The organism is Leptolyngbya sp. AN02str (assembly GCF_050565595.1).
Lineage (GTDB): Bacteria > Cyanobacteriota > Cyanobacteriia > Elainellales > Elainellaceae > Kaiparowitsia.
The window spans coordinates 1-44,043 of sequence record NZ_JBNXVR010000051.1; the positions used below are offsets into that span (position 1 = coordinate 1).

At 52.5% G+C, this 44,043-nt stretch carries 37 protein-coding genes and 2 pseudogenes; 30 read left to right on the forward strand and 9 right to left on the reverse strand.

Features of this window, described 5'->3' with window-relative positions; translation table 11 throughout:
• Positions 1-523: 523 nt before the first annotated feature.
• The 3 genes from ACQ4M4_RS25290 (at position 524) to ACQ4M4_RS25300 (ending at position 3,420) form a co-directional block, all read left to right on the forward strand.
• Positions 524-748, forward strand: a complete 225-nt coding sequence (locus ACQ4M4_RS25290) for a hypothetical protein (protein ID WP_430687253.1) — start codon at positions 524-526, stop codon at positions 746-748.
• A 55-nt stretch (positions 749-803) separates the two neighbouring features.
• Positions 804-2,795: a protelomerase family protein gene (locus ACQ4M4_RS25295; protein ID WP_430687254.1), complete on the forward strand. Its 1,992-nt coding sequence runs from the start codon at positions 804-806 to the stop codon at positions 2,793-2,795.
• Between the two features lie 193 nt (positions 2,796-2,988).
• On the forward strand, positions 2,989-3,420 hold the full coding sequence (locus tag ACQ4M4_RS25300; protein ID WP_430687255.1) for a hypothetical protein: 432 nt from the start codon (positions 2,989-2,991) through the stop codon (positions 3,418-3,420).
• Here the strand turns inward: ACQ4M4_RS25300 and ACQ4M4_RS25305 are convergent.
• Genes ACQ4M4_RS25305 through ACQ4M4_RS25315 form a run of 3 tightly spaced genes read right to left on the reverse strand, consistent with a single transcriptional unit; the run spans position 3,403 to position 6,517 of the window.
• Entirely contained in the window at positions 3,403-3,948 is a 546-nt protein-coding gene (locus ACQ4M4_RS25305) for a helix-turn-helix domain-containing protein (RefSeq protein WP_430687256.1), read from the reverse strand. The genes ACQ4M4_RS25300 and ACQ4M4_RS25305 overlap by 18 nt on opposite strands.
• Positions 3,948-4,775 carry a TniB family NTP-binding protein gene (locus tag ACQ4M4_RS25310; protein ID WP_430687257.1) on the reverse strand — a complete coding sequence of 276 codons (828 nt, stop codon included), beginning with the start codon at positions 4,773-4,775 and terminating at the stop codon, positions 3,948-3,950. Before ACQ4M4_RS25310 ends, ACQ4M4_RS25305 begins: the two co-directional genes overlap by 1 nt.
• Entirely contained in the window at positions 4,772-6,517 is a 1,746-nt protein-coding gene (locus ACQ4M4_RS25315) for a Mu transposase C-terminal domain-containing protein (protein ID WP_430687258.1), read from the reverse strand. The genes ACQ4M4_RS25310 and ACQ4M4_RS25315 overlap by 4 nt, the downstream gene beginning before the upstream one ends.
• A gap of 699 nt (positions 6,518-7,216) precedes the next feature.
• Between ACQ4M4_RS25315 and ACQ4M4_RS25320 the strand changes: the two genes are divergently transcribed.
• Positions 7,217-7,660 carry a Uma2 family endonuclease gene (locus tag ACQ4M4_RS25320; RefSeq protein WP_430687259.1) on the forward strand — a complete coding sequence of 148 codons (444 nt, stop codon included), beginning with the start codon at positions 7,217-7,219 and terminating at the stop codon, positions 7,658-7,660.
• Here the strand turns inward: ACQ4M4_RS25320 and ACQ4M4_RS25325 are convergent.
• A complete protein-coding gene (locus ACQ4M4_RS25325; RefSeq protein ID WP_430687260.1) occupies positions 7,631-9,595 on the reverse strand; it encodes an eCIS core domain-containing protein in 1,965 nt (654 codons plus the stop codon). The two genes, ACQ4M4_RS25320 and ACQ4M4_RS25325, sit on opposite strands and share 30 nt — an antisense overlap.
• A gap of 239 nt (positions 9,596-9,834) precedes the next feature.
• Between ACQ4M4_RS25325 and ACQ4M4_RS25330 the strand changes: the two genes are divergently transcribed.
• The 21 genes from ACQ4M4_RS25330 (at position 9,835) to ACQ4M4_RS25430 (ending at position 32,377) form a co-directional block, all read left to right on the forward strand.
• On the forward strand, positions 9,835-11,973 hold the full coding sequence (locus ACQ4M4_RS25330) for an ATP-binding protein (protein WP_430687261.1): 2,139 nt from the start codon (positions 9,835-9,837) through the stop codon (positions 11,971-11,973).
• A gap of 102 nt (positions 11,974-12,075) precedes the next feature.
• On the forward strand, positions 12,076-13,818 hold the full coding sequence (locus tag ACQ4M4_RS25335; protein ID WP_430687262.1) for a DUF4157 domain-containing protein: 1,743 nt from the start codon (positions 12,076-12,078) through the stop codon (positions 13,816-13,818).
• 111 nt (positions 13,819-13,929) lie between these two features.
• Positions 13,930-14,073, forward strand: coding sequence for a hypothetical protein (locus ACQ4M4_RS25340; RefSeq protein WP_430687263.1), 144 nt, complete (start codon positions 13,930-13,932; stop codon positions 14,071-14,073).
• A gap of 632 nt (positions 14,074-14,705) precedes the next feature.
• On the forward strand, positions 14,706-15,284 hold the full coding sequence (locus ACQ4M4_RS25345) for a DUF4255 domain-containing protein (protein WP_430687264.1): 579 nt from the start codon (positions 14,706-14,708) through the stop codon (positions 15,282-15,284).
• A 52-nt stretch (positions 15,285-15,336) separates the two neighbouring features.
• Positions 15,337-15,852, forward strand: coding sequence for a carboxypeptidase-like regulatory domain-containing protein (locus ACQ4M4_RS25350; RefSeq protein ID WP_430687265.1), 516 nt, complete (start codon positions 15,337-15,339; stop codon positions 15,850-15,852).
• Between the two features lie 79 nt (positions 15,853-15,931).
• The gene (locus ACQ4M4_RS25355) at positions 15,932-17,395 is read left to right on the forward strand and encodes a phage tail sheath family protein (RefSeq protein ID WP_430687266.1); all 1,464 of its coding nucleotides are present in this window, start codon (positions 15,932-15,934) and stop codon (positions 17,393-17,395) included.
• Positions 17,392-18,558: a phage tail sheath family protein gene (locus ACQ4M4_RS25360; protein ID WP_430687267.1), complete on the forward strand. Its 1,167-nt coding sequence runs from the start codon at positions 17,392-17,394 to the stop codon at positions 18,556-18,558. The genes ACQ4M4_RS25355 and ACQ4M4_RS25360 overlap by 4 nt, the downstream gene beginning before the upstream one ends.
• 36 nt (positions 18,559-18,594) lie before the next feature.
• Positions 18,595-19,044, forward strand: coding sequence for a phage tail protein (locus ACQ4M4_RS25365; protein ID WP_430687268.1), 450 nt, complete (start codon positions 18,595-18,597; stop codon positions 19,042-19,044).
• An 8-nt stretch (positions 19,045-19,052) separates the two neighbouring features.
• Positions 19,053-19,454 (forward strand): phage tail assembly protein, encoded by a 402-nt coding sequence (locus ACQ4M4_RS25370; protein WP_430687269.1) that lies wholly within the window; start codon positions 19,053-19,055, stop codon positions 19,452-19,454.
• 5 nt (positions 19,455-19,459) lie between these two features.
• Positions 19,460-19,582, forward strand: a complete 123-nt coding sequence (locus ACQ4M4_RS25375; protein WP_430687289.1) for a DUF6760 family protein — start codon at positions 19,460-19,462, stop codon at positions 19,580-19,582.
• A 113-nt stretch (positions 19,583-19,695) separates the two neighbouring features.
• Positions 19,696-20,262 (forward strand): phage tail protein, encoded by a 567-nt coding sequence (locus ACQ4M4_RS25380; protein WP_430687270.1) that lies wholly within the window; start codon positions 19,696-19,698, stop codon positions 20,260-20,262.
• An 18-nt stretch (positions 20,263-20,280) separates the two neighbouring features.
• A complete protein-coding gene (locus ACQ4M4_RS25385) occupies positions 20,281-21,357 on the forward strand; it encodes a hypothetical protein (RefSeq protein ID WP_430687271.1) in 1,077 nt (358 codons plus the stop codon).
• Entirely contained in the window at positions 21,354-22,121 is a 768-nt protein-coding gene (locus ACQ4M4_RS25390; protein ID WP_430687272.1) for a LysM peptidoglycan-binding domain-containing protein, read from the forward strand. Before ACQ4M4_RS25385 ends, ACQ4M4_RS25390 begins: the two co-directional genes overlap by 4 nt.
• Positions 22,121-23,197, forward strand: coding sequence for a phage late control D family protein (locus tag ACQ4M4_RS25395; RefSeq protein ID WP_430687273.1), 1,077 nt, complete (start codon positions 22,121-22,123; stop codon positions 23,195-23,197). Before ACQ4M4_RS25390 ends, ACQ4M4_RS25395 begins: the two co-directional genes overlap by 1 nt.
• Entirely contained in the window at positions 23,194-23,880 is a 687-nt protein-coding gene (locus ACQ4M4_RS25400; protein ID WP_430687274.1) for a phage baseplate assembly protein V, read from the forward strand. The genes ACQ4M4_RS25395 and ACQ4M4_RS25400 overlap by 4 nt, the downstream gene beginning before the upstream one ends.
• Positions 23,880-24,203, forward strand: coding sequence for a hypothetical protein (locus tag ACQ4M4_RS25405; protein WP_430687275.1), 324 nt, complete (start codon positions 23,880-23,882; stop codon positions 24,201-24,203). The genes ACQ4M4_RS25400 and ACQ4M4_RS25405 overlap by 1 nt, the downstream gene beginning before the upstream one ends.
• Before the next feature lie 99 nt (positions 24,204-24,302).
• The gene (locus ACQ4M4_RS25410) at positions 24,303-24,689 is read left to right on the forward strand and encodes a GPW/gp25 family protein (RefSeq protein ID WP_430687276.1); all 387 of its coding nucleotides are present in this window, start codon (positions 24,303-24,305) and stop codon (positions 24,687-24,689) included.
• A 104-nt stretch (positions 24,690-24,793) separates the two neighbouring features.
• A complete protein-coding gene (locus ACQ4M4_RS25415; protein WP_430687277.1) occupies positions 24,794-28,105 on the forward strand; it encodes a putative baseplate assembly protein in 3,312 nt (1,103 codons plus the stop codon).
• 1 nt (position 28,106) lies between these two features.
• On the forward strand, positions 28,107-29,888 hold the full coding sequence (locus tag ACQ4M4_RS25420; RefSeq protein WP_430687278.1) for a phage tail protein: 1,782 nt from the start codon (positions 28,107-28,109) through the stop codon (positions 29,886-29,888).
• Positions 29,889-30,045: 157 nt separating this feature from the next.
• Entirely contained in the window at positions 30,046-31,923 is a 1,878-nt protein-coding gene (locus ACQ4M4_RS25425; protein WP_430687279.1) for a tail fiber domain-containing protein, read from the forward strand.
• A gap of 235 nt (positions 31,924-32,158) precedes the next feature.
• Positions 32,159-32,377, forward strand: coding sequence for a hypothetical protein (locus ACQ4M4_RS25430; protein ID WP_430687280.1), 219 nt, complete (start codon positions 32,159-32,161; stop codon positions 32,375-32,377).
• A gap of 523 nt (positions 32,378-32,900) precedes the next feature.
• Here ACQ4M4_RS25430 and ACQ4M4_RS25435 read toward each other — a convergent pair.
• Complete coding sequence (locus ACQ4M4_RS25435) at positions 32,901-33,227, reverse strand: group II intron maturase-specific domain-containing protein (RefSeq protein ID WP_430687281.1); 327 nt, start codon at positions 33,225-33,227, stop codon at positions 32,901-32,903.
• Between the two features lie 185 nt (positions 33,228-33,412).
• Here ACQ4M4_RS25435 and ACQ4M4_RS25440 point away from each other — a divergent pair, with 185 nt between their 5' ends.
• A complete protein-coding gene (locus tag ACQ4M4_RS25440) occupies positions 33,413-34,687 on the forward strand; it encodes an IS256 family transposase (protein WP_430687282.1) in 1,275 nt (424 codons plus the stop codon).
• Here ACQ4M4_RS25440 and ACQ4M4_RS25445 read toward each other — a convergent pair.
• Positions 34,684-35,685, reverse strand: a pseudogene (locus ACQ4M4_RS25445) (reverse transcriptase domain-containing protein). The gene ACQ4M4_RS25440 and the pseudogene ACQ4M4_RS25445 sit on opposite strands and share 4 nt — an antisense overlap.
• Positions 35,686-35,827: 142 nt before the next feature.
• Here ACQ4M4_RS25445 and ACQ4M4_RS25450 point away from each other — a divergent pair.
• Positions 35,828-36,793, forward strand: coding sequence for a WD40 repeat domain-containing protein (locus ACQ4M4_RS25450; protein WP_430687283.1), 966 nt, complete (start codon positions 35,828-35,830; stop codon positions 36,791-36,793).
• 686 nt (positions 36,794-37,479) lie between these two features.
• Here ACQ4M4_RS25450 and ACQ4M4_RS25455 read toward each other — a convergent pair.
• Positions 37,480-38,990 (reverse strand): annotated as a pseudogene (locus tag ACQ4M4_RS25455) (protelomerase family protein).
• Between the two features lie 431 nt (positions 38,991-39,421).
• Between ACQ4M4_RS25455 and ACQ4M4_RS25460 the strand changes: the two are divergent.
• Entirely contained in the window at positions 39,422-39,595 is a 174-nt protein-coding gene (locus tag ACQ4M4_RS25460) for a hypothetical protein (RefSeq protein WP_430687284.1), read from the forward strand.
• A gap of 58 nt (positions 39,596-39,653) precedes the next feature.
• Here the strand turns inward: ACQ4M4_RS25460 and ACQ4M4_RS25465 are convergent, their stop codons facing one another.
• Together ACQ4M4_RS25465 and ACQ4M4_RS25470 are read right to left on the reverse strand one after the other, a co-directional pair.
• Positions 39,654-40,619 (reverse strand): ParB/RepB/Spo0J family partition protein, encoded by a 966-nt coding sequence (locus tag ACQ4M4_RS25465; protein WP_430687285.1) that lies wholly within the window; start codon positions 40,617-40,619, stop codon positions 39,654-39,656.
• Positions 40,613-41,434, reverse strand: a complete 822-nt coding sequence (locus tag ACQ4M4_RS25470; RefSeq protein WP_430687286.1) for a ParA family protein — start codon at positions 41,432-41,434, stop codon at positions 40,613-40,615. The genes ACQ4M4_RS25465 and ACQ4M4_RS25470 overlap by 7 nt, the downstream gene beginning before the upstream one ends.
• An 800-nt stretch (positions 41,435-42,234) precedes the next feature.
• On the opposite strand from ACQ4M4_RS25470, the gene ACQ4M4_RS25475 reads away from it, so the two are divergent.
• Positions 42,235-42,876 carry a hypothetical protein gene (locus ACQ4M4_RS25475; RefSeq protein ID WP_430687287.1) on the forward strand — a complete coding sequence of 214 codons (642 nt, stop codon included), beginning with the start codon at positions 42,235-42,237 and terminating at the stop codon, positions 42,874-42,876.
• A gap of 581 nt (positions 42,877-43,457) precedes the next feature.
• Positions 43,458-44,043, forward strand: a 586-nt coding sequence (locus tag ACQ4M4_RS25480) for a DNA topoisomerase (RefSeq protein ID WP_430687288.1), incomplete at its 3' end; no start/stop codon positions are given.

The following is a 44,043-nucleotide window of genomic DNA, read 5'->3' on the forward strand; positions in this document are numbered from 1 at the left end:
GGTGATAAGTTATTTGTGTAGATGGGTATGGATAGCTTTTTGGTAAACCAAAAAGCTATCCATACCCATCTACACAAATAACTTATCACCCTCCCTTATTTAATATACTTATCAATCGCCCCATGAATAAGGAAAGCATCCTTCAGAACCCTTAAAAACGATAAGCAAAATAGAAGCGATCGCGCCCCTGTGAAAAGCGATCGCTGATCCCCAGAAGCGGATGCAGCCTGCAAGTATTGCTGTATAAGCGTTTCAGCCCTTGTCATATTTCTGCCACTTAAATACATCCCTGTCAGTAGTGCGATCGCGCTCTTTATCCTTATCAATATCTACTCGCAGTCGATAAGATATTCAAAACAATGCTTATCGCCGCAAATGCCGCACTGTTTTGATGTTTTTATCAATCATTGGGAGTGATCAAACCGTTACATGTGAAAGGCTACAGGCTTAAAGCGATAAAGGTAAACCTTGACAACTTTGATATGAATGAATAGGATAGCGATAAGCTTGTCAACCTTATCAAATGCCCATCACTTCCGTTGAACTCACGCCCAATGCGATCGCCCTCCTTCGCACTGGAACCAAGGGTGATCGCATTGAGAGAATTCTACTCCACTGTTACTCATGCAATCTCTACTACTGTTGGGTTGACCTGGCTCTAAACAATATCGCTTCTGACCTCTGCCCTGGATGCGGCTCTCAAGACCTCGCTACCAACGTTGATGCTGGAGTTGGCGATCGCCCTTAGTCAATTCCTAAATGCTTCACGATTTCTGGATTCTTACCATAAGGCTATTCATCTCATGCAAACCCCAATAGCGCGCTCACGCTCTCATGACACAACCCGCGAGGAATTGATTGCTCGGTTCCGCGATCGCATTGCAATGGGAGAACGGACGAAGTTAAGCAAGCAGGAACGCTCGGAGCTGGCACTACACTTTGTCGATCGATTGGCTCAATGTCAGACGGAGGAGGAGGCGATCGCGCTGTGTGAGGCTGAAATTAGCCTGTTGGAGGAGGGATATCCGGTGGGGAGTATTGCCAATCAATATCTCCCTGAGTGGCGCAAGGCGATTGCATTAGCAGTGGAGGAGGGGAGACTTCCTAAACAGGAGCTGGAGCCGAATGCGTTTGGGAAGGTCTATGCGCATTGGGGTTTGAAGCATTTGCTGTACTCGAATGAGGTACATCGGTCGTTGAAGGAGAAGACGACGGCGGCAAATAATCAAAAGCAGGATGATCTACAGCCGATTCGGGCCAACAGGTTCATTGCGAAGGCGAGGGATCTATTGGAGGGGGAGACGCCGTATGAGTGGGCGGTGGGACTTTTGGCGGTGACGGGTCGCAGGTTTAGTGAAATTGTGGCAAGGGGGGAGTTTAAGCGGACGGAACATCCCTATGCGATCGCGTTTCGCGGGCAACTGAAGAAGGGGGTGCAAAATCTGGATGAGGCTCAAACGTTCCTTATCGCGACGCTGATTGAAAGTGATAAAGTTCTGTTGACTCTTGATAAGTTTAGAGGTCATCCCAGAATTCAAGAATTGGCTGATTTAAGCCCGGATGAAATTAATTCACGGCTCAATACGTCGGTGAGGCATTACATCAGGCGGGTGTTTGAGGAGTCGGAGGTGGTGCCGGTGTTGCAGGGGGAGAAGGGTGTTTCGGCGCATAATCTACGGGGTATCTACGCTGAAATTGCGGTGCATTACTTCTGTCCTCCCAACCAGGGCACTCACCGCTTTGTGCAAGCCCATTTGGGGCACATCATTGGAGAACGGGAGTTAGCCAGTCGCAAAAATGCTGGGGCTACTGAACATTATTTCCATTACCGTCTCGTTGGGGCACAGGGACAGCAACTCAATGAAAAGGGAATTCTGCTGGAGCGCTTTGGGATGTTGCCCACCACAGTCGAAACCGTTGATTTTGAATCTGAACCCGTACAACCAGAGCAATTAGAACAAGCAGCGATTGAAGCGCTACAGGAGAACGAACCAATGGCGACAGCATCTCACTCTCGCAAGGCCCGTACCCATGTCCCCTCTGAACTGATGCACCAACTGAAGGACGTTGCCGCCATAAAGCTCAATGCAGAAGGCTCTTATACCGAAGTGCTACAAACGGTCATTCAGTTCTTGCAGGATGATAAAACTCCGGCGATCGCGTCCTCCATTGAATCCTTTGGCTCTACCTTTCAGTGGTTCACTCAGGAGATTGAACGACTCAGGGAGGAGGGGCGATCGCTGGCCGCTGAACGCGACCAGGCGCAAGCTGAACTGGCGGCGTTGCAGGGGCAAAACCAGGGGCAGGCGGAATTGCTGACGCTGAGAGAGGAGAATGAACGGCTGCTGGCTGAGGTGGCGCAGTTTCAGCAGATTAAACTAATGCTCGGTGGGGCCGCGACTGAACCCGCTACCCAAAGCGAGGTGATCGCTCCGCCTGGGGAGGCGGGGCCGCAGCCTGCCCCTCTGCCCAAAACAACAACAGCATCTCTTCCCAGGCGCGTCCAAAATGATGATCAGGCAGATCATGGGTCGGGGAAAATCAACGAGGCGATTGACCTCATCATGGCCTGGAATGATGACCCACAGCACGACTTTGATTGCAAGTGGTTTATTTCGGTGCCGACCATCCTGGGAGTTATCCGGGGCAGTGGCCTCTCTGCCTCTCAGGGCAAGGTGCAAACTGTCATGAAGCGGCGGAAAAACGAGATTGAGGACCATCATCTCAAACATGGGCTCGGTCAACGCCACAATACTCGCCATCAATTGCCGATCACTGAAGATATAAGGTTCTAGGTTAGGAAGGGGAAGGAGGGGAGCGATCGCGCTTCAATGCAGCTCCTCTGTCCTACAAAATATTTTGCACTTTGACGAAGGCAGATAGCGATCGCACTTCATCTACACTCTGATTCAGGTAGACAAACGATGAAATGCGGTCGTTTCATTGGTTCACGAGGTCAAGTCCCGAGCTAACAGACAACAACCTTAAGTGTTTCTTCCTTTAACCATCAAGATGATCGCCCCTAAAGTAGCTTCACTCATTTATCTCAAGCAACTTGTGAAGTTAAATTCCAATTCACCGATCCTCTCCACTGCCTCATCGACCAGCCTCATCGACCCACTGGATGTCATCCACAGGATGATCGACCTTCGGGCTCAACTGGCGGAACTCGAACAGCAAGTCCACACCCTTCAACCTGCCTTCTACGCGGCCTGTCTTGCACTCAATACCGACAAGATCGAACTGGAACAAGCGATCGTCAGTCGCAGGCTCTCTCCAGGCAAGTGGGACTATTCCGATGACATTGTGGAGCAGGAAGTGTTGCTGTCGCGCCTCAAAAAGCAGTTCCAGCACACCCATGAACCGATTTCAGGTCGAGAGGTTATCTGGGCAGTCAGATTGCTATTGCTGACAGCCTGACTGCTCCGGGCTTACACAAGAGGGCGATCGCACCTGCCGCGCATTCGATTGCTGATACATCCGCATTTGCCCAAATAGCAATCCACATTGTTCACAGCACTCGTCCTCCCACAATGCAGGTGTACGGAATCCCGCTCCGCAGATTGGGCAATTGGAAAGTAGACGCAGGGCATGGCGATCGCATACACTCTTCTCCTCCCGCTGCCAGTTCGCTTGATGCACAGGCGTTTCACCGTAACAGGCAGCACACAATCGGGTTTGCAGATGTAGTCGAGCTGGGGGCAGCATCTTTGCCAATTGTTTCGGGCTGACCTCAACCAATTTCGATAAGGCGATGCGTTGTAGCTCGGTTGGGTTGCGTCGCCGTGATGGTTGCTCCCACTCCTCCACCCATTTCTCTCTTACTCCCAAGTAGTCGGCGATCACCCGTTGGCTCAACCCGTTGGCGCGACGAAATCGTCCCATAAAATGCCCAAAGCTTTCACCAGGAGCAGGCACTACTCGAAATACCCAGCTATCTCGAGCCATTACTTATACTCCAGCGCAACCTGGCTCAGTAAAGTTGCTTCAATATGCGATCGCCCACTCTGCAAGGCGCGGCGGGCGGCGTTCCGCAGAATCTCGTCGAGTGTACCCAGGTAGCCTCGCGTGGTCGCGGCTAGGATCTTTTGCATTGCTGCACTGCTGAGATTGGAGGGTTGAGGCAATCTCAGCACGTATTCCTCCCAAATGGCAGTGGTGTCTTCCAGCGTTTGGCTGTCGAAGCGGTGGAAGCGGTGACACGCCATGAAGCGGTTATGCACCTGCTCATCCCGCCGCACCACCGCATCCAGACGATCTGTTCCCACCAGCACAACGGAGATCTCCAGCAGGTCGAAGATGTCGCGAATCTCGGAAAAAGTCTTGGGGCGAAACCGATGCGCTTCGTCCAGGATGATCATCTCCACCTGACACGCTCGCAGCAGGCGGTAAACGCGCTCCCGCAAATCAGAGATTGTGCCATTGGTGATGCGGTATTTCAAATGCTCTAGTAACCCCACAAACAGTTCCCGCTGCCCAGTTTCGGTCGTCGCGTGCCAATAAATCACAGGTATAGTCGGGGCATCCCCACTGGCAGTTTGCGTTGCGTATTTCAGCCGATACGCATCACACGCGATCGTTTTGCCCGTTCGAGAGTCGCCTATCACCCGGCAAGCCTGCCGACACTGCCGCTTATCATCCAACCAGGCGTGGAACTGCTGCACTGTCCCCAGTTCTACAAAACATTGCCGCTGAAGTCGGGCGATCGCTTCTTGCGCTTCTGGCTTAACCTGTTGCGGTGGCAATACAATCCGTTCTCGCTCCTCTGACTTCATAGCAACCCTGCCTCACGTTTCATCTCTTCATAGTCCAGTACCCGTACATACGGCACCGGCTTTTTCGGTTTCTCCACCTCAGCTTCGGGTGGTGTTGTCGGTGCAACTGCAGGTGCAGCCGCCGCTTGAGTCATTGCAGGAGATGAGGATTGAAAATCAGAAAGCACGGCCTCAGCCTGCTGCCGCTTTTGCCGTCGCACCTGCTTCACCTGGCGATCGCGCTCCCGCACTTCCGCTAACTGTGCCCCAGTGTCGATCGCTTTTCCTGCCGCTCGTCGCCGCTCACTCAGAGCTTGTGCTTCCCGATACGACAAGGTTTCCGTTTCCCAGCCTATTGCATGAGCACGAGTCAAAAACACTTCCTGGTTGTCCTGAAGCTGATACACATAAACCGTTGTGATGTCTCGCGGGTTGTAGCGCAAAATTACCGTTTCTCCCTCATACGCAGCTAAATGCTCACCCTGATACGTCAGGCTGGCAAACTGAAGATAGCCACTCCGATACACCCGCCGATGCTCCCGCCGCATTAAGCACAAATCCAACTCACGATCCCCCAATAAAGCCAGTTGAGCGATGCGTCCAGCTTCCCATCGTCCAATCCGCGTTTGATTCCCCATTCGCGCATCAATCGCCACGTTATAGTGATCCACCAAGTAACGCACTAATAATTGCTCTAGCTGCATTAAGGTGAGGCAAGCTTCTGATTCCGCAGCAGCCGACCGCTCGGTGACGTTGCTATTGACATATCCAGGCAGCGTGCAGAAAAACTGCGTGTTGAATGTCCCAAAGGGCCGTTCCACAATCCCCCCATCCGAAGGCTTGCGGCGCAAGCATGGCACAATCCCTAACTCGGTTGTCACCTGCTGCAAATGCTGCGACCTGAAATCCTTGCCCCGATCCGTGTAGAGATACTGCGGCAATCCATATGTGCCCCAGTTGCCCTGCAACTCGTAGGCAGAACTGTATTGCTTCGGCAGAATCGCATGGCGCAGCGCTAAACACACCACCCACGAACTCGGCGCATCGAAACCCAGATGATATCCCATGATGCACCGGGAATAGGTGTCTACAACAATCGTCAGCCACGGTCGCCCTAACAACTCCCCACTCTGATCCACCACCAGCACATCGGCACGGGTGTGGTCGATCTGCCACACCTGATTCGACCATTCGATCCCAATCTCTAAACCCTCAGCAGTCTTCAGCACTAAACAGTCTTCGCGCCACCCCAACGATCGCTTCACTCGCTCTCCTTGAGCCGTTAGGGGCTTTAAGATGCGATACACCGTCATGTGACTCGGATACTCTTCGATGCCTAATTCCTCTGCCCGCACTTTCACTCGCACCGCTACCTGCGCCGGACTCAGCAACCGACTCCCGCGATTCCCTTCCTGATAAGTTCGCACGATAAACCGCCGCCATTCTTCGTCGATTCGCACCGCGCCACGATCCGAGCGCTCCCGCCGGGCCACCGCGGCAACGCCCTCCTCTCGCAGTCGCCGCAGCAGTCGCCGCACACTGCGAGCGCTGATGCCGAGCTTCTGGGCCACCGCCTGCTGCCGTTTCCCATAATTCGGTTGCTCTGCCGTTTCCCATAACTGCTGCAACAGCGTCAAACGCTCCCGTTCCTCCGCCGTTAACGAGGGCAGCATTTTGTGGTTCTCATCATCCGTTACTGATGAAGCGGCGGCAATCGTTTCACCCTGCCGCCTTTGGCGGGTCGCTTCCTCTTTACCTTCCACAGCCAACCTCGCTTTCTGCCCCTTGCGCCGCCTTTGACCAGCGTTGCTCTGCTTACTCTATGCCAACGACCGGACAAATAATGTGTTAATTTGTTGCCAGAATTTTCGGACATTTAATCTGTTAATCCGAATAATCCAGCTATATCCGCTTATAACCTACATACAGCAATACTTTCAGCGTGCCACGAGGTGGACATTTAATTCGTTAACGAGGACAAATAGCGTGTTAATCGACAAGATGATAAGCAAGGGGAGCAAGCGTCAGGCAAAATCAGCGAGGCGATTGACCTCATCATGGCTTGGAATGATGACCCACAGCACGACTTTGATACCAAGTGGTTTATTTCGGTGCCGACCATCCTGGGGCTCATCAGAGGCTGTGGATTCTCGGCCTCTCAGAGCAAGGTGCAAGACGTGATGAAGCGGCGGAAACAAGAGATCGAGGACCATCATCTAAAACATGGCCTCGGACAACGCCACAATGCTCGGCATGACAAGCCGATTCATGAGGATGTAAGGCTATAGGTTAGGAAGGGGGGGAAGAGTGAGAGGGAGCGATCGCGCTTGCCCGAGGTTAAAAAATATTTTGCCCGGGGGAGAAGGATAGGGGCGATCGCTCCTCATCTACACTCTGATTGATGTTGCTCAGTGACATAATGAAGGTCAGAAACTTCATGGAGATTGAATCGGGACGGTACTATGGTCTCACTCACGTTGCCACTCGTGCTGGAGACAGCAGAGGTTCATCTCACTGATGAGCAGTTCTACCAGCTTTGTCTCAGTAACCCTGACCTATCCATTGAACGCAGTGCCAAGGGAGCTTTGATTGTTATGTCACCGGTTGGGGGAGAGGGGGGTAGCTATGAGATGGAATTGGGAGCAGATTTAACTCTTTGGAATCGGCAAACCAATCTGGGCAAAACTTTCAGTTCTTCCACTTTGTTTAAACTGCCTACTGGTGGCGATCGCTCGTTGCTGGGTCTGGTTGCCGGTAGTGGTGTAGCATTGACGCACCGATTTGTTGAGCGATCGCACTTTAGAACCAGGCAGAGTAAGGAAAGGTTGTGGTGTTGGGTTTCCTTCGCGAACGCTCACCTCGTAATGCGAGCGCACTCAGGCGACCATTCCCCCTTCAGGCACTAAAAAAGGAGCCAACTCTGAGATCTGATCTGGATAAGCGAAGTTATAGTTGAGAGACGGGACGTAATTCTTGCACATATCCATCACAAAATGAAAGCGATGAATTCCTGAGGCTGACTTCCAATAGTTTTTATTCCAAAATGCGAAGATTGCCAGGGCAACCGCGATCTTCTCATTGTCATCACACCCTACCGTTTCACAGAGCTGCATAAGCCGTGCCGTCGTGTAGGACGGTCCAACCTCAACTAACATCTCACTCTCCCGCACCTTTTTCATCACCAGAGAGGTTTCGTCGATATAGGAATAGGAAGACACCGTTGGCCTTACCTGACTAATTGCTTCTGTCTGGGCTGGTGCTTCGTAGCTGTAGGAACTGACGCTTTTTTCAGGTGGGGCGCTGACTGCGCCATGCGCTTGCCCTTTTTCAGTGGTTAGAGCGACCAATTCATTGTATAAAGCGTCCCTTTCGGTCCTCTTGCTGAGGAGCTGTCTTTCTTTTGCAACAGCCAATATCATTTTGCCATCTTCTTGCGCTTTCATACATTGGCGTCGAAGGTTGTCGAGTTCTTTATCCAAATGTTGAATTCTGTCCTTCAACTCTGTGAGCCTGGTTTTGTCTTTCGCAAACCTATACAAGAATGTCGTAACGTCGTGAAGGGCACTGATCAATTTTTTAAAGTCATTCGAGCTGCTTAATACCGCATCGATGTCAAGTTTTCTGAGTTTGCCGCCTTTATACCATCGCTTTTCCCAGTAGTGGGTATATTCCCCCTTCATCCCCTCTTTATATTTTTGGTAAAGAGACCATGCCTGCACTCTTCTAGCAACCGACTTCAAGTAATCCACAATCGTACCGTCTATCACCTGTTGGGCTAAATCCCCTTCCTTCTGCGTGGCTCGCTCACGATACCCCTCGGCTAAGATTTTTCGGACGGCATTTTCCTCATTTACGAAGGTCTGCTTTACTCTTGTCAGCGCTGTAGACCGATGCACCATTTCTGTTACCAAATTGCCCCATTTTCCTCGCTTCAGCTTCATACTCTTAATGATGTGAATTATCCCCGCTCTGCCTTTTTCATCCCACTGGTCTTTCAGGGCTGGCACTCCCTCGTTCGCCAAATTGTCTTCCAGCCAAGTGTTTAGCTTATCGTACAATTCCGCTGCAGTTCCGGTCCATTTGACTGGAGAGGGTTCTCCATTAAACGTATGATAAATGGCGCGCTGGATTAGTTTGGCTGTCCTTGCCTGCGCGGATCTCTGCTGCACCACATGCGTCAACTCATGGGCAATTAATGCCTGTCCTGCTGGGCTTCCCGGCTGATATTCCCCCTGCTTAAAAAACAAATCATGCCCCGCTGTAAATGCCCTAGAACTTAATGCTTGGTTTAGCTGATCCGCTCGCGTATCTGTGTGCACCCGTACTTGGCTAAAATTTATCCCCATTGACTGCTCTAAACGTTGTTGCAATCCAGGTTCTAGTGATAGCCCTCCACCTCTGGCACTGGTAATAGCAGATTCAATTGCGGGTGAAACACTTCCTCCAGTACTTTCACCTTTCAGCTGCAATATGGGGCGTAGGGCTTGTACCTGTTTCGACGCAGCATCTTCCTGTATTTCAGGCTTAGAATCCTGGTGCTGTTTTCCAAAATCTGGTGTATTAATCTGTCGAACAATTAGAGGCGCCAGCCGATCGGCTTCTTGCTCATAGCGATCGCCCGCCGCCCCAACCTTCATCTTGGTTTGAATCGGCATCCTCGCCGAAGTTACGCCCAATTCTCCGGACAGTCCGCCAAACTGGGGTCGCTGAGTCACATCATGCATCGGCTCAAACTCAGCGCTGTTTTCCGGTAGGTTTGCCCCTCGTCCAGCCGTCGCCATTGCGCCCAGTGACTTTGCAGCCACCTGTTCCTTGTTCCGGCTCTGGTGCAAAACTCCCATTGCAACCGTCCTTAATTAAAAAACGACACAACTCAGCGCTGCCGTTTGCGACAACGCCTCCAATCCTACGCTCGATCGCCCTCAGCAAAAAAGAAGATTCGCTACACTCTTCAACTGTTTTTGCTTTGCTGAAAATTACGAATTTTTAACCGATTATCATCGGCGTTCTGCCTCTACTATGGCAGGATGCGCCGAAAACCTGGCTCAAACCGGGTATCCTCTCAATCACCCTTCAGACAATGCCCCCCGACGCTACTCCACCCCTCGACGAATTGTTACCTGCCCTGCATTTATTAGATGGGCTACTCGAACGCAGTATGCAGTTGACAGAAACCCTGCACAGCAGCAAACGAACAACTCAGGATATCCAGAACACCGATCATATTCGCCAAATCGAACTCGCCCTTCCCCCTGGCTATCCCCGCTACAGCCCCGCCCGATCCAACGATCTGCCCTCCAGTCAAGTCAAGCCATCCTCACGTCTGGGGATGCTGCAGCACCAGCTTAGTTTAACAGCGTTTGAGCTAGACATTATCCTCATTGCCCTTGCCCCGGAACTCGATCGCCGCTACGAGCAAATTTACGCTTACCTGCAACAAGATGGGCGCGGCATTCGCCCCAGTGTCAACTTGGTGCTAAATCTGCTTTGCGCCGATGCTGCCGAAAAGCTGCAGCGGCGATCGCACTTTGCCCCCAGTGCCCCGTTGCGTCATCATGCCCTGCTGCACCTCTCGCCGCCACAGCCCAGCAACCACACCACCCTGCTGGCGCAAGAGGTCAACCTTGATCCGGCGATCGCCCGCTATTTGTTAGATGAAACCGGACTCGATGCCGATCTCAGCCCTTTTTGTTCGCTCATCCAAACACCCCTGCCGCCGCCGCAAACCAACTTGCCCGCCGCCCTGTTGCAGCAGATCGAAATCATTCTCAAACAGGAACAGGGCGCGATCGCCAACGCTGCATCCTCCGCTCATACCATTCGGCTCTACCTGCAAAGTGCTGACCCCGTTCTGCCGCATCAGTTTGTCCAGGCACTGGCTCACCATTTGGATCGCCCCCTACTGACTGTCGATCTAGAGAGTTTGGCGCAGCAACCCGATCAACTTCCTCAACGACTGCGCCGACTGCGCCGCGATGCCTGGCTACAAAATACGTTGCTCTATCTGCATCCCGTTGGTAGTCTGTATCAGGACTCGACCCCAACTTTTTACCCCTTGCTAACTAACCTCCTTGCGGAAACCTACGGGCCAATTATCTTATCCGGTCGCCAGCCCTGGCAGCCTTCCAGCGATCGCAGTCTAGGCATCGTCACCATTTCCCTTCCTCCTCTAAGCTTTGGCGATCGCTGCGCTTGCTGGACGACCCATCTTGCCACTGCCAAACTCACCGTTGAACCTACCACCATTGCAGCCCTGGCCGATCGCTTTCGCCTCACCTCCACCCAAATTCAAGATGCGATCGCCACAACCCAAAACCAATTGAAGTATGGATTAGAACTTGCATCGATCGAAGCCCTGTTGTTTAAGGCGGTTCGCAGTCAATCCGCGAACCAGCTCACCAAACTGGCTCAACCCATCCAGCCTCGCTATACATGGCAAGATTTAGTGCTACCAGATGCTCAACTTGCTCAGCTTCGGGATATTTGTGCGCACCTTCAACACCGTCACCAGGTCTTTGATACCTGGGGGTTTGAGCGCAAACTATCTCTGGGGAAAGGGATCAATGCTTTGTTTGCTGGCCCTCCAGGTACAGGAAAGACCATGGCGGCAGAAGTGATTGCCCACGCCCTGGGGCTAGACCTGTACAAAATTGACCTTTCTCAAGTGGTCAGTAAGTACATCGGTGAAACCGAAAAAAGCCTGAATCGCATCTTTACAGCAGCAGGTACCGCCAATGCGGTGCTGTTATTTGATGAAGCTGATGCCCTATTTGGCAAACGCACCGAGGTTAAAGACGCCCACGATCGCTATGCCAATATCGAAACTAGCTACCTGCTGCAAAAGATGGAAGAGTACGAGGGCATCGCGATTCTCACCACGAACTTGCAAAGCAATATGGACGATGCGTTTGTTCGGCGACTCAGGTTCATCGTGGAGTTTCCGATGCCGGGGGTAGAAGAGCGCCGCCGCATCTGGCAACAGATCTGGCCAGCGTCCTTGCCCCTAGACAAGGACGTCAATTTAGACTTTTTGGCTGAGAACCTGGATATCGCGGGTGCGGTAATTCGCAACATTGCTCTGCAAGCGGCTTACCTGGCGGCGGCAGCAAACAAACAAGTCAGTATGGCCCAAGTAATACCAGCAGTACGGCTGGAATATCAGAAGATGGGCAAGATTTTGATGCGCGATGATTTAAAGGAATACGGCGATTTACGTTGAAATATGTCGTTTTTTGAAAAGTATCCGGAAAGACGGCCAGAAACATTCAAATTCTGAGATTCTGTACGCAATTAACGTGTTTCCTGAGATCTAAGGGCTTTTATGGGCAGCATGCTTCAGCAGCGGCATAGTGCTTCTACCAAAGATGTAGACCAATCCGCCAAGCGAACCTACGCGCCTCGACAGGCATCGGGGCCAGAGGTTGCTCAGCACAGCCTGCACACGCACGATTCTCTTTCCTCAGCACCCCTGGCGAAGCCCAGTTTTTTGGGACTGTCTCATGAGTTGACCGCAGCCCCGCAAGCGCCTCTAGTGGTGCAGCCCAAACTCATGATCGGCGCACCCGGCGATCGCTACGAACAAGAAGCCGACCGAATCGCTGCTCAGGTCGTGCAGCAGATGCACTCATCCAAACCAATGGAAACATCAGCCACCCAAAAAAAGCAAGTTTTGCAGCCAAAACTCGCAGTGCATTCGGCCTCTTCAAATGGGAGGAAAGAAGTGCCTAGTGAAATCGCCTCTGGCATTGCTGAGGCGCACAGAGGTGGACACCCCCTAGACAAGCAAATCCTTTTACCAATGGAGAAAGCTCTGGGGAAGGATTTGAGTCATGTGAGGGTGCATTCCAGCGGTCAAGCAGACACTTTGAATCGCCAATTAGGGTCGAGGGCATTTACGCGAGGTCAGGATATATTCTTCCGGCAAGGAGAATACAAGCCGAGTAATAGAAGTAACCAACATCTAATTGCACATGAATTAGTACATACAATTCAGCAAGAAAGTGCTCAGCAGCCATCATCCTCAATATATGGGGCATTGCATAATCCATCCACTCACATCGCATATGAATCGAATAGCGAAACGCCTCAAATTCAGACAATGAAGGGATTCTTTTCGTCATACAAAGGATTGGCGGCTGAAAATCCGTTTGAGGCGGAACTAGAGAGCCATCTCGATGAACTCAATGAGCTACTTAGCAGAGAAAGAGGAATTGGCACCATCCTCAAAAAGGCTAATGACTACACGAAAGCAATGAAAACAGATTCGTCTAGAATAACAGATCACATATACGCAATTGTTCAGAATTGTGTAGAGGCTGGAATGGGCCTTGGGGGCGACACATTATTACCTGGATTAGGTACCGGAATCTTTGCAACTAAAACTGCCTTAGAAGGAGTGTCTGAGATTTATCAAGACACGATAGATGAAGAAGGGAAATTTGTGGTCACTGAAGGGGCAAAATCTTTGGTTAAAAAAGGATTTGAGGAAGGAATTTCGCAATTAGCCGATCAAGCTAGCAGGGTACATTACACACTTGCGCTGACGCTAGGGAATATTAAAGAGCTAAGTCTCCTCGGCTATGAGGTTTACAGCTTATATACCTCAACAGGGAGAGATAAATTGGCTGAAAAACAGAGCAAAGTTATTAAAGCTGTAAGGACTTTCACAAATAAATTTTATGTTTATTTGAAAGGAATTTTAGATGTCCTTTCTGAAAGCAAGAAAACGCTTAGTGCACTTTCTTTCAATAGGGAGATTAAACCCTCTCTCCAGAAAAAAGCCGAAAAAATGATCGAAAAAATTCAATCCTTTGAAGTAGAGATAAATAAAGCTATTGAGGAGTTGAGGACACTTGAGGTCAATCTTGATGATTGGCTAGAGGATGAGGCCAACGTGATTAATGCTGGCTTATTGGAAGACTTCCACGAAGACGGTGGCAGCGGATTGTCCTCTGCTTCAGTCTTGGCAGGTGCAAGGGCAATTCCAAGAGCTATTTTTGCGACAATCAAGCCAAAAATGACGGCGAACGTAGAGACTGCTGCTGGTATCTACAGAGGTTCTTAATCAAGTTAATTAACTGCTTGAGATATATACGCCAGACTATCAACTTTGATCTTAGATAAAAAGCTTGAAAAATTAGAATTTTCAAAATACCAAACAGCTTTTGGTTAAACTATGCTGCTTGATTTAGATAACACATTAGAAACGTTGCTACGGCGGAAGCTGCCTGCGGAAATGTTGTCGGCGACGCAGACTAGTTTTGCTACACCCGATGCCGAGTTAATTAGCCGCAAGCCTGCGACCAACCTGTTTCTCTAAAATGTATGTATGCAAGAACTTAGACTTACGCTCTGGGTTTGGAAATTTCGCGCGGTGGGGCGACGGTAATGCTATGCAGGTTGACTGTTCATACCTGAGCGCTATCTGAGTTAAAGACAACAGCAAATAAAGTAGATCGTAAAGATGGGCTTGACCAAATTTTCTCAGGTCGTGAATATGCCGCTGCGCAATAACATTCTGCTGTACGATTGCAAACTACCAGCCCATACCCAAAGCGGCAATTTGTTATGAAATCAAAACATGACGAATATCTATAAAGTCCTGTAGATTTTTTGTGAGTTCTGCAAATTTGTTGAGAGCAGACTGGAAAACAATTTTGTTCAAAATATTAAGAAAAAATGCACGATTTAGCGAATTTTTTGAGAGGCTGTATTCTTGAATTCAAATGTGACTATATTCTCATGCGATTTTCGTTTTCTTACTTTTCGTTTTGCTTAAGTTCGTATAACGTTTTCAGGTATTAAGCCTCACTATTTCGTGACAGTAAAAGTAACTGTTTGCGTTGAAGCAGCTCTGTTTCCTGAGATTTTGTGATCTGAACTTTCGGCAGGAATATCCCTTTGTGCAGTTGAGCCGTCAATAGTTAAGTTCTGCATGTGCTGAGCTTGTTTATGCTTCACGACTTAGATAACACATTAGAAACGCTCTTGAGGCAGGAGTTGCCTGCAGAAATGGTAGCGGCAACGCAGATTAGTTTTGCTGCGCCCGATGCTGAGTCGATTGGTAGCAGGCCTGCGATCAATTTGTTTCTCTACGACGTGCGAGAGAACCTGGAGCTGCGTTCTGGGTTCGAGAGCTTTGAGCGGCGGGGCGACGGTACTGCCGTGCGGGTGCGTCCGGCGGTGCGGGTCGATTGCTCTTACCTGATTACCTTTTGGCCTAAAGAAACCGATGGGCGGAGTGTCCCTAAGGATGAGCACAGGTATTTGGGCATGGTGATGAAGGCACTGCTGCGTTACCGCAAGCTGCCCGCCGAGCTGTTGCAGGGCGATTTGGCTGGGCAAGAGCCGCCGCTGCATACGGTGAGTTTGCAGAGCGGTTACCTCAACAGCATGGGCGAATTTTGGCAGGCTATGGGCGGCAAGCCCAAGGTTGCAATCAACTACACCGTCACGATTTCGGTGCCGGTGCATGGCGAGGGTGAGATTGTACCGCTGGTAATGGAGAGCCGCTTATCTACAGCAGGCTGAGATTTTGAGATTGTTTGTAGCTGATTGTTTGCGACTTTATAGGGCATCTACCGTGCTGAAGTTAACGAAGACCGGACAGCGGGTGACGATCGCAGGACAGGTCATCGACACCGCTCAACAACCCATCGCTGGAGCGCGAGTTGAAATTACTCAGGCTCCTGCCGCGTTTACGCAACGTTTAGCGCTAAAAGCCATGCCCTACGGCGATCGCTGGGAGCATCTGCAGGAACGATGCGATCGCACCCATACTGCCCCCGACGGTTTGTTTTACTTTACCGATGTGCCCCCCGGTCACTATACCCTGACGGCCTCCTACCCCAAAACTGGCCTGTGGCTTGAGGCGCTGGGCGGCGGGGGTGCAACGGTAGGTCAGAGTGCAGCGATCGCTGTTGAGGTTCAAGCGATAGGGCCAGATCTCAAGGCAGGGTCAAAGCCTCCATTTCAGGTCATTCAGTTGTTGCGATCGCCCCCGCCCTCGGCTGAACAGCCACGCCACACCGAGACGACTGCAGCCCGCTCTAAAAAATCTACAGCTAAGAAGGATTCAAAACCTAAGCCACCCAGTTAAAGCGTCGAGTCTCGCGTCCATACTACCTCAAATTTTCGACCAAACCGCATCTTTATCAACCCACTACGGAGCTGCCCCCATGCCCCCCTATAGTTCTCCCGGTGTCTACGTCGAAGAAATCGCCTCTGGCTCTAGCCCCATTGTCGGGGTGGGTACCAGCACTGCCGGGTTTATCGGTGTGTTAAACCTGTCGAAAACACCCGCGACAGAAAGCCCACAACCCTCTGAAAAAATACTCCTCAAACAGGGAGGCAGCGCGGTTGTCAGCAGTGGCAGTGCAGCAAACGATCGCAAGAGTTTTACGTTTGACATTGAAGAACCGTTAGGGAAAGTCTCTAAGGGATACAATTTTTTCTCTCGACCCGTGGCTGACGCGGATTCGCCAACAGCCGCTTTCACGGATCTCAAAGGCGGAAACGTCACCCTATCGGAAAACTCGGAAAACTCTGCAACGGTCACATTTGCAGAAGGGGTTTCCAAGAATCATCAATTATTCGCAACTTATACCCCACCCGCTGAAGCAGACAAGCCCGTACCCTCCAATAATGCGTCTGGGCTAGAGCAGGTCAAACTCTGCACTAACTTTACCGAGTTTACCGTAGCCTTTGCTAATGCCATGAAGCCCGGTAATTACCTGGCTGATGCGATATATGGCTTTTTTCGCAACGGCGGCACTCGCTGCTATGTGGTGTGCGTAGCCGATGAGGGAAAAATTGGAGCCGTTTTAGAAAACCAGTTTGAGGCGATCGATGAAATTGCCCTGGTAGCGGCCCCTGGCGTCACCAGCACTGCACCGCTGCAAGCCATTGCCGACCACTGCGCAAAAATGGGCGATCGCTTTGCGATTTTGGATGGGCTACAGACTGTTGAGCTGTCTAGTGTCAAACTGACTGAAGCCTTGAAGCCCTTCGACTCCAAGTTTGCCGCCCTGTACTTTCCCTGGATTGAGGTCTACGACCCGGATACCAAGAAGGGTAAACTGGTGCCCCCCAGCGGCCACATTGCGGGCATCTACGCCCGAGTCGATGCCCAGCGGGGAGTACACAAAGCCCCCGCCAACGAGCCAGTGCTGGGCGCTACAGGCGTGGCTCACAGCTTGAGCAAGGCGAAGCAGGGGCCGCTCAACGAAGCAGGCATCAACTGCATTCGCGAACTGAACGGCAACATTTTGGTGTGGGGCGCGCGCACACTGGGTGGTGATGACAACGGCGAGTTCAAATACATCAGCACCCGCCGCCTGTTTAACTATCTGACAGAATCCATCGACGAGGGCACCCAGTGGACGGTATTTGAACCCAACTCGCCGGAGCTATGGGCGGCGATTCGTCGCAATGTGTCGGCCTTTTTGACCCAGGTCTGGCGCAGTGGGGCGCTGTTTGGAGCCACCCCAGAGCAGGCGTTTTATGTCAAGTGCGACGCCGAAACCAACCCATCCGACCAGCGCAACCAGGGCCAGGTTGTCACCGTAATTGGGGTGGCGGTGGTGAAGCCAGCGGAGTTTGTCATCTTCCGCCTGAGTCAACGGTCGGAGGGGCAGCAATGAGTGCAGGCACCCTTCCCTCACCAATTCCTGGGGTTTATCGGCAAGAGGTCTTTCCCAAGCCAGCTCCAGTTTTGCCGACTGGGGTGCCGCTGTTTGTCGGTTTTTTGGCGGCAGGGCCAGCGATGGCGACACTCCTGAGCCCTCAGCGGCTAACCCACTGGCCACAGTTTATTGAGAAGGTAGACAAAATCCACCGCCGACCGTCGCTCGATGCAGCGGTGCATGGTTTCTTTGCCAATGGCGGTGAGCTTTGCTATGTCGTCATGGTTTACATCACTGCCGCTGGGGTGGAGGTGGCCCTTCAGTCCGCGTTGGAAACTGCTGAAGACGTTGCCGAGATCGATTTGGTGTGCGTGCCAGACCTGTGGGCAGTGGCGGAAACGCCTGAGGCTGCCCAACGATCGCAGCAACTCATTTTGGAGCACTGCGATCGCACCAACGATCGCTTTGCCCTGCTCGATACCCCGCTCGTCACCAATCCCACCCAGATCGATAGCCTGCGCCCATCATCCCGCCTGCAAGGCAGCAACGGTGCCCTCTATGGCCCCTGGCTTAAGTCGCAGCAGAGCAATGATTGGGTACCCCCCTGCGGGCATGTGGCGGGAATGATCGCCCAGTGCGATCGCGCCATTGGGGTACACCGGGCCCCGGCCAATTTGGTTCTCGAAGACGCGCTTGACCTCAGCGTGGGGATTTCGGATGCCGACCAGCATCAGCTCAACCCAGCAGAGCAACCCGCAGGAGTGAACTGCCTGCGATCGCTCACTGGGCGAGGCATTCGCGTATGGGGTGCTCGCACCCTTAGCGCCCACCCCTTGGGCTGCTATGTCAGCGGACGCAGATTGCTGATTACCGTCTGTCGCTGGGCTGCCCTCACCCTAGCCGATGTCGCCTTTGAGCCCAACGACATTGCCCTGTGGATCCGCATTGAGCGCGAGTTTGCCCTCTACCTCGAATCGTTAGCACGCCAGGGCGCTTTGCAGGGACAAACCGCCAGCGAAGCGTTTTTTGTCAAGTGCGACGCCGAAACCAACCCACCTGCCGAGCGCGATCTGGGCCGAGTAGTCACCCTGGTGGGTCTAGCCCCTGCAGTGCCCGGTGAGTTTATCGTGGTGCGCCTGATCCACGGCGATCGCGGCGTCACTCTGACCAGTGTGTCTTAGTCATATCAGCCCCCTAACAGAAAAGGAACATTGACCATGCCAACCGTTTACCCTAATCGCCGCGACCCCCTGGCGGGCTACAACTTCTACGTCGAGTGGAACAACATTATTCACGCCGGGTTTCGTGAGTGCAGCGGCCTCGACAGCACCCAAAGCGCAGGCGAATATCGCGAAGGCACTGACCCCATGACCATGCGCAAGCTGCCCGGTCTGGTGAGCTATTCCAACATCACCCTGCAGCGCGGCATCACCAACAACAACGAGCTATGGAAGTGGCGCGAAAACCTCATTAAGGGCATCGCCGATCGCCGCGACATCTCTATTGTGTTGCTCGACGACCAGGCCCAGGAAAAGATTCGCTGGAATCTCAGCCTCTGCTGGCCGACCAGTTGGAAAGCCCCAGACTTCAACGCTACAGCAGACGAGGTGGCGATCGAAAGCATCGAACTCGTCCACGAAGGCATCAGTAAAGTGGAGTGGTCATAGGTTAAACAATGCTTACTCAAACCGAATTTGAGTTCACCCTGCCCCAGGGCTATGTTGATTCTGAGGGAACTATCCACCGCGACGGTGTTATGCGCCTGTCCACCGCCTATGACGAAATCACGCCCCTGCAAGATCCGCGCGTGCAGCGCAACCCCGGTTACCTGGTGATCATCCTGCTCTCCCGCGTCATCACTCGTCTGGGTAGCCTCGATACCATTAACCCTCGGCTGATTGAGGGGCTGTTTTCTGCCGATCTGGCTTATCTGCAGGATCTCTACCAGCGCATCAACCAGGCAGGCCATACCCGGCTGCGGGTTGCCTGCCCCCACTGCGACGGTGAATTTGAAGTCGAGGCTACCCCCGTGGGGGAGTCATCGGCTACCCCTCAGAACGCCTCTTTGAGGAGGTAGCTTATCTGGCTTACCACTTTCACTGGCCCCACGACCAGATTATGAGTCTCGATCACCGATCGCGCCAGCGCTGGGTAGGGCAAGTGGCCAGCATTAACCAAACATTAAATGGGCAGAGAGAGGCTTAAGTTGCGCTGGGTGTAGGGTGGGGAGCACGATTACCTCCTACTGCCGTCTGATTCGCCTCTGCCCCTCCCATACGGGGAGCACAACTTTCACAATTACAGTTCTAAACGTTCCTATGGCAGTTCCTTCCCTCGGCATTTTCTCGACGATCAGTCGGCACTCAGGTGGCCCGGCGGCGCGGATTGATCCCTACATGGGTTACAACTTTTTGGTCGAAATCGGCGGCATTTTGGGCGGTGGCTTTACCCAGGTGTCGGGGTTAGAGAGCTCGGTAGAGCTAGAGTCTTACAGCGAAGGCGGGGTAAATGGCTATGTGCACCAGTTTCCAGGGCAGGTGAGCCACCCCAATCTGGTGCTTTCCCACGGGCTGACAGCGCTAGATGCACTCTGGGACTGGTACTGGCTCACCACCCAGGGGCGGCCCATACTGCTGAGCGGCACTATCATGCTGCTCAACAACCAGCGGTTGCCCGTGATGTGGTGGAATTTTCGCGACGCTTACCCGGTGAAGTGGGTAGGCCCCAGCCTGGATGCCAGCAGCGATCAGGTGGCGATCGAGCAACTGGAGCTGGTGCACCGGGGGCTGGTACAAACGCTGCCCTCCCAGGCGATGGGGGCGGTGCGTGGAGGCAGCGGCATTGCTGCCCAGTTTGGGGCGAATGCGCCCAATGTGCTGCTGTAATTTGCGAGGAGACTGTCGATGGCCCCAACCCAACCCTGGCAAGACCATCTCGCGCCTTCTCTGGTGCAGCGGCTGTGGCGACCCATAGCCCAGCCCGGCGCAATGGATGGCCAGATGGTAGAGACTCTTTTTCACCGCTATTACCAGTTTTTGCCCCCTGCGCCTCTACTGCAACAGGCGCTGCACCGGCGAGATCATCTAGTGGCGATCGCGCCAGAGATGGTGCCAATCGTCTACGCCCAACCCTGGGTAAGCGCTGGTGCTCCGTCTAGCGCTACCGACATTGCCACCCAAAATGACCTTGCAATTGCATCAGCGTCTGACGACTCTCCAAACCTGACTCCTGCGGTATCTCCTATCTCATTGCCAGGTCAGGCGACCTTCATTCAAGCCAAGCTTGATCCTGCGGTTCAGCCTTCATCTTCGGCGGTGGGCGATTGGGCGATCGCGCCATCGACCCAACCCAAGCCCGCTCAACCCTCGCCCCCTTCACAAATTATCCAGGCCAGGCTTACCCCTGCAGCCAGGGCGACTTCTAAACTTGCCCCCCTGCCGCTCACAGTTGCCCCGGCCCTACCCGTTGTCAAGCCAACCCTGACCCAGAGTCCCCTTGCCGCTAAATTAGCCGCCTCGCAGCCCGTCATGGATGCGCCGCTGCTGCCGCGAGTCGTGGCGTTGCCCGCGCCAGTGGGTAGCCCTGAGCGAAAATCTGTGGGGGCGATCGCTCCCACGCCAGCACCGCCAGTTGTGCAGCCGAGGCCAATTGCAGCGGCCCCGGTTTTGGCTTTACATCAACGATCTCCTGCGTTTACCTTGCCCCTGGCCCAGAGTGCCTCAACGTCTCGGGTTAGCCATCAAGCAGACCGGGCCAGCGAGCAGGTTTCCTTATCAAGATCTGCACCTGCCATACTCAACACAGGGGTCTCAGGCACCCTGCCCGTTGTGTCTGGGCAGCCAATGGAGGGACGATCGCTCCCTGTCTCTGCTCCAACGCCAGCGCCCGCCGTCGATATCGTCCAACTGGCCGACCAAGTTGAGCGTCGCCTCAAACGCAACCTCATCATCGATCGCGAACGCCGGGGGTGGCAGTCATGAGCCTGATCCCGTCCCTAGAACTCGCGAAGCTGACTATTTTTGTCGAACAGGAACAGCAGCCGTTTAAGCCATTCACCGTCCTTTTTAACCCCAACCAAATTGAGATTGGCATCACCGGATGGAAAGAGGATAGCAAGACGGGGTTAGTACCCGCCGATGATCCTAAAACCCTCAGCGTGACGCTCTTTTTTGACACCAGTCTACCCCAGGCCCCAGGTGGGCTAGGGCAAACTATCGCCCAGGCGACCCTGGGGCGTTCGATTGGGCTATCTGGCCTCAAGAACGCGGTCAGCCCACCCACCGACGTACGCACCTACACCCAGCAAATTACCCAACTTACTGAGCCGCAGGTGCGCTGGAAAAACGGAAGACGCCCACCCGTTTGCCAGTTGCAATGGGGCAAATGGGGCGGTAGCCGCCCCAATGAGGGCTTTTTTCAGGGAGTGTTGAAATCGGTGCAGCAAACTTTCTCCCGATTTGCCGCTGATGGGACGCCGCTGAGAGCCCAGTTGGTCTGTAGCTTTGAGGAATGGGAAGACCCGACCCATCGGCGCAAAAAGCTCAACCCAGTGGATGACCCCGTTCGCATAGTCAAGCGCGGCGAGACCCTCAGCAGCATTGCCCAGGAGGAGTATGGTGATCCGTCCCTGTGGCGGGTGATTGCCGCTGAAAACCGTCTCACGAACCCCCGCATTTTGAGCCCCGGACAGGCCCTTACTGTCCCCCCCCTGCGGCCTCAATCACCAAACCGAAGGTCACGCTAATGACAAAGTCTCTGCTGATCCCTCAGCCTGAAATTTGGGTGGGAGGACAATCGCTAGCCAAGATTGGCGCTGCCTTGCAACAGGCAAGGGTCGTCACCGAAGTCGATATTCCAGGCATGTTTTCCCTAGAGCTAACCAGCCGCAACCTGATGCCGGGTGATGTGCTGTGGGTCGATGAAAAAACCTTCAACATTGGCACGCCTGTTGAGATTAAAACGGCTCAGGAAGAGCTGCTGATAGAAGGGGAGATTACGGCGCTGGAGCTAGAGTGCGCCAAAGAAACGGTGTCGACGCTGATCGTGCGCGGCTACGACTACCGCCATCGGCTCGGGCGCAACCGGGCTACGCTGACCTTTACCCAGATGAAAGATAGCGATATCGTGACGCAGATTGCCAAAAAGGCGAACTTGAAAAGCGAGGTCACCGATACCGGAATCACCCATGACTATGTGTTGCAACATAACCAGAGCGATCTGGATTTTTTGCAGGCGCGGGCCAAACGGATTGGCTATGAAATTTCGATTCGGGGCAAGATGCTGACGTTTCACCCCCAGGCCAAGAGGGACGCTTTGAAGGATCCAGCTATTCTCAAGCTGAGGGTGCCGGAGGAGGTGACGCGGTTTTCACCCCGCCTGAGCTGCGCTAACCAGGTGGCCCAGACAGAGGTGCGCGGTTGGAATATGCGGGATAAAACACCCGTGGTGGGGCGCAGCGGCAACCAGCCGTGGGCCACCGGCATGGGCCGCGAAAGTGGCGCTTATGAAGCCTCACAGGCCTTTGGTCAAGTAAAGCACAGGCAGGTAAACCAGCCCGTGGCCACGGCGGCTGAGGCTGACCAGATCGCTCAGGGTCAGTTTCGGCAAATGGCGCTGGGCTACATCACTGGCGACGGACAGTGCGTGGGCCAGGCCCGCCTGCAAGCAGGATGCATGGTCGAAATCCAAAAGGTGGGCGATCGCTTTGGCGGGCAGTACTACATTACCGCTGCCACCCACATCTTTGGCCCCGAGCGGGGCTACACCACCGAGTTTTCCTTTAAGCGCGATGCCCACAACTGGCAGGAGAAACCCCAATGACTGGACTGGCTGAGTTAATGACCCCACCCCCAACTTTGGGAGGGCTGTTTGGCGTCACCATTGGCATTGTGACCAACAATAAAGACCCTGATGGGCTGGGGCGGGTCAAGTTAATGTTTCCCTGGCTCTCGGATACCGAAGAGAGTGCCTGGGCTAGAGTACTATCACCGATGGCCGGAAAGGGACGCGGTCTTTATTGCCTGCCTGAGGTAGACGATGAGGTGCTGGTTGCCTTTGAACAAGGGGATATCACGTTCCCCTATGTTTTGGGGGCGCTGTGGAATGGGCAAGACAAGCCCCCCACCGACAACACCGATGGCAAAAATAACCGACGACTGTGGCGATCGCGCAGCGGCCACGAGATTCTGCTGGACGACACCGACGGTGAGGAAAAAATTGTCGTGCGCGACAGCAGCGGCAAAAATACCATTGCCATTGATACGAAACAAAATTCCATCAGCCTTCGGTCAGAGCAAGCCCTCTCGATTGAAACCAAGGGTGACCTGAGCATTAAAAGCAGCGGCGGGGCCGTCACCATCAGCGGTAAAACGATTGCCCTGCAAGCCCAGCAACGCTTTGACATCAAAGCCAATGCGCAGGGCACTGTGCAGGCTCAGGCAGGGCTGGCGATTAAGTGCCTGGCCGGGGTCAAAATCAACGATGGCGCACTGGAGGTGACCTGATGCCCGGTTCGTTGCTCCACGTAGGCGCTACAGTGATCTGTGCCCACGGTGGGCAGGGGCAGCCCACAGCCCCCAACCCTAGAGTCAAGGTTATGGGGCAACCCATTGTGACCCAGACAGCCCCCTACACCGTCACCGCCTGTGTCAACTCTCCGTCGCCGCCAAACTTGGGCCCATGCATGGCCGCCCAGTGGGTCACCGGGGCGCTGCGGGTTAGGTCTATGGGGCAGCCAGTGCTACTACAAGATAGCCAGTCGCTATGTGCCCCCACAGGAACACCCTTATCGGTGGTAATAGTCCAACTTCGTGTGAGGGGCCAGTAATGCGAAGGCCAATAGTTATCGCTCAATTTTCGCCGGACTGCTCTGTCCACTCCTGCTCCAGTCATAGAAATGAATAAGGTGACCCCAGAGGAGGAAATTATGGCTGATTTTCTAGGGGCAGGCTGGCCCTCTCCGCTGGCCTTCGATAAACAAAGGCACATCGAACTGGCTCAGGCAGATGAAGCGGTGCGCCAGTCGATCTGGATGATTCTCAGCACGGCACCTGGTGAGCGGCTGATGCGCCCCGACTTTGGTTGCGGTATTCATGATCTGGTGTTTGCGCCCATCAACGCTGGCACCGTTGGACGCATAACTGGTGACGTGCAGCGAGCCTTGACCGAGTGGGAACCTCGCATTGACGTGCTTGATATCAGCGTAGACACAGAACCCGACCAGCCCAACCACCTGCTGATTCAGATTAGCTACCGAGTGCGAACTACCAACAATCGGTTCAACCTGGTGTACCCGTTTTACTTAGAATCCTAAATTTAATAAAAACCCAAAACTTATTTTTTGAAAGCACCGCTGGCGATGCTTTCAAAAAAATAAAACTCTGGTTTTAATTAATCCGCATTCCTTAGAGTAGCCCCATGACTGTGCAGCCCCCCCCTATTGACCAACGCACCTATGAGGATATTGTTGAGCAAACCAAGACTCTAGTAGAACGCTCTAGCGATTGGGACGCACCGAAGCCGCCCAACCAGGCTGACGCTGGGCTGGCGATGATTCGGCTGTTTGCTCACCTGGCTAAACAGGTGAGCGATCGCATTAACCAGGCTCCTGAGAAAAATTTTCTCGCCTTTTTAGACCTGATTGGCATCGAGCTGCAGCCGCCCCAACCCGCTCGCGTGCCCCTCACCTTTACCCTCGCTACTGGCACCACCGCCGATGCCTTTGTGCCCACGCATACCCAGGTGTCTGCCCCACCCCAGGAGGGTGAAACCGAGGAAGCAATCTTTGAAACCGAGCAAGAGCTGGTCGTTACCCCGGCTCAGCTAACCGCCGTAGCCGTGCGCAACCCAGAAGGCGATTGGGTCAGCGACTACACGACCTTCGCCACCGGACAGGGAGAAGGAACGTTTCCGGTGTTTGGGGCCGAGCAACCCATTGAGCACTGTTTGTACCTGGCTGTTGATGATCTACTAGGCCATCCAGGAACAAAGACGCTGACCTTCACGTTTAACTTTGACAGTATTGCGAGTACCCAGTTGGACACTCTGCGGCACTCTATCAGATGGTCGGTGTGGGATGGTCAGACCTGGCAAATCCTGACTGGGGTTACCACCACCGTCACGTCTCAACCCTGGCAGGTAACTCTACCCATTGCAATCGAGCCTCAACCCGTAACAATAGACGGGGTGAGTGCCCTCTGGGTACAGGCAAAATTTACCCGCCCCTTGCCTCCTGGCGCAGTGTCCCTACCTGTCATTACCAATATTCAAGCGAGTATTGCTACAGCACAACCCAAAATAGCCCCTGACCTCTGTTTTGCGAATACTGTACCGCTCGATCTCAGCAAAGATTTTTATCCGTTTGGGGAACAGCCCCGATTTAACGACACTTTCTACGTCGCTAGCGATCGCACTCTGGCGCATCCTGGCAGCACCGTCACCATAGAGGTTACGCCCACAGTTGGGTTGCCGACCCCAGCTAACGCTAGTGCAAACTTAGAGCTGGCCTGGGAAGTGTGGACAGAGGATGGTTGGAAAGCTCAGCCTGTAAGGATACAAATTTTAGACGGGACGGGCAGGTGGATTGCGCTACCACCGCCAGCAAATTCAACAGCAAATTCAACAGCAACAACGCCACCGACAGCAGTTGCACCGACCTTGACCGAAGCGGCCCGTATTACCCTAACGCTGCCTGCTGATGTCGCCACCATGACTCTCAATGGGGAAACTCGTCACTGGCTGAGGGTGCGCATTGTCAAAGGTAACTATGGAGAAGCCGCTAAGGTTACGGGATCGGGGAGCAGCATCAGCTTTACTGCCGCGACCTACGCGCCCCCGTCTCTAGGCTCGATCACACTGAAATCTAATTACACCGCCAATGCCTCCTCTATCCACTGCCGCACGGTCAACGACTTTGCCTTTAGCAATCCCCTACCCGTCGTTGAGAAGACCTATGAAGGCGACGCCAGCAGTGGTCGGCGGGTGCAGGTGTTGTGGCTCGACAGCACGGCGGGGTTTGCGGTGGGCGATCGCCTGCGCATCCCGGCTGAGGCTGCCCCCAGCGAGGCCAACACATATATCATCGACACGCTCTACTCTGACTCACCGGGCGTGATCCTCGATCGCCCTCTAGCGACGCTGCCAGCACCGGGAACGCGACTGTTTCGACGCTTTCCGCTCGTTCACCCAACAACAGATCGTCGCCCCACCCTCTATCTGGGGTTCGATCGGCCCTTTAGTCCCCGCCCTGTCACGCTTTACGCCCAGGTGGCTCTACCCAGCCCCCAGGAGGCCAGCCATCCCCAAACCATAGACCACCCTGCCATCGTGGTGTGGGAATACTACAGCGCCAAAGGTTGGCAACCCCTGGCGGTACACGACGAGACGCAGGCCTTTGCTCAGCGGGGGCTGATTCAATTTTTGGGGCCGACCGACCCGGCTCCCCGATCTGACCTGGGCTACCGTGGGCTTTATTGGCTGAGGGCATGCTGGCAAGGTGGCACATTCAGAGTGATGCCCCGGCTGCGGCGAGTGTTGACCAACACCGTGTGGGCCAACCAGTCTCAGACCATGACCAACGAAACCCTGGGTTCAAGCAACGGCAACCCCGATCAGCGATTTCAAGCCACCCAAACGCCAATTTTGCTCGGGGCTAAACTGACCGTGCAGGAGGGGCAACTACCGCCGCCCGACGAGCATAGGGCACTACGCCACTCGAGCGGCGAAGATGGGGTTGAGTCTGTCTACGATGCCACGGGGCGGCTAGCAGACGTGTGGGTGCGCTGGCAGGCCGTGCCCAACTTCTATGGCTCTGGGCCGCGCGATCGCCACTACACCCTCGACTCCCTGACGGGTGAGATTGGCTTTGGCAATGGTCAGCGAGGTCTCATTCCGCCCTTAGGTCGCAACAACCTGCGGCTTAGCTATCGCACGGGCGGCGGCGCAGGGAGCGATCGACCCATCCACACCATCGCCCAACTCAAAACTACTGTTCCCTACATTGACAGCGTCACCAATCTGGAGCCTGCCGGGGGGGGTGCCCCGCAGGAGTCTATCGCTCAGGTGCAAGTCCGAGGCCCGCGCCAACTGCGCCACCGCGACCGAGCCGTCGCCGCTCAAGACTTTGCCGACCTGGCCTTTGCCGCCTCTCCGGAGGTCGCCCGCGCCAGGGCAATCACCCCTCAGTTTGAGCCTCTGAGTACCGATCGCGACCAAAATCTGTGGCTGGGCACTGATCTGCCCGCTACATTGCCCCCACCGCATAGAGCCGTTCAGTCGGGCTATGTCCAGGTTTTGATTGTGCCCTACAGCATCCATCCACAGCCGGTGCCTTCCCTGGGGCTGATGGATCGGGTAGAACGATATCTGCGCCAGCGGTGTCTACCCACCGTGGAACTAGAGGTAAAAGGCCCATCCTGGGTGAAAGTGACCGTCAACGCCAGGGTCGCTGTCGCGTCTCTAGAGGGGGCCGATGTGACCCGGAATGAGATTATGCAAAAGCTCAATCGCTTTTTGCACTGCCTCACCGGAGGGTGCGACGGACAGGGGTGGAATTTTGGCCGTCAGCCGCACACCTCAGATTTTTATGCCCTGATTGAATCGGTGCCGAGGGTCTCCTGGGTTAAGGAGCTAACCTTAGACCTCGACCCCACTGTTCGTTCAGATCTTCCGTTTTTGATCTATCCCGGTTTGCACACCATTACCTTAGACCTATCCAAGGGAGTCCGCTGAGATGGCGCTACCGCTACCCAACTTAGATGACCGCACCTATGCTGACCTGGTAGAAGATCTGCGATCGCGCATTCCTATCGAATGCCCTGCATGGACAGACCACAACTCCAGCGACACAGGCATCATTTTGCTTGAGCTGCTGGCCTGGATTACGGAAACGGTGCTCTACCGGGTTAACCAGATCCCCGACGCCAACCTGCACGCCTTTCTCAAGCTACTTAGCCCGCCTAACTGGCAACCCTCTCACAGTCTCCAGAGTGAGTTAGAAGTCGCCATTCTGGATCTGCGCCAGCATTACCGGGCCGTCACCGCTGCCGACTACCAGCATCTCTTGCTAGAGCGCTGGCCTCAGCTCCTCAACCTGGACGAGCATAAAAATCTCAGTCTCAGCGAGCCTACTCCTCTGGCCCGCGTTCACTGTTTGCCCGGTGTGCACCCCAGCCAATCAGCGCCAGTCACCCTACAGCCCAAACCCGGTCACCTCACACTGGTGGCCATTCCCTGGCTTCAGGATGCAGCTCCGACCCCCTCGACTCAACTGCTAAAAGACCTGGTCGCCTGGCTCGAACCCTGCCGATTGCTGACCACTCACCACCACTTGATTGGCCCCAGCTATGTCAGGGTAGAAGTCGCTGCCGACCTGCACTTGCTCGACGGAGCCGCCCCAAAGCAGGTATTGAATGAAACCTGGCAGGCGCTGCAACGGTTTTTTGCCCCCCTGCCAGACCTGACTAACCCCTACTGGGATGGGCAAGGGTGGCCCTTGGGGCGCTCGGTTTACCCCTCAGAGTTGTATCAGTTGCTCGATCAGGTGCCAGGGGTTGACTATGTCACAAACCTGCGGCTATGGCGGGAACCTGCAACCGCCACAGCCAACTCAGAGGCACCGCCACAGCCGATTGAGCTGCAACCCCACGAACTAGCCCAGATCGCCCTGGATGATGCCACTATATACAACCGCTTTACCCTTCAAGAACGCACGCGGGGTGGCAATATCTGGCGACGTGTACCCACCAAGACGTTGGCAGAGTCCATTTCCCAAACGGATGCTAAGGCGCTCGCTCCGATACCCTTGTCCGCTGCTCCGCCACCAGCAGCAGACTCCAAACCTGACCCATCTCCGCCTATGTCTCTAGAGCAGCCCAGCTATGTTGACTACCTGCCTGCTGTGCTGCAAACTGACCCAGTGATTGATCAGTTTTTGTTCGCCTTTCGGCAGGTGCTCAGCGGTTCCCGCATCCCCAGTGCCGACGAGGGCAACCCCGGCATTATTTCCGCTGCCACTTCTGATCCGCCCAGTCTAGAGCGAATCATTTCCCTGATTCACACCTATTTTGACCCAGGCAAAACCCCTGAGGAGTTTTTGCCCTGGCTGGCCGGGTGGGTAGCCCTGAGTTTGCAAGACAACTGGCCGCCAGAGGCTAAGCGACAGTTTATCAATGCGATCGCCCCCCTCTATCGTCAGCGGGGCACCAAAGCCGCCCTGCTCAAAATTTTGCAAATCTACCTCGAAAATGCCGGGTTCAAAGATGTGGCCTCCAAAACCACTATCACTGAGATTGCAGACTATCCCAATTTCTTTCAGGTATCACTCACGCTCAACACCCCAGATTCAAACCTGTACCATCAGCAGGCTCGGATTGCCCAACACATCATCGACCAAGAAAAACCAGCCCACACCTATTACGCTCTGCGCATTCTGGTGCCCACTATGCAAATTTACGAAGACAAGCTGATTCTCGGCGAGAATACCACACTCGGTACCAAACTACCGGGCGACTGATGAGTCATTGCTCCGTCTCGCAACTTTACTGACCCTTTTGCCGCTCCTTCCTTCACCGCTACCCCTTCAGGTTTAGACCCCCAAAACCCCTATGCCAGACTCAACCCCAAAGCAAGACACAACCAACAAGCGACCCCGCTACTTCAATGGACAATTTTTGCAAGAGGCAGACTTTGTCGTTGAGCAAGACTACCATATCGATCGCCAGCGCCGACTGCCCAAGCTGCTGACCGTGTCCGGTATTGCCGATGGCCTAACCTGGGATGGGCCTGATATAAGGCCAGGCCAAACTCCTACCGCCGAGCTAGCCATTACCATCGGTGCGGGCACCGCAGTAGACGCTGAAGGGAGACAAATTGTGCTGCTCGACAAGCGCACCATAAACCTGCCCAAAGAGATCGAGGGAGCGCAGGTGCTCTACATTGCTTACCATCAGCAAGCCAGCGAAGAGGCCAGCGATATGCAAGTAGATGGTTCAACTCGCATTGTCGAAGACCCAGATCTGGGGTTTGTAGCAGAAGCTCAGCACCAACCCAGTACCCAAATCGCGCTAGCAAAACTGGTGCTTGAAAATACTAAAGTCAAAGAGCTTGATCTCAATATTCGCCAATACTCTGGCCTATATTTACCCAGCAGCGCCCCCGGCAAAAATGGCCCAAGTCTGCGATCGGGCGGCAATCAAAACCCAAACCGCGCAATTCTTAACGGTGCTTTAGAGATTAAGTCAACCCTTACCGTTGCTGGCGACAGCACCCTGAATGGAAACACCACAATAGCAGGGACTCTCTCCACTACAGGGGCTAATAGTAATCTGACGGTGGCAGGTACTAGCACGCTAAATGGAAGCCTAACGGTGAACAGCACAGTTTCTTTGAAAGGGGCACCCACTGGTAGAGGACTCACGGTAAGCGCTAGCGGCAATGTTGGAATTGGCACAACTACGCCGAAAATTCATCTAGCGATCGGAGATGACGATACCGGGTTAAACCAAGAAGGTGATGGTCAGATTGCTATTTATGCCAACAATCAAGAACGCATGAGGATTGGAGATGGCCTTAGTTTTAGAAATTGGATGGCTTTAAAGAACGGAACTATTACTAGTTCGGGAACAACAGTGAATGGTAATGACACATTATTCACAACTCAGCTACAGGTAGGAGATTGGATTGTAGCCTCTGGTCAAACTAGAAGAATCACAGCTATTGCCAGCAACAACTCACTAACCATTGACTCTGCTTTCTCACCAGCTCTAGCAACAGCCGCAACATTCCACGCTCAAAGCATGTTGGTACGCATTAACAATAACGGCAATGTGGGAATTGGCACCAATCCCAGCACCGAAAAGCTCAGAATTCAAGGTGATGCAGCAGTTATCGGTAATCTGTGGCTGGGCAAAGCAGATCAAGGAGGCTCAAGATTACTCCTCACCTCTGCTCAACATACACACTTCATCCGGGCAAGTAATTGGTGGACAGAATTTGTGTCTCATCCAAATGAAGGTTGGAAATTTCTCGCCAATTCAAACGAAACTTCCTCTCAAGAAATTCTACGGATAACAGGTTCTGGAAGGCTGGGAATTGGTACAAATGATCCGCAGGCGCGATTACATGTTTCTAGGGGTGAGATGCGAATAGACAATGGCACACATTATGTGCGGATTGGCATGGATGGCTTCGGTTTATATTTTTACAGGGACGGCAGTAATGCTGGAGTATATATGGATGATAAAAACAATTGGATAAAACACTCTGATGCTTCCCTGAAAAAAGACATTAATTCATTAAGCGACATTTTAGACAAAATCAAAAAACTTCGTCCCGTAAAATTTGCTTGGAGAGACTGTAACACAGAAGACTTTGGCTTTGTTGCTCAAGAAGTCGAAAAACTTTTCCCTGAGATCGTCAGCACATCAAATGTTGATGGTATTCCCTTGAAGGGAATTAGCTACACTCACTTTGGCGTATTAGCAATCCGAGCAATTCAAGAGCTATCTGACAAAGTTCAAAAGATAGAAGGTAGAATTACTGATTTATAGAACCGACATTCCGCTGGTTGACAAATGATTTTCGCAAAAACACTCTGAAGCCTGTTTAATCTCTGGCCGCTGCAAAAACTGTTCAAGCGTCAGCGGGGGGCAATTGCCACCATACTGATAGTGCGATCGCCCCTCGCCATAGGTTGGGTTGACGCAGGAAACCCAACAATCGCAGGTTTTGTAGAATCAAGTCCAAGAGCCCTGCTACCCCATCTATACTTCTTCTACTCAAAAAATGAAAGACAGACTTCAGCAACGGCTCCAATCACTCAAAACCGAATACGAGGCAGGGCAAAAAATGCTTGCTGACCTCAAAGCCCAGCAAGCTAACCTGCGGGATACCCTCCTCCGCATCAGCGGGGCCATTCAAGTGCTCGAAGAAACCCTGAGCGATGCCGAAGCCACGTCCGGCCCCGCCGACACCGATGACATTGTTGATGCCAAAATTATTTAAGCCACCGATGAACAATGAGCGGCAGACATCGCAGTTGAAAGACCGCTCGATGCATCGGTTAGATAGGTATCTCTACATCCAGCACAGTCAAAAAACTGGTGCGAATTGCTCTGAGCTATATCTCCACACTTACTAACCAGAGCATGAAATGGTGAATGCCCTGCTTGACTGACAAAACTAAGAAGCTGAAAAACGGCTGAGTACAGTAAATTCACGCTCGAAAGAAGCGTTCTGTTGTCGCTTGGATGCGATGGCAGGTTGAGGGTCAGGCAGACTTGAGAGGAATGGATAAATCGGATTTTCCATTGCTGGGTGATAGCAAAGGCGAATCCAGTTCTAACCCAGCTTGGCTTAGTTTGTCGAGTAGGGAGGACTCCTTCAATGTTTAGGATTGCTTTATTCTCCGTTTCTCTCGCCTTTCGGTATTGAGAGTGCCACAAGATTCAGCCTTGCATCGTTGTAAGCCTCCCCCTCACAGAAGCCTGCCTGCGGTTTTCCCGCACAAGCCTCTTCATGCAATCGTTCACCCAGTAGGAAACAGTGAGACTAAGCGTCCCGGTTGCGGCAGCGGAAATCGCCTCATGTACCTGAGAAAGCTTTCCCAAGTAAAGCTACGACGTTGGCTGCGACGGTTTAACCATTTGAACAGAAGATTGTGAACAGCTCGCTCAAATTGGTACAGCGCTCGACTGTTGTCGGTCACTCCAAAGTAGTTGAAGTGACCCCGCATCTTGCTCCCAATTGCTTGCCAAAACTGCGGTAATTTGCGGGCATTGCGTTCTTGGCGTAACCATTGTTTCAGGTCTACCAGAGCACGCCGCAGTCGTTTCTTCGAGGTTTTGCGCTTCAACCTGACCTTTCCCGTCCGGCTCCGTCCCCAGTAATGGGTGAAGCCAAGAAAATCAAAAGTGGGGAGTTTATTTTCACTTTTGATTGACTGACGAGCGGCGAGCTATGCTCAGAAGTGGTGTACGGTCAGAGGAGAGAGAAAGGGCGTATCCTGCTGGATAAGCAAAGACCAGACGAGGATACACCATGAGTAACGATAATCTTATTGCATTTCAACCTTCAGAATCACCTGCATTGTTCAACGATGCGCTGACCGAATTAGTTCGCAAAGGCGCTCGCCAAATCATTGCCCAGGCGGTCGAAGCAGAGTTGAATGAGTTTTTAACGCAGTACCAGTCCCTCAAAGATAGCCAGGGACGAGCGGCGATCGTTCGCAACGGATACCTCCCCGAGCGCACAATTGTGACTGGGGTTGGGGAAGTGGAAATTCAAGTGCCGAAGGTGCGTGACCGTAGTGGCCGTGGCATCAAGTTCAACTCGACACTGTTACCGCCCTATCTCAAGCGAGCCCACAGCGTTGAGGAAGTGCTGCCCTGGCTCTATCTCAAAGGCGTATCCACCGGAGATTTCTCAGAGGCCTTAGCATCCTTGCTGGGGGCGAATGCTGAAGGTTTATCTGCCAGCACCATTAGCCGTCTGAAAGCCAAATGGGTAGAGGAGCACCAACAATGGCAGAAACGCTCCTTGAGCGGTAAACGGTACGTGTATATGTGGACGGATGGAATCTACTTTAACATCCGCAACGAGGATGACCGTCAATGTATCCTCGTTGTTATGGGTGTCACCGACACCGGAACCAAAGAACTGCTGGGGCCGGAAGCAGGATTTCGAGAGTCAGAATTAAGTTGGAAGCCGTTGTTGTTGCGCTTGCAAGACCAGGGGCTGAAAACGGCTCCAGAACTAGCGATTGGGGATGGAGCCTTAGGCTTTTGGAAGGCATTAGCGCAAGTGTTCCCCACTACTCGTGTGCAGCGATGCTGGGTGCATAAGGCTGCCAACATCCTCAATAACTTGCCCAAAAGCCAACAACCAAAAGCCAAATCGGCTCTCCATGAGATCTATATGGCAGAGACGAAAGATGATGCGCTGACGGCGTTTGAGCGTTTCATCAAAACCTATGATGCCAAGTATCCCAAAGCAGTTGAGTGTTTATCTAAGGACCGTGATGCCCTGTTAGCGTTCTATGATTTCCCGGCTGAGCATTGGGTGCATATCCGCACCACTAATCCGATTGAATCGACGTTTGCTACGGTGCGTTTGAGAACAGATAAAACACGAGGGTGTGTTTCGCAAGACAGCATTCTGTCGTTGGTTTTCAAGTTGGTGCAGAGTGCTCAGAAAAGGTGGTTGCGTATTCGAGGATTCAAACGTTTAGGAGAGGTGATTGAAGGCGTGAAATTCAAGGATGGAATTCGAGCAGACCAACAATTAGACTCAGATGCCAGCAAAAACGCCGCTTAATTCTTCTTCATACACCAGACTTGCGCATAACTCCGAGCGGCTTGTTTGCCAAACCTCAGCAGTTGGGTTTTGGTTTGATTGAGCGTTAACCCGAATTTCGCTAGTCGCAGTGGCAAGACCCGCATAAAGCGGTGAGCATCGTCTTCCCGTTCAAACAACACCATCGTGTCGTCGGCATAGCGGATGATGGAACAGTATCCCCGACAGTGCTGACGCACGACCTGACTAAACCACTGGTCTAGAACATGGTCAAAGAAGATGTTCGCAATCACCGGAGAGACAATTGAGCCTTGTGGGCTGCCTAGTTCATCGACCACCACTCCTCCAGGCGTTTGCACCCCTGCTTTGAGCATTCGTGCAATCAATTGCAGGAATTTCCTGTCTTTGATTCGTAATGCCAGTACAGAGAGTATCTCCTGGTGCGGCATGGTATCGAAAAACCGAGCCAGATCCAAGTCCGCCACCTAATTCACCCGTTGCCTCATCATCTCCTGATTGAGTTGTCGTAGAGCATCATGGCAACTCCGCCCTGCCCTGAACCCATAGGAGGTGTCTAGAAACGTTGGTTCATAGATGGCTTCGAGGATGCGTCGTGTCATCTCCTGGATGATCTTGTCCTCTATGCAACTAATCCCAAGCGGGCGGGTGCTCCCGTCCTCTTGGGGAATCTCCACTCGTCGCACTGCTTGCGGGCGGTACGACATCTGGTGCAGTTTTTGGTGCAGGCGCTGGAGGTTGTCCTCCAATTCTTCCACGTACTGCTCCTTGGTCACGCCATCGATACCCACTGCCTTTCTGCCATCGAGGGACTCGAAGCAGACTCGCAGATTCTCCACACTGAAGTGGTGCATCAATGTGGAGAAACAGGTCTCTGGCTGTTGGCGTGCCCGTTGGGCTATCCGTTCGACTCCCGGTATCGCCGTTGTTCCACCTCTGAGTGTGGGCAGCGTTTCCATCGAACAGGCGTTTGAATGTGTCCCCCTTCGCTCCATAGGCATTACTCTACTTCTTCACTACTATGAGGACATCCGACTTCCCATCGACCGTTGGGCTTCCTTCCAGTTGTCTGGTTGTACTGCCCTACCCCTGTTTCGGAGGAGCCAATGAGATCTCCCGAGTTCCCGACTTTGCCTTGGTAACGTGCCACAGTCTTTAGACCCCGGTGGACCCGCCGAAGCCGTGGCAATTCTAGCCCTCTCTGCCGATGGCACGCGAGCCATTTCTGTCTCCCAGGATCGCACCCTCAAGCTCTGGGATGTACAAACTCGACAAGTCATCCAAACGCTCAGGGGCAGAATTTTGGACTTAGCCATTTCGGTGGCTGTGTCGGATGATTTCTCTCAAGTTGTTTCAATTGATTTGGGTCGCCGCCTCCATATCTGGGATATTCAGGCCGAAGCGGTGGGGCAAACCTTCCAGGAAGCTGTTCTTCACAGTCAGAATGACAGCACTTTGCCCTATGACGAACGGTATTCTGTCCGATTAGAGGACGGTAGGCCGATCGCAGTGGCCACCAATTTTGCTCAGGCCATTGCGGTTGTCGCAACTACTGGAGGACCCATCTCAGTCTGGAATTTGCAGTCCGGTCAACGGCTCCAAACCCTCGAACGGCAAACACGGGCCGCCAAGTCGGCACTTGCACTCTCCGCAGATGGCCGTCGTTTGCTTTCAGCGGCTAAGGATGAGATCAAGGTCTGGGATTTGCGGACCGGAGCCGTCGTACAGAGAATGGAAGTTATACGGGAGGAGACACGGGATCCGAAATACATGTTATCTATCGCAACCTCCGCTGATTTTACGCAAGCTGTCTCAGCATCTAGTGACTGTACTTTGAAACTGTGGGACCTTGAACGAGGGCAGTTGCTTCACACCTTTGAGGGGCATCAAGATTATGTGCTCTCGGTGTCCGTAACTGCCGATTTCTCTCTCGCCCTCTCAGCCTCCTATGACAACACCCTCAAACTGTGGGATCTGCATACCAGAACTCTCATCACCACCTTCGTGGGCGATCGCCCCTTCTTCTGCTGTACCCTTACGCCCGATGGGAAAACCGCGATCGCAGGCAACTATGGCGGCTGTGTCCACTTCTTTAATGTGGAAGAGTAGCTTTAGAACATACCTCTGCAACTTGAGCCAATCAAGCAGCAATGACAGTGAGCCAATGCATCTACAAAATATTTTGCTGATGTTTGCTCACTGAATGCGTGGGAAGGGCAACAACATGCTCTACAGACGAAGGGCACCGGCATCACCTGCCAGTTCGGCTTATCCAAAGGTAACCTCGACCAACACGGCCATATCATAAGGCGCAGTGGGCGATCGCAGGTGCAAGATTCTCAAACTGGGGGTACCTAAGTATTTCCATAGGTACTTTGCACTCTTTCGAGTTTATTAATGATGCGCTGTTGCTTTTGGTGTCTTAAAACGCCAAGACTCAATTGTTGTTAAATACTCAATGAAATGCTTTGGCTCACAGCTTCCGCTACCATGCCACTTGTGAAATCCATCATGGATGTCTCTGTGCATGGCCAGCAGATTCTCATGCAGTGCGGCTAAGTCTAGGCGCGTTGCTTTACTCACATCTTGCACCTGGTGATCTGAACTTGGTAGCCGTGTTGTTGCAGTAGGGGTTGTTGTTCAAGTTGTCGAAACACTAGGGCAATTGCAACGTGAATATCAAAAAGGTGGAGTTCTCCCCCTTGGGATTAGGGGATGCAAGATGGGCTGAGCCTGCTATCTCCGCTTGAGCCCTCCCTGCTGAAGATGGAATTGGATCAAAGGGAAAGCACCGACTAATTAATCAGTATCACAGACTCGGTGATGGGCTTCTCGTGCCGTTTGTTATGACGTTTTGATAGCCCATGCTTCTGATGATGGGCCTCGATCTCTTCTGCCATGCCCTCGATCGCTTCTTTCACCTTGGACTGAGTTCCAGCGCCAAGCGAACGTGCAAACGTAATCACCGATAGGCCATTGATGGCCCACTTGTCATTAATCGATTGCGCTTGCTCGTTGTGGGACATGATGGAGTGAATGACACGAACTAGGCGTGGATCGATATCGACTGGAGCTGCTGACAACGCAGATGGTGCGATCGCCCGATCATAACTAGGGTTAAAACTCTTTTGTTGCGTAGCTGGCTCAGCTTTAACTGGCTCAACGCCCCGAGGAGATTCAGATGGAACTCCTAGCAGTTGCCGCATCGCCTCTAACTTCTGAACGGCCTCATCTCGCTCTTGGCGCATGGCATCTAGAGCCTCGTGGTCGGGTTCAACCTGCACTCGCAGTTTCTCCACTAAGCCGCTCATCTGCTTGACTAATTCCACTAGTTGAGTAACCTGTGGCTCGGCTGGAGGCACGGCTTGTGGGCTTAGCTCTTCTGCTTCTGCCGTTTGTGAATGAATCAACTTTTCAATGATGGCAGCAAAGACCGCATCAAACAGCGCTTGATACCCATCCTCGGTGGATACCGGAATGTGTAGGAGAGAAGCACACAGTCGCACCATCTCAACATCTACCTTTAATCGCTTAAGGTCAGCTTTTCGAAAAGATGCCGAATCATTTGAGCTGGTGCTTTCTAATACACTCCTTGCTTTGGAGAGCGCTTGGTTGCTGATTCCCTCTCTGTTCACCACCGGACTACTCCTAAAATCTTCAAGAACTTCTACACCCTGCCAATCGAGCCGAACTCCCTTACGAATTGCTCCATCGTCATCGACAATGACGTACCCTCGGTAATGACGATCTGCGGCAATTTGTCGTCTCTCTGCCAAAGATAAATCTGTATGCCCTGAAAAATGACCTTGAATGTGAGATCGATACTCAACTTCATCCACTTTTAGCGGGCAATAAAAGTAAACTGCGATCGCTGCATACAATTTTCGCAGCATTTGTCCGTGTATTCGCTCACGCCCCTTCACAGACGGTAACAGCTCGCCAAAACTTCGATCAACTGCCGAACCAATTTGTCCTGATAGAGAGCTATTGACAGCTGCAATAGGAATAGACTCGGTTGAGTAGATTTTGCGAAGTTTCTCCAATGCTGTGAAAACTGTGCTTGCTTCTGTCAAGGTGGGAATCTCAAATGACAGCGCGACAGGTTCGCCCCGACGTTTAAGGGCACCTCGAAAGATGATGAGAACAGACTTTTTGGCTCAAGTTGAGCCGTCTTAAGAATTTCCGTACTCCGTCTCCCGGTCAGCAGCAGCAGCCCAGCCGCAATATCCGCCCATTCTTGGCTTAAGAGTGAGTTCGTCGCTGATACACCACGGCGTTTACGGCTTTGGAAGTCAATGGAATTAATGACTCGTTTTGTTCGGCAACGGTAGCCGCTGTCCCACGATTCACGTCAATCCACTCAGTTGTGAAGTTGAGATATTGGAGGATCGGATGATTCTCCCCAAAACGCTCTTTCACAGCCCTTCGACTCTGGGTCATTGCGTTTTTTGCTGAGCTACCGTTTTCAGGCCACGCTTCACCCATTGAGCGCGCAGCAATTCAACCTGAATCTGCAAATTTTCATCTGACTCATCTTCCTAAAATATTTTTGGAAAATGACTCAAACACTGGAATTAGCCATTGCAGCATTTCGACCTCCTACCACAATAAGTTTACAGATCTACTAGCAATTTGAATAAGCAATGTAGAGGGGGTCACCAAATGGCTCGAATCTGGATGCACCGACCGAGGCAGTCCCAAGGCTAATGCACAAGAGTGGGCACGAGATCCTCCATAGTGCTGCTCATTTTGTACCGGTTGCCTGCTGCAGCTTCCGCTGCGTTAGCTGCTGCTAACAGCGATCGGGCGATCGCTGTACATCCCTACGTTTTGCGTGGACATGCCTGTGTGAATTTACAAAAGCGTCTTGCCCTGCATGAAACTAATCCCGCTGCGGAGGTTCGTACCTGATCTGCGGAATCATATAAGTTAAAGATATTGTTGACGTCCGCTCATTTACTCGCTGCCGCTAATTTGTATCACCGACAATAGATTGTAGCTCTGCCAGCACCTTCTCTAATTTCCTACGTTTTTGGGGATCTTCCCAAACCCTAGACCGTTTCACCAAACGAGCTAAACGCAGGACATCGTCAATCTGCTCTTTTAACGAATTGGCATCATCCTCTGGCTTCTTTTCAGCCTTAAGCGCAGAAATCTGTTCTTTGATTTGTGCAAGGGAAAGAGTCTGCGAAATTGTCTTATCGAGCAATTCCTCTTGCTTCTTGGTATCTTTTACCCGTGCGATCGCCCTCGCCTTGGTGTACTCGATCTTGCCCTTCCGCAGTGCATCCAGAATTGGTTTTGGCAAGTTCATCAGTGGCAAACGATGACTAGCGAATGATTTCCAGTCCATCCCGCCAACAACATCAAACACAGCGTTGATAAGATCCAACTGTTCGCGATCTTTTCCGACAACGTTGTCGGAAGCCTTTGCTAAGCGGTGGAGCAGATGAGAAACTTCTTGTTGCTCAATTTGAAGCTGCATAGAGAGCAGTGCGATGATGCCCTCAGTCTCTTCTAGAGGATTTAGATCTTCCCGCTGCAAGTTTTCAACGATGGCGATTTGCAGGGCTTCCTGGTCGCTCATCTCACGAATCACGACTGGGACATCCGTTAGCCCCACATCTTTTGCGGCTCGGTAGCGGCGTTCTCCAGCGATCAATTCATAGCTATCATCCCGTGGGCGAACCAAAAGTGGTTCCAGGATGCCGTGGTGTCGCACAGATGCCACTAATTGCTGCATCTTAGCAGGATCAAAGTAGCGGCGAGGCTGCTGTTGCGGTAAGACAATCTTCGCAATTCCAACAGTTAATGGAGTACTGTCCTCATCTTGATCGTCACCCTGCGTTAATGGTTCTGTAGGACTAAAAATCCCTAGATTAGGTTGGGATTTGAATGGATCAGCACCAAGCCCACTTTTCTTTCTAGTTACCACCGCTTCAATACCTCATTCATTAGGTCACGATACGCTTTAGACCCAGTTCCCTTAGGATCATGCTCAAAAATTGAGATTCCAAAACTGGGGGCCTCAGAAATTTTGACAGTATCAGGAATGATTGTCTGGAACATTTCCTCCCCAAAATGGCCTTTTAGAGATATCAGCACATCTCGACTGATGTTCTTTCGACCATCATGGCGGGTCGCCAAAACGCCCAAAATTTGTACTTTGTGGTCTAGGAAGTCTCGAACCAGGCTAAGCGCGTATTCAACTCCTCTCACACCTAAAAGTCCTACATAGCTCATATCGACTGGGACAATGACCTTGTCACAGGCTTTGAGGGCATTAATTGAGAACACCCCAATATTAGGAGGACAATCAACAATGATGTAATCGTACTTTTCCTCAACAAATGCCAGCGCTCGCTTCAGCAGGTTTTCTCTCCCTGGCAAACTGGAGATGGCGATCTCATCCACTGCTAAGAGAATGTTAGAGGGCAGAATGTCTACCCCGCTCTCCGTCGAAACGATCGTACTTTGAAGCAGAGACTTTGCCTCATTAGGCGGGCTCTGCAATACATCTTTAATCTGAGCCTTCAGCGTCCATACTTCAAGTCCCAGTGAAGCGCCCGAAGTCCCTTGAGGATCAATGTCCACCAAAAGGACTTTTTTGTTCTTGAATTTTGCCAACCCTGCTGAAAGGTTCGTGGCAGTCGCAGATTTCCCCACACCGCCTTTCATGTTGAAGATCGCAATTTTTTTTGCCACTTTGCCACCACTTTTCACCAATAGCTGAGAAAAATCATACTGCACGGCTATTCATTAGTACTATTTTTCTTGCAGCCTTAATCTTTTTTCGCGCCACCGGGCTCTACAGAACTGTTTTTCCACAGAACTCAACACTGCTTTATAGCTTCCGACAACGTTGTCGGAAGCTCTGACGCTTTGATGTACTTCCACCTTCAAAGAGTGTGGGATTAGGACTCGGCGGATGATAGCAAGTTCAGCTCGTCTTACGTCCCCTAATCCAATAGCTCTCTCACGAGAGGATTACCTATCCCACAACTAAAGCCAGTGGGCTTTGCTCTCCACTCAAACTCTCCACTCCTTCTGTCATGAATGTGTTCTACCATCTCCAAAATGTGCTACGCTTACACCCTAACCGCCTTTATTACACTAAACTTACACTACGTTTCAGATGCCAAGACGTATCAGCCGCAAATGTATAGACTGTGCTGGTTTGAGTGTTGGGGAGGCCATCGCCCTGCATGGCAAAGGAGGGCAATGGTTGCTGGGAGGAATCCAAATGCCACCGGCGCAGATCTCATTATCGGCATCGAGACGAAAATAATCGGCGGCGGCGAAGAGCAGCAGCACAAAGCCCCAATATTTTGCCAACGCCACTCGCTTATGGAGCAATGCTAGTGTTAGTGAGAGATGGTGCTGAACACCCAATCCATGCGATTGGAGTAGACATCTGGCAAGGAAATCAAAAGATTGAGGCAATCGCGCCCCAACATTCAAACTTATATTCAATCCATCCTGGAAACCTTGAGCGAACGGTATGGCATTGCTAAGTTCGACCCGCCACCTAAAGAGATTCCTGTGAGCCAATGCCCGATCAAGGAGTGCCCCTACCGCTGAGCAATGAATTGGAGTCTGCTATCGAAGAGGCGATCGCTTGTCCGCTGGAGGCGGATGTTGGAGAACTGTGCGTATTGCTAGATAACGTTTTGGAGACGTTGCCCCCGTATCAGCAGTTGGCACAGGGAGGGGGGTACATTGCTCAGATTGCTGAAGTTTGCTGGTTGAGGGCAGATCGATTAGCGAACGATCAACCAGAAACCTTTGAAGAGATGGATTTATCCAGCTTTTTTCGTCAAAGCTTGACTCTACCCACTGAACAGTTCTCACAGCCAGCGCCGAAGCGCAATGTACAGAAGGCCCAGCCCAACAAGCCCTTAAAGCCATTGCCGCAGAAGACGGTTGAGGCATGGATAGAATCTGCGGAGGTGCAGCGCAGCCAAATATTTGCTCTATCTCATGATGAAAATGTAGAAGCTTGGGCACAGCTGGTGAGTGGAGCCTTAAATAGGCCAATGTCGTTTGCTGAACTTCGATCTGTCTTAACAGATGTACCCTGGATTGAGGTTTGGATGGGTGTGCTGCTAGGTGGCTTTGAAGTTGAAATTCTTGAGAGCAATGAGTTTTATAATGCCAACTTTGTTGTGCAGCCACCTAGCACTAGAGAATAAGTTTTAACGCTTAAGCCTTCAAGTTCATTTATACAAATCTTTAGCGAACGCATTCTCTCGCGGGCACAGAGGGATAGGAGCAGCGCTTGAGTGGGGACTGCTGCGCGCAAACAAGCTACAATGCTTCCAAAATCGACTCAAAATCTTTGCAACCGACAGATGCTCTCTCGCATGCGTATAAGTACAATTGCTCTATGCAAAGAACGATTCGCATTCAACTTCTACCCGACAGCAAAACAGCTAAGGTCCGATCTCCTACCCTTGAACAACACACCGGGCCACTGAATAACGTGTACGAGCATAGATGGGGAAAACGACCTGACAAATGACGTAGAGCTGAACAGAGCAGCCTACTACACCTGTTGCGCTGTGACTGCCCTGTCTGCTGCGTTAGTTGGAGTTTGACAGCATGTGTCATCTTCCGACAACGTTGTCGGAAGATGACACATGCTGCCCCTTGACCTATGGGAGCGCAGGGAGCACGTTGCAAGGCCCTACCCATAGAGAACGGGTTAACTGCACCTTACCTGTGAACAAATTGAGCAACGCAAATCTTGCTTGGTGAGCTACCGACTAAAACCATGCCCAACCTACTGATTGTTGAAAGCCCTGGAAAAATCAAAAAGCTCCAGCAAATCCTTGGACCCGATTGGATTGTTAAGGCCAGTGGAGGACATATTTGCGAACTGGCTGGTGATGGAGATAGCGCTTTAGGCTTTGATCTCCTTGACCAGCGGGTTGTCTGTCGATTTGTTCCTCGTCAACCTCGTGGAGCCAAAACCATTAGCGAGCTGAAAACCGCCGCTCGCATCGCGACTCGCACATTTCTGGGCTGTGACCCTGACCGGGAGGGTGAGGTGATCTCCTGGCATGTGGCTCAGGAACTCAAGCTGGCCAATCCTCAGCGCGTCACCTACGCGGAAATCACAACAGCGGCGGTGCAGCAGGCGATCGCCCATCCCCGCCCTCTTGATCTGGATCTGGTTCACTCAGGGTTGTGCCGTTCCGTGTTGGATAAACTCGTCGGCTACAAAGGTAGCCCCTTGCTGTGGCAGTTGCAGAACGGGGCAAAAAGCATGGGACGCGTTCAAAGTGCGACCCTGCATCTAATCTGCCAACGGGAACGGGAAATCCAAAATTTTGTTCCCCAGGATTACTGGAGCGTCT

Bases quoted from the DNA above. Each gene is read 5' to 3' on its own strand.
- ACQ4M4_RS25290 (WP_430687253.1), top strand. From the start codon at position 524: ATGCCCATCACTTCCGTTGAACTCACGCCCAATGCGATCGCCCTCCTT.
- ACQ4M4_RS25295 (WP_430687254.1), top strand. From the start codon at position 804: ATGCAAACCCCAATAGCGCGCTCACGCTCTCATGACACAACCCGCGAG.
- ACQ4M4_RS25305 (WP_430687256.1), bottom strand. From the start codon at position 3,948: ATGGCTCGAGATAGCTGGGTATTTCGAGTAGTGCCTGCTCCTGGTGAA.
- ACQ4M4_RS25310 (WP_430687257.1), bottom strand. From the start codon at position 4,775: ATGAAGTCAGAGGAGCGAGAACGGATTGTATTGCCACCGCAACAGGTT.
- ACQ4M4_RS25320 (WP_430687259.1), top strand. From the start codon at position 7,217: ATGGTCTCACTCACGTTGCCACTCGTGCTGGAGACAGCAGAGGTTCAT.
- ACQ4M4_RS25325 (WP_430687260.1), bottom strand. From the start codon at position 9,595: ATGGGAGTTTTGCACCAGAGCCGGAACAAGGAACAGGTGGCTGCAAAG.
- ACQ4M4_RS25330 (WP_430687261.1), top strand. From the start codon at position 9,835: ATGCCCCCCGACGCTACTCCACCCCTCGACGAATTGTTACCTGCCCTG.
- ACQ4M4_RS25335 (WP_430687262.1), top strand. From the start codon at position 12,076: ATGGGCAGCATGCTTCAGCAGCGGCATAGTGCTTCTACCAAAGATGTA.
- ACQ4M4_RS25340 (WP_430687263.1), top strand. From the start codon at position 13,930: ATGCTGCTTGATTTAGATAACACATTAGAAACGTTGCTACGGCGGAAG.
- ACQ4M4_RS25345 (WP_430687264.1), top strand. From the start codon at position 14,706: ATGCTTCACGACTTAGATAACACATTAGAAACGCTCTTGAGGCAGGAG.
- ACQ4M4_RS25355 (WP_430687266.1), top strand. From the start codon at position 15,932: ATGCCCCCCTATAGTTCTCCCGGTGTCTACGTCGAAGAAATCGCCTCT.
- ACQ4M4_RS25360 (WP_430687267.1), top strand. From the start codon at position 17,392: ATGAGTGCAGGCACCCTTCCCTCACCAATTCCTGGGGTTTATCGGCAA.
- ACQ4M4_RS25365 (WP_430687268.1), top strand. From the start codon at position 18,595: ATGCCAACCGTTTACCCTAATCGCCGCGACCCCCTGGCGGGCTACAAC.
- ACQ4M4_RS25370 (WP_430687269.1), top strand. From the start codon at position 19,053: ATGCTTACTCAAACCGAATTTGAGTTCACCCTGCCCCAGGGCTATGTT.
- ACQ4M4_RS25380 (WP_430687270.1), top strand. From the start codon at position 19,696: ATGGCAGTTCCTTCCCTCGGCATTTTCTCGACGATCAGTCGGCACTCA.
- ACQ4M4_RS25385 (WP_430687271.1), top strand. From the start codon at position 20,281: ATGGCCCCAACCCAACCCTGGCAAGACCATCTCGCGCCTTCTCTGGTG.
- ACQ4M4_RS25390 (WP_430687272.1), top strand. From the start codon at position 21,354: ATGAGCCTGATCCCGTCCCTAGAACTCGCGAAGCTGACTATTTTTGTC.
- ACQ4M4_RS25395 (WP_430687273.1), top strand. From the start codon at position 22,121: ATGACAAAGTCTCTGCTGATCCCTCAGCCTGAAATTTGGGTGGGAGGA.
- ACQ4M4_RS25400 (WP_430687274.1), top strand. From the start codon at position 23,194: ATGACTGGACTGGCTGAGTTAATGACCCCACCCCCAACTTTGGGAGGG.
- ACQ4M4_RS25405 (WP_430687275.1), top strand. From the start codon at position 23,880: ATGCCCGGTTCGTTGCTCCACGTAGGCGCTACAGTGATCTGTGCCCAC.
- ACQ4M4_RS25410 (WP_430687276.1), top strand. From the start codon at position 24,303: ATGGCTGATTTTCTAGGGGCAGGCTGGCCCTCTCCGCTGGCCTTCGAT.
- ACQ4M4_RS25415 (WP_430687277.1), top strand. From the start codon at position 24,794: ATGACTGTGCAGCCCCCCCCTATTGACCAACGCACCTATGAGGATATT.
- ACQ4M4_RS25420 (WP_430687278.1), top strand. From the start codon at position 28,107: ATGGCGCTACCGCTACCCAACTTAGATGACCGCACCTATGCTGACCTG.
- ACQ4M4_RS25430 (WP_430687280.1), top strand. From the start codon at position 32,159: ATGAAAGACAGACTTCAGCAACGGCTCCAATCACTCAAAACCGAATAC.
- ACQ4M4_RS25440 (WP_430687282.1), top strand. From the start codon at position 33,413: ATGAGTAACGATAATCTTATTGCATTTCAACCTTCAGAATCACCTGCA.
- ACQ4M4_RS25475 (WP_430687287.1), top strand. From the start codon at position 42,235: ATGCCCGATCAAGGAGTGCCCCTACCGCTGAGCAATGAATTGGAGTCT.